This is a genomic window from Blautia sp. An81 (assembly GCF_002161285.1).
Classification (GTDB): Bacteria; Bacillota; Clostridia; order Lachnospirales; family Lachnospiraceae; genus Blautia; species Blautia ornithocaccae.
On the sequence record NZ_NFHH01000015.1, the window covers coordinates 1 to 57481 of the forward strand.

Below are 57481 nucleotides of genomic sequence, written 5' to 3' on the forward strand. Positions count from 1 at the left end.
TATAAACAGATAAGTAATTCGACAGCCAAAAAGCAGAAGTTCCGACAAGACAATTATACATATCTGTTTCTTATCAAAGAAGAATTTTTCCCATAGACACAGAAAATTTTACGCCCTCTCATATCAGCGTCCAGGACCGCCTTCTTTATTTTCTGATTCTCGTCATGCAAGATGCAGGGGCCCTCATATCCGCATGAAACGCATCCGGTACATGGACAGATATCCATATCTGCAAGATCAAATCTTCTGATGCTATGGCCGGCTGCTTCCGCCCCCTGGCTGAAATTCTCCACTAAAATATTTGTGGATCCCTTTTTATTCGGACTTCCCTGTAAAATTACAATTTTCATCTGCTGCTTCCTCCTTTTTTTCATCTGTAATTTGTTCTGTACTTTTGCAAATTTTATTTACAAACTTGTCAATACAGGGTTGTTTAAATAGTCGTATACCCGTTTGACTTCGCTTATTTTCCGTGTATCCAGCATGGACGGGCAATCTTTGTCCAGCTGGGCAATCCGCATCATGTCCGCTTCCTCCAGTTTAAAATCCCAGATATTCAGATTTTCTCTCATGCGCTCCTTATGCACAGATTTCGGGATAACGATCACTCCCTGCTGTACATTCCACCGCAGGATGATCTGTGCCGGAGTCTTTCCGTATTTTTCTGCGATTTCTTTCAGGATCGGTTCGTCGAACATCCCTTTCATACCTTCTGCAAAAGGTGCCCATGCCTGAGCCTGTATCCCCAGTTCACCCATGATCTCAAGATCTTCTTTTCTCTGATAATGAGGATGCCTCTCGATCTGATTGATCTGCGGCTTGATTTCCACATTATAGCATAGATCCAGCAAACGATCCGGATAGAAATTGCAAACACCAATAGCCCGGATCTTTCCCTCCTTATATAGTTCCTCCATAGCACGCCAGGAGCCGTAATAATCTCCAAAGGGCATGTGGATAAGATAAAGATCCAGATATTCCAGCCCCAGTTTTTTCAAAGATTCTTCAAAAGCAGTCCTTGTATTATCGTATCCCATCTGCTGGATATACGCTTTTGTAGTAATAAACAGTTCTTCCCTTGGTATACCGCTGTTTCTGATCCCTCTGCCCACTGCTTCTTCATTCTGATACGAGCTTGCCGTATCGATCAGCCGGTATCCTTCTGCAATAGCATTCCTGACCACCGGTTCACAGTCTTCTTCCGGTATCTGAAAAACTCCGAAACCTTCCATAGGCATTTCAATTCCGTTATTTAATTTTATTTTCTCTATCATAGCTCTGCCTCCTGTTCATCCTTTCCTGCTTGCTTTCGGCATCAGTCTGCCTTCTTCTCTTTTCTTCATTATCCTATAATTTTTTTACCCTGTCTAATACCTGTCTTTTATCATGAACTATTCCTGATATGTATGATAGAAGGCCTTTTCTGCCTGTCGTTACTTCTTACTCTCCACTCCGTTTTTCTGGCAGATATCTTTCAGGCAGCACTTCTCGCAAAATGGTGATGTTCTGGCTGTGCAGACATCTCTTCCATGGTAAACCAGACGGTGGCAGAAATCACTGCCCTCTTCCAGAGGAATGATCTTCCATAGAGCCATTTCCACTTTTTTCGGCTCTCTGATCCCGTCTACAAGCCCGATCCGGTTGACCAGACGGATACAATGGGTATCGGTAACAATTGCCGGCTTTCCAAACACATCTCCCATGATCAGATTGGCACTTTTTCTTCCAACCCCCGGAAATTTCAATAAAGCATTAAAATCATCCGGCACTTTTCCCTGATACTGATCCCGGAGAATCTTCATACAGGCGCTGATATCCCTGGCCTTGCTCTTACCCAGGCCGCAGGGCCGGACGATCTTCTCAATCTCTTCCACCGGAGCTTCTGCCAGAGCTGCCACATCCGGATATTTTGCATAAAGATCCTCAACCACCACATTTACTCTTGCGTCTGTACACTGAGCGGCCAGCCGTACACTTACCAGCAGCTTCCAGGCCTGATCATAGTCCAAAGTACACTGGGCCAGAGGATATTCTTTCTTTAAACGTTCAATTACTTCCAGAGCAAGTTCTTCCTTTGTCATTTTATATACATCCTTCCGTTGTGAGTTTTCTATATGTAAGTATACGAAAAAACTTTTTTCGCAACTGGCAGTGGAAATCTGCCAGGTTTTTCGCAGGCGGTATTATTCGGTATATATGCTATGTCTCCGGTCCGCAGCTGTTACAGGATATACCTCTCTCCCAGACGGAAAATATGATACTTCTTCTCCGGATAATGCCGCTCCATATAGTCAGCAAAGATCAGAGGATTTTCTTTATTTCCTCCAATCATGTCATAGTGAAGAGGAATGGTCAGATCAGCTCCGATCGCACTGGCAAACCAGCAGGCTTCCCGGCTGTTCATGTTTCCTACAATATCCCGTTCATTTCTTTCCAGATCTCTGCCGTTTATGGGGATCATGGCTGCGTCTATGCCATGGGATTTCTGAAGTTTGTCTATCAGCTCCCGGGTTACGATCGTATCCCCGCTGTGGAAAAACCCACGGTCTCCAAGACGGATCTCATATCCCAGAGTCAGACTGTGTCCTTCCTGGTCAAACTGATAGGATTCATGAGCAGTAGCCGCCGGATTCACCTGGATTCCCTCTTCCAGAGTAATCTTTTGATCCTGACATAAGCCTAAAAGCTGGTCTTTAGAAATCCCAAAAGAAAGAGCCTGCTCCACCAAGGGCAGCGGAAGGACAATCTTCATCTGTGGATTTCTCTTAGCCAGTTTTACCAGGGTTTCCTGGTGCATATGATCCCCATGGTCATGGGTGCAGAACACATAGTCTGCCCGAAGCTCTTCCGGCAGAAAAGGAATCGGATAATTTCTCCGGTCCTCTCCGTCTTCTCCCGGCATTGCTCCCAGCACCGGATCTATGCACAGGACAATTCCCTTCCACTTCAGGATCATTCCCATCTGTCCGATATACCATAGACTGCACAGCTCTTTAGGAAGACTGGTTTCTACGATCTCCCTGAGAAGTTCACTGCCTTTTTTATACCATTTATTACTCATAATTTCTGCCTCCTGTATTCTCTGAAAGCCATCGTTTTCAGAACGGTTCCTGTTCTATGTAAACTGCTTTTTTCCTGCTCTGTTAGATGCTTCACTGACAGAATTGTATCATAAATCCAATTATAAGGCGAGAATAAACAGCAACTGCGGCCTCAGATTTTGACAGGTTAAGTGGAAAAGTTTTATTTCCCCACTCTCCACTTCCCCTCTTCCGGATAAAAATACAGACAGAAGGATTTTTCTCTTCCTTTCTGACAGACCCGGCACTGGTATTTCCAAAGTGGAATGCCTCCATACCGGAGCTTTTGAAAGGTATCTGTAAAAATGGGGCCGATAGTCTGGATCTGTCCATCTTCATTTTGAATTTTCATAGATAGAGGCATTCCTTTCCCCTGAACTGTAAACCAGCATTTTACCGCTGCCGGAAGAAGTTCCGAATCCAAAAGAACTCCCTCGTCTTTTTCATAGACTTTTCCGCCTGTTCCAAAATTCATCTATCATACCTTTCTGCTGGCAGCTTATACAGAACTGTTCTTTTTTCTCTGGAAATACCGCCGGACATATGGTCTATGGGAGTATCCAGAAAGGCAGCCCTTTTGACTGCGTCTGCCCCATACCGCTGGCGGATACGGTCTACGGTCATCTCTGCTCTCCGTCTTTTTTCATAGGCTTCTCCCTGAAAAAGGCTTTCCTGTACCGGCATATCTTTTCTCGTAAGACAACTGCCCCGGATTCCCAGATGGCGAATAGGTTCTCCCTTCCATATCTGCCGGAACAGCAGAACTGCCCTTTTATAAATTTCTTCTGTAAGATCCGTAGGATCAGAAAATTTCTTCTGATGGGAATAACAGTGAAAATCCCAGGTTTTTATGGAGAGGGTAAACACCTGAGCCATGACCTGATCTTTCTTCATACGGGCTCCCAGAGTTTCTGAAAGTCCAAGAAGAGCCAGACGGGCCTGCCGAATATCTGTCACATCAAAAGGAAGGGTCAGGCTGTTTCCATAGCCTTTGTTGGCTTCCGGCTCTGGCTCTACCGGAGAAGTGTCTATTCCGTTGGCAAAAGCCCAGAGAATTTCTCCATACTTTTTTAAGTGAGACTTCAATATTTCAGGATCCGTGCGGGCCAGTTCACGGATGGTATAAATTCCCAGGCTTTCCAGTTTTCCTACAGTTTTTGATCCTGCAAAAAACAGATCCGATACAGGCAAAGGCCAGAGTTTGGTTCCTATTTCTCCTGGAAACAGTGTATGGACTTTATCAGGCTTTTCAAAATCTGAGGCCATTTTTGCAAGGACTTTATTGGAGGAGATTCCGATATTTACTGTAAATCCCAGCTCGTCCCGAATTCTTTTTCGGACTGTCTCTGCCGCTGCTTCGGGACTGTGCCATAAAGTCTGAGTTCCGGTCATATCCATAAAAGCTTCATCTATACTGTACTGCTCCACTGCCGGAGAAAATTCTTTCAGTATTTCTATAAATGCTTTTGAAGCTTTTTCATAAAGCTGATAATGGGGCTGCACAAGGATCAGAGAAGGGCATTTTCTTTTGGCTTCTAAAATACTTTCTCCTGTGCGGATCCCGTATTTTTTTGCGGGAATGGATTTTGCCAGAATAATCCCATGGCGCATAGCCGTATCTCCCGCCACCCCAGCTGCCTGGCTGCGAAGATCTTCTTTTGCGCCCAGGTGCCGGAGCCTGTATACTGCCTCCCAGCTGAGATAAGCGGCATTTACGTCTACATGAAAAATAATCCTGTTTTCAAACATATGTTCGTGTGAGCAACAGGGTTATTCTGGAAATTTATCCTTGGTTGCCGGTATTTCTGTAAAGGTGTTCTTATGTTTAGAGTCTGCTAATCATCTATCTGATTCTTTACCATAATCTTATCCAAAAAACCGGCTTCATTAAAACTTAGCGTCCAATAAGGCGAGGTAACATCCTCTTTTCTGTAAGTTAAATTTCTCGTTTCGTAGCTTTCATCTGGCATGCCGTACAGCTGCAGAACATCATCCCTTGTAGACCATCCCAGCATCAGCCCTCCTGGAATCCGCAGCTCTGTTCCGGCAAACTCATAATTTCCATAAATCACAGATACTCTGCCCACAATGCCTTGCGTAATGTCTATCGTCTGCTCTTGGGTATTGTAGACAATAACATCTATACTCTGTTCTTTTGTATTGGTCAATGTAATCCATGAACTATCATATCCTTTGTAGTCGTCCCTTCCGGGCAGCTGCAGTCCGGCATCCTCATCGGATATCATCCAACCATTCTTCAAAAAATCGGATAAAGGCACAGGTAAGGAATAGACGTTATCATTAATCTGAATAGAAAAACTCTCCCAATCATCTGGAAGGTTGGCGGAAGGAGGAAACAGATATTCAGCCTCTTCGTCCAGACCAGGAAGATACTGGAGGGCTATAACCGTTTCCGTATAAGGAAGATATGTAACCTTCGCCCGCAATTCATAATTTTCAGACCACAGTTCGGTTCCCTCATCATATGCTCCTTCACCCAGAGAAAAATTATGTGTGCCCCCGTCAATCCCTCTGCCTCTCAGATAATATCTGGCAGGACCATCTCCGGTATAATCATTATCAAATTTAAGGCCGTCTAAATATGTAATTTTCGGGTGGTCTAAATAAGGGATATCCAGAATCACTGGTCGGACAAAAAAGAAAGCCGCCAACGGACAGATAACGATGCCTGAAATCCGTCCGAGGATTCCTTTTATGCTTTTTTTCCCAGGTTTGAATAGTCCTCTGACACAGAAAATCACTGTGGCTATGGCCAAAATCCCTATTATGATCCGAAAGCCTGCAGTTCTTATAAAGCCTGCATTGCCCATGGCAATCACTTTAGTATTCAAGATAGTAAAAAATATAGCAGCACCGAAAATAAACAGGAAAATAGGACCAAAAAGAACAATAGGCCCGAATTTCATCCAGAATATATACCGTTTGTCGAAGTCGTTTTCACCTTTACCCATAATCCCTTTTCTCCTCCATATACTTTCTGTAATGGTATATCCGGGTTGTCATGCTATAATCACAAGCACGGCCTGTATATCAAATTTAATGTAGCATTGCGATATTTCTTTGTCAAATTAAATCCTTGTAAAGCCTTATCCATCCCAGATACTCCCGGCAGATCATAAAAAAAGGAGCAGCTTCCATATACGAAGCTTCTCCCTTTTAGAGGTTCTCTTATAAAAAAAACAGTCTCTCCTGACGGTATTCCTGTCTGCACTCCAGAAGTCCGGGAGTTTTTTTCAGGAATTTTTCCATTGAACAATTTTCCCATATCCATTCTTCCAGCTCCTCTTTCTCTAGGATCAGAGGCATGCGATGGTGGACCGGACGGACAGACGGATTTGCCTGAGTCGTAAGAATGATAAATCTTGGAACTTCTTGAAACAGTTCATAAAATCCTGCCATATACAGAAGGGATCCGTCCTTCCTGAAAAATTCGGCCTTTTCTTTCTCCGGATTCCACTCATAGAACCATCTGGCAGGGAGCACACATCTTCTGTGAGAAACAGCCCTTGAAAAAGAGGGTCGCTCCAAAGCAGTCTCTGACCTGGCATTGATAAGAAGCTGTTTTTTATCTCTTCCGGGGAATCCCCAGGCCATGGAAGCGGCTTTCAGCCCTCCGCCCTCATTTTTCAATATTACAGGGGCTTCCATAGAAGGATAAATGTCCCTGGAGCCGGTATTCAGCCGGGATTCCAGGATCTTTACCATCCGCCGGATTTCCTCTGTCATTTCTTCATCCATGTGATACCGTCCGCACATAGGCTTCTCCTTTTATACTTTTTTCTAGGCTTCTCCCAGAATGGCCCGGATACAGTTGGCGGCTTGAAAGTCTTTCTTTCCCATGCCGTATCCGATCTTTTCCATAACCATCTGAGGCATACGGCCGTATTCTGTGGCAAAGTATTTCAGCAAAGCTCCTCCTGTAGGGGTGCAAAGCTCCCCTTCGATCTTGCCTGCCTGGCAAGGAATTCCCTGAAGGATCAGGGCTGTAGCCGGAGCAGGAACAGGAAGGATCCCATGCGCGCACCATACCTGTCCGTAACCGGTGGTAACAGGGGATACGATGATCTGCTCAGCTCCCAGCTCATGAAAGAGCATGGCACAGCCGGTAATATCCGCCACCGCGTCCATGGCCCCTACCTCATGGAAATGAACCTCTGCGACCGGCCGCCCGTGGACCTGGCTCTCTGCCTGGGCAATGATCTGATAAATGTTTTTCACATCTTCTTTTACCTTATTGTCTACATGAAGTCCATCAATGATCCCGGTAATATCTTCCATGGAAAAATGGCTGTGATGTCCGTGAACGTGCTCATGATGCTCATGGACAGGCTTCTCTCCATCCATGGCTTCTTTCTGGTGCATATGATGATGTGTGTGTTCTTGATGTGTATGATGATCATGATGATCATGGCCGTGAAAATGTACGTGGCTGTGTCCGCTGTGAGCATTGCCCTCTTCACTGGACAGATCCAGGCTTTCCTCTTCTTCCCCATTTATCAGGACTTCCATATGGGTGCCGGTGATCCCGCATTTTACAGACTTCTGAGCCTCGATGCGGACTCCCGGGATTCCTGCCTGATTGAATTTTTTAAGAAATTTTTCTCTGTCAGGAACCAGCTCCAGAAGGGCGCCCATAAGCATATCTCCTGCTGCTCCCATCTGACAGTCTATATATAGAGTTTTCATTCTTTTCTCTTTCCCTCCAGGTGATTGATCATACTTGCCAGATATCCGGCACCGAAGCCATTATCAATATTTACTACGCTGATCCCGCTGGCACAGGAATTCAGCATAGAAAGAAGGGCTGAGAGCCCTCCAAAGTTGGCGCCGTATCCCACGCTGGTTGGAACAGCGATTACCGGGCAGTCCGCCATGCCGCCGATGACGCTGGCAAGAGCGCCTTCCATACCTGCGATGGCGATGATCACTCTGGCACTCATAATATCTTCCACATGATCCATCAGACGGTGCATTCCCGCAACTCCCACATCATAAAGACGGAGAACTTCGTTGCCGTAAATTTCAGCAGTAAGGGCAGCTTCCTCTGCTACAGGAATATCACTGGTACCTCCCGTAGCTACCACGATTCTCCCTACTCCATCTGGTTTTGGCATTTCTCCGATAACTCCGGTCCTGGAATGGCTGTCATAATGAAGATCCATTTCTTTTCCTACATAATCTGCCGCCTCCTGGCTCATTCTGGTAATCAGAACCGTTTTTTCATGATCCAGAACCATAGTCTGGGCGATTTTTAAAATCTGTTCCTTGGTCTTTCCAGCTCCATAAATGACCTCTGCCATCCCCTGACGGATGCCCCTGTGAGTGTCCACTTTTGCAAATCCCAGGTCTTTATATGGTTCTACTTTTATCTGTAACAGAGCTTCTTCCGGTTTAACGCTGCCCTGGGCAACCTGCTCCAGAAGCTGCTGCAAATCTTTTTTATCCATGTTTTCTGCTCCTTTGTAAATATTCTCTTTTTTTATATCACTTTGAGTATACTCCAGGGCAAGAGCTTTTTTACACCAGAGCGTAAACAATCATCATCCCCGCAATCCCCAAAAGGATACTGACGGAATTGATCTGAGCCGCTTTTGCTCCGTCCCCTCCTGCATTCTGGGTAAGAAGAGGTGCAATACTGGCCACAGGAGCCGCCAGAAGTACGCAGATGGCCTGACGTATATCCGGTGAAAATGGGATAAAGAGAATAACGCCAGCCATAATAACAAGTATGGTCCCATACCGCAGGGCAAAAAACTTCACCATCTCCCAGAGGTTTTTTCTGTCCAGTTTCAGTTCAAAAAGGATACCGATACTGAGCATAGCCAGAAAAGCGTTGGCATTTCCCATAACAGAAGCCAGCTTCAGCACAGGTTCCGGCAGCCTCAGATGGAGAGCCGCCAGCAGGATCATCAGCAGATACATATCCGTAATAGGAGAAGTAAAAATCTTTTTCAAAAGAAATTTCAGAGAAAATCTGCTCTTTCCCCCTTTCACAGCCTCTGCCAGGCTGTAGTCAATTCCGTAAAGATAGATTGCAACGCCGATATCAAAAAGGCAGAGGGCAGCAAACCCATCTGTAGAGAGCAGACCGGTAAGAAAAGGGATGGCAAAGTTTCCGATATTATAAGTGTTCAAGTTAAAAAGATACATCACTTTTTCTTCCGGAGCTTTCTTTCTTGTTGCCGCCATTCCTACCAGCATAAGTATGGTGCTGGTGCCGAAGCCTACCAGAAAACACCACAGAAAAGAGGGCTGAAGTTCCAGATCCTTCAGCCCGTTTACCGCCATAGCCGGCATGGTAAGATAGAGAATCACTTTTTTCAGAAAATCCGTATCCTCCACCTTAAAGATACCGGCTTTTTTAAAACCATATCCGGCAAATAAAAGCACCACATAAACAATGGTCTGGGTCAGTACATTACTCATAAGCCTAAATTATCCAATTCACAGTTTATATTTTCCTCACAGGAACGCATAGCCAGGATGGTCTTCTCCATCAGTTCTTCCAGGCTCCACCCTAACTGTTCTGCCCCTTTTGTAATGATCTCCCTGGAGCATCCTGCTGCAAAACGTTTATCCTTGAATTTTTTCTTCAGGCTTTTCACTTCCAGATCCATAACGCTTCTGGAAGGACGCATTTTCACTGCTGCTCCGATCAGTCCGGTAAGCTCGTCACAGGCAAAGAGCACTTTTTCCATCTCATGCTCCGGCTTTACATCAGAACATTCTCCATAGCCGTGGCTGCATACTGCATGGATCACTTCCGGCTCCGCCCCGGCCTTTTCCAGAAGCTCTACTGCTTTCTTGCAGTGTTCTTCCGGATACATTTCAAAATCAATGTCGTGAAGGATCCCGCAGATTTCCCAGAAATCCTGATCATCTCCATAGCCCAGCTCCCCGGCAAACCATTTCATACAGGCCCCTACTGTCAGCCCGTGAAGGATATGAAAAGGCTCCTTATTATATTCCCTCAGCAGCTCTAAAGCGCTGTCATGGTTAAATTTTGTATTCATTTTCATTCGCCTCCGTAATTTTCATCTCAGAATATACTATATCAGAATGAAAATTTTTTCAAGCTGTCACTTCAAATGTCAGCGCCATTTAAGGCTCCTCCCGGATTTCCAGCTCATAGCTGAACAGGGCCAGCTTCCTGGCATTTTCCTGATCCTTCATTACCGTATATCCGCCGAAAGCCGGAAGCTGATACAGATACAGCCTGGTAATCTTTTTCTGCTTTGTACTGAACACATCATATCCTTCCATACCAGAAGAAGCCGTCCATTCCAGGGGGACCCCATCCTGGTCAAAGGCCAGCAATGTACTGTCCAGAGGGAGCTTCAGACCAAGGTGCTTATCTTCCTCATAAGTGGCATATCCGTCAATACCGGTAACTTCCTTCAGGTTTTTCAGACATTCCAGATAAAAGGTATCTTTTTCCTGGCCGTCCATCTGAGGACGGATCTGCTTTACTTTGATGTCATAAGGACTTACCAGGATTTCTTCCAGGCCAAAGCCTTTCTCTCCTGTCTGCTCCACCGTATATCTCTGAGTTCTGGTTCCATCTATAGAAACAGGAATTTCCAGATTCCATACCTGCTGACCGATCAGACAGTACCGGGCGTCCTGCATATCTGCAAATGCTTCCGGCTGGGCTGTTCTGGAGGAATCGTTCCAGGCCAGGAGGCGGATCTCCATCTGGAAGCTACTGTCTTCTTTGGTTTCCACAGGCTGGTCAAATGGTATCTGGACCATGCCTTCTACCAGACGGCTGTCCTTTTGGGTTACAGTCATCCAGACAGAAAAGTTCTGCTCCATATCCTTATATTGAAGGTTTCCGTTTATCTGCATGTCTGCATATTCTCCGGTATCTTCCTGCTTCAGCAGTTCTCCAAAGCCTTTTTCTTCCAGATTTTCCAGTCTTAAGGTCAGATACAGGCTGGTTCCGTCACAATATACTTCTACAGGAAGGATACGAATATTTCCGGCTTCATCCCCATATTTCTCATACATTTCCTGAAGGATTTCTTCTTCACTTTTTTCCGGTGTTTCCAAATGCTCACTGAGATTTTCCCCATTTTGGGACCAGTCTCCGGTAATCCGGCTTTTATCCTGAAGCTCCTGAAAAATCCCGCCTATCAGAGGAAGCTCTTTTGCAAACGCCGGGTTGGCCCTGCAATATCCGGCAAAGACAAGAAGTACCGCAGCGGCGGCAGAAGTATTGAAAAGGATTTTTCTTCTTTTTTTTCTCTTCAACTCTTCTTTTCCCTTTTGGATTCCTTTTTCCACGGCCAGATCAAGGGCCTGGGGAATCGCTATAGAATCTAATTCGATTTTCTTCATTTCTTTTTTCCTTTCCTTTTCATTTCATCTTCCCGGGCAGCGGTCCGGACATAGGCGCTGATTCCTGCCGGACCGGACCTTCTAAATCTTTTTTCAGCAACTTCCGTATTCGGCATAAACGTGTCCGGACTGCTCCCTCGCTGCTGCCTGTAATCTGGGAAATTTCTTTAATAGAGAATTCATAAAAATATTTCATCAGGACCAGTTCCCTGAAATCCTCAGGGAGTCTTTGCAATGCACCTCTCAGATCCATGATTTCTTCCCTGGAATACTCTCTGATCGGAGCCATAGAATTCTCTTTTTGCAGTTCGGCCGCCTCCCAGGGCAGCCAGTTTCCGGATTTTTCCTTTGCTCTTAAAGCCTCATTGATCAGGATCCTGGTCAGCCAGGTCCGGAAATATTCCGGCTTTTTAAGTTTGCCGATACCTACATAGGCTTTTGCAACAGTTTCTGCTACTGTATCCAGGGCCATCTGCTCTTCCCTGCAATAAAGAAAAGCCATTTTATAAAGATACTCTTTTTCCTGTTCCATCAACGTTTCAAAAGCTCCCGGTTTTCTCCGGACAGCCCTTCGGACCAGGTTTAATCTTTCATCCATTTCTGCCTCCTTCTCATAGACATTTATATGTCTGTTTAACTGTTAGACAGGGAACAGCCCTAAAAGGTTACAAGGGAAATTTTAGATATGAAGAAAATCTTGATCAGCGATCCTGAAAAGGCAGAAGCCGTAGAAGCGGATCGAAAAGTATGGATAAGCATCCTGCGGTCATTGACACTGCTGTACAGGCATTTCCGCCGACCGCAGGTGTTTTAGCATTCTTATGTGGCGAATATCATTTACTCGCAATATACGTTTTTGATTTCCGTTAACAAAGCAACTGTGATGTCCTTTGCGATAACTGAGGCTTTGGCACAGTTCTCATCAAAGTTATCCAAGCCTCTGTGTTCTGGAGTATCTGTGATGCAGCGGATTGAGAGAAAGGGGATACGATTTACATAGCACACATGAGCAATACTTGCGGTTTCCATATCAACTGTCAAAGGTGAAAATTCTTGATTGATCCTTAGCCGCCCTTCGTCGGTTATAAAAGACTCTCCTGTTGCCATCCGCCCCCAAATCACTTTCCCGGCTGGTTTAATTTTTTCAACAGCAGTTCTGGACAAACTTATCAGTTTAGAATCTGCTGCAAAAAACACAGATTCCATCCATGGATGAAATTCTGTCAAAATGTCCTGTGCCACATCGTGATAACAAACTTCTGTAGAAATTACGGTATCGAATATTTCAAGGTCCGGTTCCATTCCCCCTGCTGTTCCTGAATTGATAATCATATCCACACCAAACACATCTATTAAAAGCTGTGATCCTATGGCAGCGTTTACCTTACACACTCCGGAAAACAAAGCAACGACTTCCATTCCGGCAATTCGCCCGATATGAAATTTCAACATGGCTTTATCCACTGTTTTACAATCTTTTATCAATGGCAGAAAGGAGGAAAGCTCCTCATCCCCTGCACATATAATACCGATTTTCATAGGATATATTCCTCCGAGGCTGTTAGTTTAACTTTTAATGCTTCTCGCAGATTAAACATCTGAAAAAACACTGCCTGCGGATACCAGAGTATCCACCAGCTCATCGATCTGACGTATGGTTTTCTTAACAGCAGACTCCTCTTTATTTTTGCGGATTTCATGGAGACGTTTTTTTAATTCTTTCATTTCATACTTAGAAAGGTATTCTTTTAAATGGCCGGCCCGATCCAGAAGATCAGCGAAAACAATGGCGTCTTTGGAAGGCAGGTCATTTCTCAGCAGTTCTGTGCGAAGGTTATCTGCCACATCAAAAAGGAGTTCTCTCTTGGGCCTGTACTTGCCTTTCCCCATTTTTTCCAATGAACGGGTGTCCTCATCCATAGACTGGACAAGGGAATCCGTAAGTTCCCGAAGTTTTTTGTCCGTAAAAGCTCCTGTATACTTTTCTACGATCTTTTCTGCTTTTACCGGTTTTCCCCGATTGGCCGTTTCCTGTTCGATCATATCGTAAAGAGATTTTAAATAACGCATAGATTCCGGCAATTTTTCTGCAATAGACAATCTCTTCCTTTCTATAGTAATGCATTTTCCCATATACATCTCCAGCACCCCTGCGGCTATAAGACATGCTACCGGCACCTGGTCATAACTGGAAAAGTTCCCTTTTTCATTTACTGTGCAGATAAAAAATTTCTGAGTCAAACTTAAATCTTTCATAAAATGGATTCCTCCTCTGATAAAATGCATTGGGTAAATTCTTTATTATATAGCATAACCTGAACCGCCTTGCTTTTCAATAGGATATCCGGATTTTACTTTTTTACCTTTTCCATTGACAAATCTGTAATTTCCTTCTAAGATATATTATTAGCTTACTAATATTTAGCATTCTAACTATTGTGAAAGGAGTTTGTGTATGAATCTTTCTTATCATTACATGCTGATGGTCAATCATGTGATCCTGCAGAAAAAATTGTTTCTTTCTCTGAAAGATACCGGCCTGACTTTAGGACAGCCTAAAGTTCTGGATTTTCTACGTGAAAAAGACGGGGCAGCCCAGAAAGAAATCGCTGCAGCCTGTCACATCGAACCGGCTTCGCTTACAACAATCCTCAACGGCATGGAAGAAAAGGGGATGATCCAGCGAAAAAGTCTGAACGGCAACCGGCGTTCCTGGCACATTTTTCTCACGGATCGTGGAAAAGAAATGGCGGCAGCTACAGAAAAAAGATTCGAAGAGCTGGAAGCTCAGGCATTCGCCGGAATTTCCGGAGAAGAACGGAGAAGCTTTTTGAAAACGTTTGAAAAGATCTATCAGAATATGGAAACATTGGAGGGAAACACACATGACAGAAAAAATTAAGCGCTATATTATTTTCCTTAACGGATTATTTATCAATTCTTTCGGGGTAAGTTTTATCACAAAGGCAGATCTGGGAACCTCCCCCATTTCTTCGATCCCGTATGTGCTTAGCCTGAATTTTCCTTTTACTCTTGGAGAATTTACCATATTTTTCAGTCTTCTGCTGATTTTTCTCCAGCTTATCATACTGCGGAAAAATTTTAAGCTGGAGCATTTTCTGCAGATACCGGTATCTATTATTTTCGGGTACTTTATCGACCTCACCACTTTCATGTTGGGAGACATGAATCCGGAACTGTATCCGGTAAAACTTGTTTCTCTGCTCATCGGATGTGTGATCCTGGGATTTGGAGTCTATATGGAGGTGCTGGCAGATGTGGTCATGCTTCCCGGAGAGTCCTTTGTCCGTGCCATCGTTCTTACCTGGAAAACAAATTTCGGCAACACAAAAGTAACCTTTGACGCTTCCATGACCATTATCGCAGGAATCCTGTCCCTGTTCTTTTTTCACAGGCTTCAGGGTGTCCGGGAAGGCACTATTATCGCAGCTCTTTTAGTAGGCTTTATTGCCAGACTTTTTGGACGGCTTCTTGCCTTTCTGCCTGCCATCCTCTATCCGGAATTATTTGAGAAAAAAGAAGCAGAAAGCCTCCAGGAACCGGAAAATCACTGGACCATCGCCATTGGCCGTCAGTATGGCTGCGGCGGACATGAAATTGGACAAAAACTGGCTGAAAAACTGGGATATAAGTTTTATGACGGGGAAATTATTGAAATGATCGCCGGTACTACCGGCTATTCCAGAAAATTTATTAAAGACCGGGAGGAAAAAATGACAAACAGTCTCCTCTATGATCTGGTTAATCAGATGTACGCCTATTCTCCGGATACCCCTGCCCCAAAGGACGAAATCTTCCAGGCGGAATCCCAGGCGATTCAAAAACTGGCAGAGGAAGAAAACTGCGTGATTATCGGCAGATGTTCTGACTATGTTCTGAAAGATCACCCTCACTGCCTTCGGGTATTTTTAGGCAGTTCTTTTGAAACAAGAGTAAAGGGACTGATGGAATCTGGAAATCTTTCTCAAAAAGAAGCAGAACAGGAAATCCGTCTGGAGGACAGGCGCCGCCGGGATAACTATCGTTATTACACCCGGCAGCCCTGGGGATTTTCTCCAAACTATCATCTTACATTGGATACCGGCCTGGGTACAGACTATTGTGTAGATCTTATTCTTCAGACTCTGTCTCATCTTCAGAAGTGATGGTATCCGGCTGTGTCAGTTCTGCAAGCTGTCCGTAAACAGATACGGCGTCCATAATATGATACGGATCCGTATCATGGCTTCCATCTGCGTGGGCGGTAACCAATACATAAGACTTTCCGTTTACCTCTCCCAGACTTGCCAGACACAGGCCGGCGTCAGAAGTAAATCCAGTCTTTCCTCCCTGTATGTAGGAATCCTGTATCCCGGCTTTTTCCATGGTCTCAAACATAGAATTGTGGAAAGTAAAGCCCTGGGTGTGAAGGTTTGTAGGCGCCACGCTATATGTCTTTGTGGTAAAGATCTCACGGAAAGTCTGATTTTTCAATGCTTCCTGAAGGATCAATGCCATATCTTCCACACTGGAATAGTGGTTAATATCCTGCAGTCCTGTAGTGTTTGTAAAATGTGTGTGTTTCAAACCAAGAGCTGCAGCCTTTTCATTCATCTTTTCAACAAAAGCTGCTTCAGAGCCTGCAATATTCTGGGCCAGAGCTACGCAGCACTCTCCTCCCGAGGGCAGGATCGCACCATACAGCAGGTCCTGATAGGTGGCAGTTTCTCCCGGTTCAAAACCTGCCATGGAAGCCCCTTCTTCATATAATGGAGGAAAGATGTCTTCACTTAAAGTTGCGGAAGCGCTGGTATCCGGAATATTTTCCAGAGCCACCATTACCGTCATCATCTTTGTAAGAGAAGCCGGATAAATGATCTGGCCGGGATTTCTTTGAGTTAGAACTTCTCCCGTATCCAGGTCTATCAGTATGGCACTGGTGCTGTATAAACCGGACAGATCCACCTTTTCCGGCTCTTTCTCTTCTTCTGTATTCTCTTCGGTCTGTGTTTCACTGGCAGCTAAATCCGCTTCCTTTTCTTTATTTATCTGTTGTGTCAGAAATAAAATCACGATCAGCAGGACCAGCACCAGAAAAATTCCTATTTCCAGTATAGGATATTTTTTTCTCCTTCTGTTTCTTTTTCGCTTCATATTTTTACTCATTCTTACCCTTCATTCCTTTCCATTGACTTCCCTATTATAAAATAAAAATGTCACTGAAAAAGGGCGATATGATTAAAATTCTATTAAATTCATGTGAATTCCTGTTTTTTTCTTTTTCCAAGACAGTTCACGCACCAGAGGATCTGGAGCAGCAGGCTTACCAGGGCAATGCTCATGGCAGCCAGAAACAGCAGGGAATGAAAGGAATCTCCCTGAAGTCTGTAGTAGAAGAAAGAGCCCCCGGATATCAGTATGAAAAAGGGAAGGGGAACGGTCCAGAAAATTATCACTGCAGCCAATATATACCGCATAGCTTCTATATGAAGACAATAGAAAACCAGAGGTATCAGATAAAAAGCGGCGATGAGGATCATATTCTGCCACATGCCGGGCTTTCCAAAGCTGGTGCCTTTTCCTGCCGCAGGAGTCACAGATATCGCCAAAAGAGTAAGCTCATATCCCAGCAGTGCAGCCAGGGTCCATTTTCCGATAGAATTTTTTGATTTCATATGTGATAAAACCTCCTTTTTCTTTCAGTATACAGAGAAAAAGCAGGAAATTTATCAAAATGTAAGAATCAGCGGAAATGTTGTCAGAAGTAATTCAAGAATCCTATTGAGAAAATTCTGGTCTATTTATATAATATAAGCCAGATGAGGAAAGATTATGAAAATTGCGATTTGCGAAGATGATATAAAAAACCAGTCCCTTCTGGAAAGCTATCTGGAAGAATATCCGGCAGACCTGGAGTGGAAAATTTTTTCTTCCGGGGAAGAACTGCTGGCCCATATAAAAGAAGACAAGGACTATTTTTCTCTGTATTTTATGGATATTTCCCTGCCGGGAATAGACGGAATCCAGACATGCGCCCAAATCCGGAAAAGAGATCAGAAAGCCCTGATCGTTTTTGTGACAGATTACAAAGAATATGTCTACGAAGTATTTCAGGTACTGCCCTTCCGCTTTCTGATCAAGCCAGTGAAAAAAGAAGCTTTTTCAAAAGTCCTGAGGGAAGCCGCAGACTTTCTCCGTCTCCATGACCGGCGGCTTACCTTCCGCATCCGGCAGACCATGTATGAGATCCCCTGGGGTGAAATTTTATATCTGGAAGGAGATCTCCGGAAAGTCCATCTTCATACGGTATTGGGAGAATATACTTTCTACGGAAAACTGGAAAAACTGAAAGAACAGCTTACTCCCGGAGGATTTTTCCAGTGTCACAAATCCTATGTGGTAAATCCGGAATATATCCGGGCCTCCAGGGAAACATCTATTATTCTCAGAAATGGAGAGGAGATTCCTGTAAGCAAAAGCTTCCGGAAAGAATCAAAAGAAAAACACCTGCAGTATCTGAAAGGAAGGTGGGGACAATGAATTTTCCATTTGCAGCTCTGGCATTAAACTTTATTTTCGATATTTTTCTATACGCAGTAACTCTTTGTGTTTTTACATCGCTTTTAAACCGTATCTTCGGAAAACCGGGACCCTATCTGAAATGGGTACAGGGAGCCCTGCTTCTGGCAGGAATTCTTCTGCTTATTCTTTTTGATCTTATTTCCATCCAGGGTTCCCGGTTCTATGAGCTGACCATGACAGAGGTGCCCCTCTGTCTGTTTCTGCTGTTCTCCTATTCCGGCAGCCGGCAGAAAAAACTTTTCTTCGCTTTTTCCCTTTTTACACTGACCGTCTTCTATCTGTTTTGTCTGAATGACCTTACCAATCTCCTTCATCATGGATTGAACTATTATCTGCCCTTTTACCAGTTTCAGCTATTCTATCATATCTTTCTCTGGCTGATCCTTTTTCTCTGCCAGAAGCTTTGCGGCAGCTTTGAAGAAAACATCTTTCTTCCTCCGACCCTTTGGGGATTCCTGTTTGGCATTTCCGGAGCCCTATTGCTGATTGCATTGGGTTCTCTGCCCCTGGTGATTTCTTCCTCCATAAAATATAACCGGAAAATGTTTCTTCACCTGGGGCTTATGCTCCTCCTTCTGGGACTAAATTACTGCCTTTTTGCCCTGTATAAAAGGTTCTATCTCTATGGGGCAAAGGCCAGAGAGGCCGCTCTTACCCGACAGCAGTTAGAATACCAGGAAAAATATTACCGGGAATATCTCCACACCACAGGAGAGATCCGCAGGCTCCGTCACGATATGAAAAACCATCTGCGGACCGCTGCTTCTCTCTATGCCCAGGGAAAAGGCCAGGAGTTGGAAAACTACCTGGAAACTTCCCAGAAAGAACTGAAAGACTATGAAAATTTTGTTATGACCGGAAATCCCTGCCTGGATGCAGTGCTGAACCTGAAGCTCCAGGAAGCCAGACAGAAAAATATCCGCTGCCTTACCCAGCTTACCATACCGGAAAACAGTGTGTTCCTGGACTTTTCCGATACGGTGACCATATTAGGGAATCTACTGGATAATGGGATAACCTCCGCTTTAGACTTTCTGGCGCCTGGCGCTCCGGTCCCAGAGATCCGGCTGTCTCTGATCTATCAGGAGGGCAATCTCCTCCTACACATGGACAATCCCTGCAAAGTTAAGCAGAAGCCGCCCTACGGTATTGGAATGAAAAATATAGAATCCCGGGTGGAGAAATATCAGGGGACCCTTGTGACAGAAGTTAGAGAAGGACGTTATTATACAGATATATTACTGTATGGGGCATAAAAACTTATCCAGGTACTTTATGCTGATAAACAACTTATACCCTATATTATTTATCCCGCTCAATATTCTGTTTATAAAAAAATCTTGGAAGAATCATGCAGATTCCCAGCAAAACCAGCAGTATCCCAGCCATTTCTTTTATAGGGTAATGGAATACAAAATAGGAAATCTTCGTTTTCATAAACCAGCTGGCACCTCCTATCAGTATGGAGTCAATTGTTACCAAAAAGGCGAATAACACCAGCCAGGTGAGCAGTCCTTCTGCAAGAAACATTTTCTGGAGCTGCTTCTTCGTCATTCCTATACTTCTCATAATAGTGCAGTCCTTCTTCCTGAGTATCATATCGGCTACTCTTACATTCAGAAAATTCAGGACTCCGATAAAAATCAGACAGCCGCTGATCACCAGCAATAACAGCCGGCTTGTCTGAATATAATTCTGTTCTTTTGCAAGGAGATCTGATTTGCATTCTATCTGCAGCAGATTTAATTTATCAGAATATCCTGTTTCCGCCTGAAATTCCATATTTTTCTTCTGGATAAAGTCTTTTAACTGGGACTTTATAGAATTTTCCTGCTTCCCTTCTACATCGAAGCTGACAGTAAAAATCTGTGGCGTTAATTTTTTTGTCAGTTTCCCGTAGGTATCCTCTGTAACAAGGAGAATATTGGTATTTCTTCCATCCCAGCACAAGTTCAGATCTGGGAATTGTTCTTCTGTAATGTCCAGATATCCGCAATTTATCAATGTTTCCGGAATCAGCCCGGACATTTCAGTTCCTACCGGAACAAGGTCGTAAACTTCTATTTCTTTTCCAACTTGCTGCATAGCTTTTTCTGCAACAGTTTCTGACAACCTATGGTCATGGAGAAGAAATGTACCGTTTTCATATTCAAAAGTTTCCCAGTCCGCCGTCTGCTCCTGTTTTTGAATATATGACTGGAGCTGCTCCTTTTCTACAGTGGTGAGTGTTTGGATTACTGTTGCCGCCTCTTCTCCCTGGTTTAATAATTTAATGCTTTCTCTCCCGTTTGTCCCAATAATAGGATAAAATCCAAAAAGCTGTGATTCATTTCCCATACTGTTTCCGGCAGTCTGTTCTATATCTTCCAGCAGGTCTTTTGAAAAAAAGACCATGTTTTCCGTATCTGGAGATGTTTCCATTAATGTTTGGCAAGCTTCCTGTGTAATGCCAATCCAGAAATCCGGCTCTTTTAAAAAACGGTTCTGGATATCAACGCCTCGTACTATCACGGAAGAGGCAAGGGCTATTCCGCACCCTATGGTCAATGTGATAATTGTAATGAAAAAAGCCTTTCTGCTTCGGAATAAATATTTTCTGGCCAAATAGATTTCCGGGTGTCTTCTGTGGCTTATAAGGCTCTTCATTTTATGAGCTTTTTCTTGACCTTTTGTTAAAGGTATTTCCTCATAATTCAGACATTCCAGAGGACTTAGATGGCTGATCTTTCTTTTGACTAAAAAAACTGCCAAACATATGGTGACAGCAGTTGGGACCATAGCTATGAGAAGAAAACCCGGGTGGAAAAGAGAGAGTCTTTCTAATTCCGAAGCCTGTTCCAGATACATCTTTCTGATCACTAATGGAAGGATAACCAACACTGCAAAAGCCCCTGCCATACCTCCGGTAAAACTTCCTTTCGCAGCGATTTCTAACATCTGCCAAAACATCACTTTGATAATCTGCTTTTGCTGTACTCCGATCACTTCCAAAAGACCGTATTGCCGCAGGTCTTCCGCCAATGAAAGATTTAAAATGTTATAGACACATAAAAACATGCACAGCAGGATCAAAAAAGAAAATACAACTGCAAATCCCAAACTTCCCATCATACCTTCTACTGCCCGGTAAAAAGCAGAGTCTGTACTTACAATTCTTTGGTCTTCTGTTAAGCGGACATCTTCTTTTAACTTGTTTTCTATCTGAATACCGCCAAGCGTATGACTCCGGGTATCCAGCAGTACCCTGCAGGAATCCCAGTTGAGCCCATTTTCTGTCAGTTTCTTTTCTGACAAAAATGCAATGGAGGAAGCCGCTGACGAATTCTGGTAATCAGTAAAATAGCCGGAAAGACAGAATGTCTGCTCTCCGGTCCCATCACTGTGGAAAATATCATTCCAATAAAAGTCCAGATCTAATTCCATTCCGATCTGCGGTTCTGAAATTCCCAAATACTCCAATGTTTTGGCAGAAAGCATAATATCGTTTTCCTGTTCAGGGTAGCTTCCCACAATCTGTGTATATGCCGGAGAGAGTATTTCCTGAAATCCGGTTTCATCTGCTGCCACGCAGTCGCAGTATTTTATATTTTGATCCAATAATTTTCCGGCAAATTTTTCTTTTCCGGTTTTGGCTATGTAGGGCAGGGATTTTAACTGCTCTGCCATTTCTTCTGTTCCATTTTCTATATAGACAGATACAGCCATTCCGTCTGCCCGGATGTTTTTTTGAATATCGGTCTGTATCTTTCCATAGGCAAAACTTAAAATACAATAGATCACACTTACAGTAAGCGTGACTGCCAGGAGCAAGAGACGGTTCTTACCTCTATTTTGTTTTCTATAAGAATCCAGAAGCACTTGCTGCGCAGTCCGATCATAATTATACTTTTTCATTTTCCACGATCCTTCCGTCTTTCATGCAGATAATCCGGTCTGCCATGGCGGCAACTGTTTTATCATGAGTAACGATCAGTAAGGTCTGCCTGTATTTCCTGCAGGTTTCTTTTAAAAGTTTCATCACAGAGACTCTGGTTTTGGAATCCAGATTACCAGTTAACTCATCTCCTAAAAGAATTGCAGGACGGGTAAAAATTGCCCTGGCAATAGCTGCCCTCTGCTGCTGCCCGCCAGACAGGGTATCAGGCGTTTGAAAAAGTTTATCCTGGATTTCCAGATCCTCTGCCAGCCGGAAAACTTCTTCTTTATCGATTTTCCGATCCATCAGCTTTGCAGGAAGGACAATATTCTCAAATATATTCATGGCAGGGATCAGATTATATTTCTGAAAAATAAAACCAATATGCTGCCGTCGAAAACAAGTCTGCTCCTCTGCAGATAATTGGGTAATATCCACTCCATCTACATAAACCACTCCATGGGTAGGATACTCCAGACCTCCGATCAAATTTAATAATGTGGTCTTTCCACTTCCCGAAGCTCCTACAACTGCTGCAAATTCTTCTTTCCCAATGGTAAGTGATATATTGTCCACTGCTTTAATATAACTTTCTCCATCTCCATACTCTTTTGTAAGAGAAATCACTTTCACCGCAGCCACTTTAGTTTCCCCCTCTCTAATCCGTTCCTGCAAGCAACGGGTATATTCCTCACAGCAGGTCTGTGTTCACTCCTCCAAATCGTATAATTTATATAGATCCAGCATAGTGCCGTAGGTCAGCTTCCGCCCCATAAGCTGACGGTAGGTGGCGGACTTGGCCCTGCCGGCTTCTTTCTGTTTTTCCATCTGTCGTACAATGGAATCATACTCCTGCTGAACTCCTCTGTGCATTTTCCGGTAAGCTTCCAGCTCTTTTTTCAGACTTTCCAAATCTTCGGGAAATGCACTTTCCTTTTCATTTATGTTTTCCATTTTCTTTTCCTCTTCTTTTTCATTGTCTTCTATCCCTGCATCACTCAGGATTGCGGCTGCTGTCTCCTCCGGTGTTTGTCTGGAAACATGTATTTTCTTTGTGTTCAATTTTTCATAGAGAGGAATCCTTTCTATGCTCCGTTCTAAGATATCTTTTTGCCGCAGTCCCTGGCATATATCTTTATTCAGTCTTTTTTCCAGACTTTTCTCATCAAGGATCAGGGAATACAGATGAACTTCTGCATTCCGGTAGTCCAATCTGGATAAAAGTGTGTCCAGGATTTCCTGCTCGTGAAGAACCCAGCAGAAAATCACATGGTCGTAGGCCGAACAGGCAAGGAAATTATTCAGTATATGGGTAATGTTATCCATTACCATTGCCTTAGTCTCCTCTGTCACCTGAAAAGGCTCCATATTCCAGCACCAGTCCCCGTCCAGGAAAACGCTGTTTTTCAATTTTTTCTTTAAAATATTGCAGACTGTAGTCTTGCCGGCTCCCATGGTGCCGCCGATCACATAGAGATGTTTTTTCATAGAATGATTGCCCCAAATTATATCAATACTCTCATTTTTCTATATAAGCATTGCTGCTGTGGTGTTTATAACTCTTTCTAATTTACATAAAATAATTATGGTAAACGTTTTCTTGCTTTGTCCAGTAAAAATCGTTTTTGATACTTGATTTTTACATATTTCATGATCCTCTGGAGATATACGGTATCGTAAATTCCTCCTGCCGCTCCCACCACTGGGATTCCCTGAAGGAATTTCATATACAAAAGCTCTCCGGAAAGCATGGAAGAGGTGTCTTTGACCTGCTTCTTCATATCGTATCCTTCTGGAAGTTTCTTCATTTCCATAAAAAGATCTGTCTTTTGATTTTCCTGAACCAGTTCTTCTCCATACAGCAAAGATACCTGGATCAGTTTCAGGATAAAGTACCGTTCTTCTTCTGTATCGTAGGCGTATCCATAGTGCAAGGCCACTTCATAAATGCTTTTCAGGATCATTCCTGTAAAAAGGGGAATATCCGGCAGACCGATCCCCAGTACCCCTAAGCCTACCCCCTCTGCTGTAGACAAAAGAAGATTTTTTCTGGAGGAGGCGGCAGCGCCTTTCTTAAAAGTCCGTAAGGTGTTTTTGTTCTCCCGGATTTCCGCCGAATAAGCGTTAACCTTGTACCCATGCTCCAGATCTTCTTTTTTGTAGGTTTTTTCTATGATCCCGGTTCCCTTGTCAAAGACCAGGAAAAAAGCCTTGCTAAATGCTGCGTCCAGCTTCTCCTGAAGTCCATCGGGAATCTTCTGGGCCAGCTTCTGGTTCAGAAAAGATTCCTTTTTCTCTTTATACTTGTCTATATATCTTTGTTCCTGCTTTAAAACCGTCTCCAGTTCTTTTTCAAGAGAGGATTTTCTGGAAATCAATAGCCTTCCTCCTAACTGTTTTTGCCGCTTTTTGATACGATCTTATTTACTTCCATCTTATCCATGATCCCATGGGCGGTCACTCCCGGGTGAGTTACAGAAATCCTGCATACCTGTTCAGCAAACTCTTTTGAAACCTGAAATTTCTTTGCCATGGAAGCTACGGTGGTTCCCTTTTCCAGTTCTTTTAAGATTCCTTTTATCAGCTTTTCCATATCTTTCTGGGAAAGTTCCGGTACTTTTTCCTGTTCCACTCTGGGAAGGATATCCATCTTTTCTATATGGAAGCTTTCTGCCTCTATAATCAGCACTGCCATGGTCACCGGCTGATGGAATCTTCTGGGACCGCAGCTTCCCGGGTTCAGATATTGGACGCCTTCCTGCACATAGGCCTCGTATTTATGGGAATGTCCGTAGATCACAAAATCTTTTTTCTCCAGATCTTTTGGGATATGTTTTTTATTGTGGACCATATAAAAGCTTTTGCCAAAAAGAGAAAAAGAAAGCTCTTTAGGCAGTTTTTCGGCCCATTCCTTATCATTATTCCCCCGGACCACATACAGGGAAGGATTGATCCTGCGGATTTCTTCCAGAATCCCGGGGGTATTGATGTCTCCGCCATGAATGACTGCGTCGCAGGTCTTTAAAATTTCAGCCACTTCTGGCCGCAGAAGTCCGTGGGTATCGGAAATTACTGCAATCCGTCCTGTTTTTCTTTCCATTTCTTCACATTCCTTTCTGCCTCTCCTAAGAAGGAAAGGGAGCCGAAAATGATCACCACATCTTCCGGTTTTGCTTCTTCCAGAGTTTTTTCCACTGCCTGTTCAATACTTTTTGCCGCTTCCACAGAAGGATTCACACAGGCCACTGCTTCCTTCAGCTCTTCTGCCGGAAGGGCTCTGGGATTATCTGGAGTCTGCACTGTTATGATATGGTCTGCCAGCGGGGCTGTGATCTGGATAACCTGTTTGTAATCCTTGTCCTGAAATATACCGAAAATATACCGGATATGCCGGTGCGGAAAATAAAGCTTCAGAGAATGTTCCAATTCTCTGGCTGCTCCCGGATTATGAGCCCCGTCCATGATCACTACCGGCTCTTTGGAGATCAGGGTGAAACGCCCTCTCCAATGGGTCTTTCTGAACCCTTCATAGATATTCTCTCTGGAAACCGAATAGCCAAGCTCCTGAAGCATAGTCACAGACTGAAGGGCAAGAGCGGCATTCAGGATCTGATAGCTTCCTGCCAGAGAAATCTCTACCTGATCAAAGTCTCTCCAGGTAAAGCTCTGTTTTTCATACCCGTAATGAATATCCTTTACTTCTTCCATATCCAGGAATTCCATGGAAGCCCCTTGCTCCTTTGCCCTTTCTTCCAGAACTTTCCTGGCTCCGGCTTTCTGGGGACCGGATACCACCTTTGTATAAGGCTTGATGATCCCGGCTTTCTGTGCGGCAATTTCCTCCAAAGTATCTCCCAGAAAGGCCATGTGATCCATACTGATGGGGGTGATCACTTCCATTACCGGCGTCTTAATGATATTGGTGGCATCCAGGGCTCCTCCAAGACCGGTTTCCAGGACCACCAGATCACATTTTTTCTCCTGGAAATACAGGAAAGAAAGGGCGGTTTCTATTTCAAAAGGCGTTGGATTTGTAAGATGATGTTCCTCCATATCTTTAATAGCTTCTGCAATAGCTGTCACATGTTTCGCCAGGGCTTCTTTTCCGATCCGCTCTCCGTTTACCTGTATCCGCTCTCTGTAGGAAAACAAAGTAGGGGAAATATACCGTCCTACCCGGTATCCCGCTTCTGTCAGTATAGTAGAAAGATAAGCCAGGACAGAACCCTTTCCGTTGGTTCCTGAAATATGGATAAATTTCAGACTGTCCTGGGGATTTCCCAGACGATCCATAAGATGGCGCATATTCTCTAAGCCAAGTACACTTCCGTATTTAGAGGCTTCCTCCAAATATACTCTTGCTTCTTCGTAATTCATGATTTCTCCTATCCGGGGCCTGTATGCCCCTCTGTAATTCGGAGATTATTATAGCGCTTTTTCCTTTTGACTACAATCGGAATCTTCTGTTCTTCTCTATTCTCAGCTATATTTTAATGGGAGAAACGGTTCAGAATCTATTTTCATTCATGTAACCGTCCTTGTAGGCATATGGGGACGGTTCTTAATCGGATTTTCTTCTATATAACCGTTCCATTTACCCTATTATTACGGTTTAAAATTAGATTTTCTTCTGTGTAACCGTCCCAACTAACTTAAATTTCCGGCTTAAAATCGTATTTTCCCTGTGTAACCGTTTCGACCATCGAAAATTACGGTTTAAAATCAGATTTCTTTCTGTATAACCGTACCAGCTAGTTAAATACTACAGCCAGGAATGAAAAAATCGGAAGCTCAGCCGTAACAAACGCCTCACCACCGGAAATAAGTCCGGCGATGAGGCGCTTTTCATTTTTTATCATTATTCTATAAACAACAATCTATCCCTTTGTTTTACAGCCGTGCGTCAAAAAGTCCGCAGAAGCTGTCGATAGGATCCTGCCCCTTAAAAGCTTCTTCTCCTGTCATCAGGTTTTCTACCAGTGCATCGAAGGTACTGTCTTTTGTGTCATAGGCATTGATGTAAGTCCGTACCTGGGGAATATCTGCCAGCATGGTGGGCTGTCCGCAGCTTACGGCTACTACCGGGATTTCAAAGACATACCAGAGGATTTCTCCGCCGCCTTTGGAAAGTCCGAAGCTGGGTCTTCCCTCGTTAATATCACAGAGGGTGATTACCAGGTCCATGTCTTTTACAAAGTCTGCAATGGCGTTCTTACCGGCAAAGTAAATATTGATATCCGGTTTCTCCCCGGCTTCGATCTGTTTCTTCATTTTGTCTACAGGGCTTTCATAGATAAATGCGTCAAAGCCTTTGCTGATCAGCTTATCTCTTAAAAGTTCTGCCGGGTTGGTCCCTCCTGCCATTCCCATGGCTTTGGCAAGAGCGGACATGCCGCTTTCTGCCCCTTTCACATAGCCTTCTCCTTTCCTGAACAGCACATTTCCGTGTTCGTTTTACTATAATCAGTATTGTAACACCCCGGACTGCCGCAGGTTAGGATAATTTCTCTGGATATGCGTCCGATTTTTAGTTTTTTCGGAATTATTCAAATAATCCTCTGATTTTTTCCCAGAAGCCGGTGTTTTCTGCAGGGGATTCCTCCCGGGACTCTTCCTCTTCTATCTGGATGGGATCGGTCTGGAAGGCAAACTGGACAGCCTCTACATTGGTATTTTTCTCAGATACAAAGGAAACCGGAACATAGTCTTCGCCGGAAAATTCCTGTACCATTTCCTCCACCTTATTTTCGATTTCTGTGTCTATATCTGCAGTTTCTGTTTTAAATTCTTCAGTGCCGTCTTTCATTTCTCCGGCTCCCTCGTCCAGATCCTGGGAACCTTCTGCCAGGCTGGAAATACCCGTTTCAAAAACAGAGGCTCCGGAAGATAAAGTGTCTACCCCTTCCTGAAGCTGGGTAAGGCCTTCCAAAAGAGCCTGGGTCCCTTCTGTAAGACTGCTGCTTCCTGTCTGGATATCTGTACCTTTCTCTTCCAGTTCTTCTAATCCTGCGTCAAGCTGGCGGGCGCCCTTTGCCAGGGCAGAGATCCCGGTGTTTAACCGGGTGATCCCGCCGCTTACTTCTTCTGCTCCCTGATTCAGCGCTGCGGAAGAAGATTTCAGGGCTTCTCCCCCTTCCTTCAGGGGCTGATTCTGAGCAGTCAATTCGTCAAATCCTTTTAAAAGGCTGTCGATTCCTTCTGCTCCTGCAGGAAGAGAAGCGGTCTGTGTCTCCATGGAAGTTAACCCCTGGTTCATCTGCTCCAGTCCTGTTTCCAGCTGCCGGGCCCCTTCTGTCAGAGCCTGTATACTTTCCGTAAGCTGTGACAGGTCTCCTGTCTGGAAATCTGGAAGGCTTTCCCCTGCTTCGGCTGCTTTGTTTAGTTCTTCCGCCATACTGTTCACAGATCCGGTTTCTCCTGCCTGGATCTCTTCTAATCTGGAGGCAATGGATGTCAGCGCCGAAGAGCTGTCATTGCTTATAGAAATCTCCGGTGCAGGAATATCCACAGCCACAGTATCTGCCCCCTGCACACTGACCCTGCTTCCATCCAGGCCGGCAATAAGGGCGCTTCCTGTATCCGGATCTATGGCGCCGCTGCCTATGGAATTCCAGACAGCGGCTATGGCTGCATCAATCTGGGCATTGGCACTGTCTGCCGCTGTCTCTATCTGGCTGTTTGCCTGGCTGATCTGAGCGTTTGCCGAATCTACCTGGGACTGGAGAGCTGCCCCAGCCTGGTTTAGACTGTCACTGGCACTATCTGCCTGGGACTGGAGTTCGCTTTCTGCCTGAGAAAGAATATTTTCTGCTTCCTGCAGCTCTCCCGCCGCCTCATTATACAGAGAAAACATTTCTCCGGCCTTTGCCTGGACACTATCCATAGCCTGGGCTGCTTCCTGAAGACTGCCCAGCATTTCCTGCAGCTGCCCGCCTTCCCTGGAGTCTTCCAGAAGCCGGAGCTGGGACCGAAGGGCCTCCAGTCCATCAGACAGAGCCGCTGCCCCATCTGTAAGCTGCTGAGAACTGTCTTTTAAAGCAGTTACCCCCTGGGAGACTTCTCCCAGGTTTTTCAGTCCGGCCAGCTGTCCGGCCCCTTCCTTCAGCTGGTCCACGCCGCTGATATAAGCCTGGACGCCGTCTATATAGCTCTCGGTTCCTTCTGTATAGGTCCTGGTCCCTTCTGCTAATTGACCTGCGCCGGCTTCAAGAACAGGGACGCCTTCTTTCAGGCTGTCTGCTCCCTGGATCAGAGATTTACTTCCGGAAGCTGCCGAAGAAACGCCATTCAGATAAACGCCGATACCGGTCTCCAGCTCCTGGCTTCCCCGGACAAGAGCAGAACTTCCCGAAGCGGCCCCGTCTGTGCCTGTTTTAAGGCTGACTGCACCTTGGGCCAGGCTGCCTGTGGCATCCAGAAGCCGGCTGCCTCCTTCCGCCAGTTCTCCAGTACCTTCTTTCAGTGAACCGGCCCCTTCATCAAGCCGGGATACCGCTTCTTTCAGCTCATCTGTCTGTTCATAGAGAGCCGTCATATCCAGGCTGTCTGTATCAATGGCAAAGGACATCGGTACTCCCTGAAAAGAAATCCCGTCCATTTCAAAGTCTGTAACTTCTGAAGTAATGGAAAATTCCTTTTCCTGTCCCGCCATAATGTTGTATAGGATCTGTTTATCTGCTCCCACATTTGCCAGAGTAGCCCCCTCTGCCTGGATATTTTTGCACTTTTCGGAGTCCAGTGTAACTGTGGCCTGGAGCAGATAATCTTCAAAATAGTCTCCCTTTACTTTTTCATTTTTCTTTACGGAAATCCGGATTTCCAGATTTCCGCTCTCTCCGGCCAGTTCTTTCGGATTTTTCTTCTCACCGTTCAGGTAATAGGAAATCTGGATCTTCCAGGGCAGTTCTTTTGTCTCCAGATTCCCCTGATAATAGAATTTCCCTTTTTTGCCTTCTACTGTATATCCGTCGGCTGTCTCCTCTATTTTATCCTCGGTAGTCAGGTTGGTTACTTCTGTATAATCGCCATAGTCTGTGATCCCGGTATCTTTTTCCAGATCATATTCATTGACCACATAGACGCCGGATACGGTTCCATCTTCTTCCAGGGAGGCATAGACATTTTCTTCTTTTTGAGGATTCTCCTCAGCCATGACCGGCAGGGGGGGTCCGAGGACCATGGAAAAACATACAGCCGCTGTAATGGTGTTTTTTGTATATCTGCTTTTTTTATTTCGATTCATGATGATGTCTCCTTTTCTGATAAAAGTTTGTGTGCAGGGTAGTTTTCTCTATAAGCCCGTCAAATAAGTACAGCAGTCCCGGCAGTACAAAAAGTACGATAGTCAGGGACAGCATACTTCCGTTTCCCAGGAAGGTTCCAAGCTGGGAAAGGATCCCGTGAGAAGAAATCGCCCCCATCAGGTATCCCACCACAGCCAGCACAATACCGGAAGTAAGCAAAGATGTAGTCACCGCTGCGATGGTTTCAGAAACTGCCTTTTTCTTATCCATGGTCTGTCTGAACTCCATATAGCGTTCCGTAGTCAGGATCGCATAATCCACGGTAGCTCCTAATTGGATAGAGCTGATGATCAGGTAGGAAATGTAGAATACCGTAGAATCCTTAAAGTATGGAATCGACACATTGATCCACACTGCCGTCTCGATAGCCAGCACCAGGAAAACCGGGAGAGAGACGGATTTCATGGTAAAAAGCAGTACCACAAAAACTGCTGCCAGGATAAACAGGGTAAGGATGCTTTTGGGATGCTCCACGATTTTCTGATAAAATTTTTTCATGACGGTATACCTTTCTCTGACTTTTCACTCATTTTTCTCACCTTCCCGGGACAGTTCTTCCAGAAGCTTCTCCAGTACTCTGACCGTTTCATGGATTCCACGGCTGCTGTTGATGCAAAAGTCATAATTATCTGGTTTTCCCCAGCCCCCGTCTGTGTAATAATTGTAGTAGGCTTTTCTCCGTTTATCTGTTTTCCTTATCAGTGTCTCTGTCTCCTTTGCGGATAAATGGAGCAGCTCTTTTTTTCGCATTACACGGCAGGCATATGGGGCAGTGATAAAAATACAAACACAGGGGATATCTGCCTCTTTTAGAATAAAGTCTCCGCATCTGCCTACAAAAACTGCATTTCCTTCCCTTGCCCGGTTCAGGATATAGTCCTTCTGTATCTGAAATAAAATATCATTGGCCGGAAGTCCACGGAGATTTTCATCCTCTGCCTCATACCATATTCTGTGTATCCAGGGATTGGCTTTCTGCTCATCTGCCCTTTCCAGATGATCTATGGGAATCCTGCTTTTCTCCGCCGCACCTTCCAGCAGCCTGCGGTCATAAAAGGAATATCCAAGCTGCTCGGCAAGTATCTTTCCGATCTCATGTCCTCCGCTGCCAAATTCTCTGCTTATGCATATATTCATTTTTTAAGGCCTCCTTTTTTTCATCTGTTCTGCATTTTATGAAAAAAATCCAGGAAAGAAAAGCAACACTTTTCAGCAGATGTCTAAAATTTAGGCAAATGACTGAATATGTTTAGCTGAATGATTGACTTTTTATTTTTCAGCCGCTAAAATAAAAAAACAATATTGCTGATAAAGGAGTATGGATGATCCCATGAAACATAACGCTACCACCTTTTATACCAGGAAAATCCTTGCAGAATCTCTGAAAAAGCTTATCCGCAGGAAATCCTTCTCGAATATCACTGTCCGGGAAATCACCGAGGACTGCGGATTGAACAGAAATACTTTTTATTATCATTTTGAGGATATCAACGATCTTTTGAAATGGACTTTAGAACAGGAAGCTATTGATGTGGTAAAACATTTTGATCTGATGTCTGATTACGAAGAGGCTGTCCGGTTTGTTATGAATTATATCGAGGAGAATGAAAAGCTGCTGAACAACATCTGTAACTCTTTAGGACAGGGAGAACTGAAACGTTTCTTCTTCAATGACCTTTATGGGATCACCTCTTCTGTTATAGATAAAACTATCCAGCAGATGGAACTGTCCATACCTTCCGATTACAGAGATTTTCTCAGCCGGTTTTATACGGAAGCCTTTGCAGGCCTTCTGATGGACGGGATCACAAATCCCACTCTGAGGAACAATGATAAAAATATCCTGTATATCTCTCTGGTCATACGCTCTTCCCTTCCGCCTCTTCTCAGTGATTATGCCGCCCAGCAAAAGGCAGAGAAGGAAGAATAGCGTCAAAAAGTCCCTGCGAGAGCATAAACTGCCCTGCAGAGACTTTTTTCCTGATCATCCTGCACTTCCTCTAATCTGCTGCCTGTGCTTCTTCCTGCTTAACGGTCTTTACCCGCAGAAAGAAATACAACAGATGGCATACCCACACAACAGCCAGACAGATCTGTCCCACCGGAACCTTGCTCATCATCAGAAAGCCAACCGCCATCACCACGGTCACGGTCCCTACGATCCGCAGTTTCGTCCCCATAGTCATGGCCCGCTGCTTCACAAAGCTGTCCAGATGTTTCTTATAAAGATTCGTTCCGATGAACCAGCCATGAAGCCGCTTTGAACTTTTCGCAAAGCAGAATACCGTGGCCATGAAAAAGGGCACGGTAGGGAGAATCGGCAGGATGATGCCAATTACTCCAAGTCCCAGGCATATAAAGCCCAGTATGATCCAGAGGATCCGGAACGGATTCATATTCTTCATTTTGTTTCACTCCTGTTTTTCTGATTCTGACCGCTGCAGTAATATTCATAGCCTCGCCACATGCACACTTGAAATCTGCCACTTACAAGACTAAGACGGCTATCGTTACACGGTCAGGACAAATTTCTTTCCTTCAATGATCGTCACTCCCAGGGAAATCCCATACAGTGTCCGGATGCATTCCGGTGTGACCACTTCAGCCGGTGAACCCTGTGCAGCCACCTGTCCGTCTTTCAAGCCGATGATACGGTCAGAAAAATGAATCGCCTGATTAATATCATGGAGTACCATGATAATGGTGATTCCATATTCTTCATTAAGTTTCTTCACCAGCTCCAGGATCTCGATCTGATAACGGATGTCCAGATAGGTGGTCGGTTCGTCCAGAAACAAGATCTTAGTATTCTGCGCCAGTGCCATGGCAATCCATACGCGCTGACGCTGTCCGCCTGAAAGGCGGCTTACTTCCCGGTCTCGGTACTTCTCTACATTGGTCACTTCCATGGCCCACTCGATCAGCTTTTCATCTTCATCACTGCGCCCCTGCATCATTTTCATATGAGGCGTACGCCCAAAGGATACCAGCCGTTCTACTGTAATGTCATCTGCCGAAGAATTATACTGATGGACAATGGACACTCTTTTTGCAAAATCTTTCAGACCAAAATTCTGGATATTTCTTCCGTGGAGAAAGATATTCCCTTTCCGGGGATACAGGTTTTTGGTCATCAGGTTAAACAGGGTAGACTTTCCGCATCCATTTGCTCCCATAATCGTAGTGATCTTTCCACCTTCTATGGTAAAGGAAATGCCTTTTAGAACCTTATTCTTTCCATAGGAAAAAGACAAATCCCTGACTTCCATGGCAGGCTTGTCTGCTCTCATCGCCGTTTTCCGAACATCTGTAATGTTTTTTTGCACTTGGTTCATATCAGGCTGCATACTTCTTCGACCTCCTTAATAAAATGATAAAGAACGGTCCGCCGATCACACTCATGATAATGGACGCCGACACTTCGTAGGGTGCTGCCACAGTCCGACCAATGGTATCCGCCAGCAGAAAGGTAAAGGCTCCCGCCAGCATGGAAAAGGGCACCAGCGCCCGGTGGTCACTTCCCACCAGCAGCCTTCCGATATGGGGTACAATAAGCCCCAGAAAGCTGATGGCGCCCACCACTGCTGTGGAAATGCTTGCCAGGAGAACCGCAACAAGGGAAATCAGGATACGCATCAGGTTTACGTTGACACCCAGGCTCCTGGCTGTCTTATCTTCCAGGGACATCAGGTTGCATATCTTTGTAAACAGCAGCGCAAGGATCAGCCCGGCAATCACATAGGGAAGGAGCGTCTGTACGTCCTCCCATGTCTTCTGTGTGATATTTCCCTCTACGATAGAAGCCACTCCGGAGGAATTTCCACCGCTCATGGAGTTCAGGGCATCCGATAGTCCGGTGAACATGGCGCTCACTGCCACGCCGGTCAGAATAATACGCAGCGGGCTTAATCCGCCTTTCCAAGACAGGCTGTATACCAGGAAAAAAGCCAGCACACCTCCTGCGAATGCCAACAGAGGAGTAAAAAAGTAAAGGGCTGGGAGGAAGGCCGTGATCAAAACAGCTGTAAATCCCGCACCGCTGGAGATGCCGATGATCCCCGGATCCGCCAGCGGGTTCTTTAACACTGCCTGAAAAAGGACTCCTGAGACCGCTACTGCCGCCCCTGCAAATAGAGAGATCACGATTCTCGGAAAACGCAGGTCATAGATGGCTGCCACGTCGTCGATCCGTTCGATGAACAGTCCACGGAATAATTCCGATGGTGAGACCTTCAGGCTTCCAATATTAACAGACAATAGGATCAGCACTGCCAGCAGGATTCCTGTAACAAAAAAAGATACCACTGCCCGGGCTGTCTTCCGTTTCTTCCTGCTCCGATCCTGCCTTCCAAAATCTTCCTGCTCCACCCTGCCATCGAAAACTGCCGGATACGTAAGGCCGCCGTCCTGTCTTAAGTCTTTGTCTTCACTCATGGCTTATCCCCCTTACTTCGTGATTTCCTGTAGTGTCTCTTCGTCTACCTTTTCGGAAGCTTCGCTCTCTTCCGCCGCCTTTGCGGCATTCTCACTGTTCTCTTTTGCTTTTTCTTCGTCTGCTTCGCTCTCCGGATAAAGCATAGGCTGCAGTTCCTCTAAAGCCTCCGGGTAATCAAAGTCGGCGCTCATCCCAAAGTATTCGTAGGTCAGGTCATACACACACCCGTTTTTTACAGCATCAAAATGCTGCCAGATATCGTTTGTCTCAAATTCCTCATTGAACATTTCAACAATCTGATCCGGCAGAGCGTGAGCCGCCCGCAGGATCACGTCCGGTTCTTTTGTCTTCATATCCTCCGTATTTACGGTCAGAAATTCTTGATCTGTTCCGGCATAAACATTCTGGCCGCCTGCCAGTTCCACCAGACTTCCCACATAAGAATTCTCAGTTGCAATGATATAACTTCCGGGAAGTCCCATGAGGATCAGCACTTTCGGTGCATCTTTCCCTTCATTTGTATTCTTGTAATCTTCATAAAACTTCGTGAATTCATCCACCATTTTCTGTGCCTGTTCTTCCCTTCCAAAGATCTCACCCAATTCTTGAATGGAACGGTACATCCCTTGTACGCTGCGCAGATTTAAGAACGCCCAGTCTGTATCAATAGCTTCATATTTGGGCTGCAGATCAGCCTGAAGGGTAGCCGGGCTCAGAATCCAGTCTGGATCCAGGGATGCTACGATCTCCATATCCGGGGCCATGGCGGTTCCGACCTTCTCCGCTTCCTCATACCTTTCCGGAATCTCCGAGATAGAACTGGAGCATACGCCAACCAGGTCCAGCTCCAGCTGGTCGCAGATTTCCGCTGTGGACGGAGATGTGGCAATGATCCTCGGTTCTTCTGCCATCCCCTTTACCTTTGCTTTCGCGGCTTCCACAGCAGCTTTTTCCTCCGGGTCTGTGATCTCCAGCATAGTCTCCACACTTTCCATCTGGGGGGAGGCTTTGCTACTTTCAGAGGCGTTATCTCCTGTTTCCCCGCCGCTTTGATCTACACATCCTGCCAGAAGGCTGCAGGAAAGAACCGTGCATACGGTAAGGGACGGGATTCTCTTTTTTACATCCATCCATCTATGCTTCATCATCATCGTAACCTCCGCCCCATCTTCTCCAGTTCTTCCGGAAGAAATAAACGATCACAGCAGCTGTCCCCATCAAAATCAGCCCGGATACTGTAACCGCAGTTCCCATAACAAAAACACTGCCCCCACTGGAACCTGCCATATCTTCCGCCTCTTCTACTGTGTCCGCTGCCGTGGATAGACTTAATCCCTGGGCATCGCTGAGTTCTGCATCGGTAGACGGCGTGGGCTGGGCCGCTTCATCAATGGAACTGGACAGTGCCGGCGCTTCCGTACTGTTGTCTACGGGCTCAGTATCCGAAGAGTCGGAGGATAATAATTCGGAGTCACTCTGGAGAGAGGAGCCGGACAGGCTGGCATTGCCATTTCCAGTGCTCTCACTTTGGGTATTCGTGCTGCCAGAGCCGCTTGTTCCGCTTTCTGTACTCGTGCTGCCAGAGCCGCTGTATGTAGATGTGCCGCCGCTTCCAGATGCTTCTGTTACAATCGTCGCATTCATATTTGTATTATTTCCTGCCGTGTAATCACTGGGATACAGGTAGAAGATCACATCCCTTCCCATAGGTTCCACATACATAGAGCCTCGGACCACACAATTCTCACTTGGCACCTGCATACAGATATCTGCTGTAGCACCGTTGTCATCTGTCCCATTGCCCGTCACGCCGATGGCAGGGCTGGACCAGTTGGAATCCCCCACATTCTGTACCCAGAAGCTGTGGTTTGACGTGTAGTCCATCAGGCTCATGCGGATCGTCAGGTAGTATTCCCCGCTGTCCGTCAACTCCAAAATACCGGTGGTATAGACAGCGCCGTCTACCATGCCCTGACCTGTGGCATAGGACGCCTCCCCGCCGGAATCTTCGATCACGCCGGTGACCGGATGGGCATAGCAGGGATGGATCACACAGGTGTAAATATTGCCGCTGGCTGCCCGGACCGGAACCGCTCCGATTCCTGCTCCCATCACCGTCAGCACAAGGGCTGCAAGCAGGCCGACAAAAATCTTTCTGATTTTCTTTACTGATTTCATACTTTTCTCCTATTTTTATTTCTTGTTCAGTCTGGGAAAGAGTCCTCCCCCGTAATCATTGCAACCGGATAGGAGTTCTACTCTCATCTGTCTGGTGGAAATCAATTCCGTTTATATGCAGTTAGTTCTGTCTTATATAAGTTAGCTATTACTAACACATGTAAGAATTATATACCATTCTATTCCAGCACTGTCAACTATTTTTTCAGGTTTTTTTATTTCTCCGTCCAGACTGATATACACCTTGAAGGTCTCCGGCGGAATCTTAAGAACAAATATCAGTATCTTTTTTATATTGACAAAATTTCATATCAGATATATTATAGCATTGTTATATATCACTGTTATATGGAGGTTTTTATGGACGAAAGGACATCATCCACACTGGAAAATATCCAGCAGGCTGCTTTAGAGGAATTTTCCGAAAAGGGGTTTCTTGGCGCTTCTCTGCGCCAGATTGTAAAGAATGCAGGCGTGACTACAGGCGCCTTTTATGGCTATTTTTCCAGTAAGGAAGCTCTGTTCGCATCCATTGTGGAACCCCATGCTGCCGCCCTCATGGGCAGGTTCATGGAAGCCCAGACAGGCTTTGCTGAATTGCCGGAAGAAGAGCAGTCCAACAGCATGGGGGAAGCTTCCAAATACTATGTAGACTGGATGGTGGATTATATTTGTGAGCACCGGGAGCCAGTCAGGCTACTGCTTTGCAGGGCGGAGGGAACTTCCTATGAACACTTCATTCACAACATGGTAGAAATCGAAGTGGAATACACACTGAAATATATGGAAGTGCTCCGAAGGACAGGACGGAAAGTCCCGGAGTTAAAGAAATCTCTCTGTCATATCATCGCCAGTGGAATGTTCAACGGTCTCTTTGAGATTGCAATCCACAATATGCCCCGGGAACAGGCACACCGGGATATCGAGCAATTCCGGGATTTTTATACTGCCGGATGGATAAAACTAATGGAAGAGCAGCGTTAGTATACATTGACGCTGCTTCTCCTGCTTCGTTTACCGACATTGACAGATGATATATTTCTATCCACAGCGGGAATTATTTCCTTTGTTTTTTGCTCAATAGTTAGCTTTATCTAACTATTAAATTTTATCTTTTAAGGAGGAAAACTAATGAAAGGAAAAAAGAAAAGTGATGTGGCGGTCCTGCTGGATTATGCGGGAAGCCGCAAGGGCCTGACCTTTCTTGGTCTGACCTTTTCAGCAGTATCCATGCTGCTCTCAATGGTTCCTTATATCTGTATCTGGCTTGCAGCCAGAGATCTAATCGCCGTTGCCCCGGACTGGACGCAGGCTCACGGCATCACCAGGTATGGATGGATGGCTTTTGTTTTTGCGTTTGCGGGAATTGCCCTGTATTTCGCAGGTCTGATGTGCACCCACCTGGCGGCTTTCCGCACTGCCTCCAATATCCGAAAAAAGGGGATTGCCCATGTAATGAAAGCACCGCTTGGCTATTTTGATGCCAATGCCTCCGGTCTGATCCGGGGACGTCTTGACGCAGCGGCAGCCGACACAGAGACCCTGCTTGCACACAACTTGGCGGACATCGTGGGCACCATCGTTCTGTTTATTTCCATGGTGATTCTGATGTTCCTGTTCGACTGGCGGATGGGTCTGGCCTGCCTGTTAGCGGCTGTAATCTCCATCATCTCTATGGCCTCTATGATGGGTGGGAAAAATGCAAGTTTCATGGCTCAATACCAAGCCGCACTGGATCGCATGAACAAGTCGGGGACAGAATATGTCCGGGGCATTCCAGTAGTTAAGATTTTCCAGCAGACTGTCTATTCCTTCAAGGCATTCCAGGCTTCCATTGAAGAATACAGTTACTTTGCTGAACATTATAATTCTCATGTGTGCAGTAAACCCCAATCCGTCAATCTGACCTTCACTGAAGGCGCTTTTGTATTTCTTGTCCCGGTGGCGCTGTTTTTGGCTCCGGAGGCTCTGGCGGATGGAAGTTTTGCTGGTTTTATCACAGATTTTGTATTCTACGCAGTGTTCTCCGCTATCATCTCCACTGCACTGGCAAGGATCATGTTCGCCTCCTCTGGAATTATGCTTGCCAGTGCGGCACTTGGCCGGATCAACAAAGTGATGGAATCCCCAACTCTGAAAAATCCTGCCAATCCCATGGAACCCCACGGCAGCAAAGTTGAGTTTATGAATGTCAGCTTTACCTATGACGGAGCCACAACGCCCGCTCTCTCCCACGTCTCATTCACAGCTGAATCTGGGCAGACCATCGCTCTGGTAGGGCCCTCCGGCGGCGGCAAAACTACAGCGGCCAGCCTGATCCCCCGCTTCTGGGACGTTTCCTCCGGCTCTGTTAATGTAGGCGGTGTGGATGTTAGACAGATCGATCCCCATGTGCTGATGGACCATGTGGCGTTTGTTTTCCAGAACAATCGCCTATTTAAAGCATCAATCCTGGAAAACGTCCGGGCGGCAAGACCGGGCGCCTCAAGAGAACAGGTGAAAAACGCTCTCATGGCAGCCCAATGCCAGGATATCCTCGATAAACTTCCAGAAGGAATGGATACATTGATCGGCACGGAGGGCACCTATCTCTCCGGCGGTGAACAACAGCGGATCGCCCTTGCCAGAGCCATCTTAAAAGATGCGCCTATCATCGTCCTCGATGAGGCCACAGCCTTTGCCGACCCGGAGAACGAAGTCCTGATCCAGAAAGCTTTCGCCACACTAACGAAGGGCCGCACCGTGATCATGATTGCCCACCGTCTGTCCACCGTGGTGGGTGCTGACCAGATTATCGTCCTGGATAGGGGCTGCATCGCAGAGCAGGGTTCCCATAAGGAACTTGTGGCTGCCAACGGCCTGTACGCCAGGATGTGGGCAGACTATAACAAGGCTGTCCGGTGGAAAATTTCCAGCGAAAAGGAGGACGAATAAATGTTCAGCAAAAAATTTCAGAGAAAATACGCACTCACCGACCAGGGACTGCGAAACACAAAAAGGGGAGCGTTCTGGACTGTCATCGTCAATCTTGTTGTCATGGGAGGGATGGGAATCCTTTATCTTCTCACAGGGTCCTTCATGGAAACCTTGACGGAAGAAAAAAACCTGCCGACTGTGGTATTCCCCATCGCCCTGACTGTCCTGTTCCTGGTTTTATCATTTCTCACCCATCTGCAGCAGTACCAGGCTACCTACGGTCTGGTATACAATGAGGTAAAGGCAACTCGTCTCAGCATGGCAGAGCGGCTCCGCAAGCTGCCCCTCGGATACTTCGGGAAGCGGGATCTGGCAGACCTGACCGAGACCCTGCTGGGGGACGTGAACCGGATGGAGCATGTGTGGTCCCACGTCCTCGGATATCTGTACGGCGCTTATATTTCTACATCGCTGATTGCCGTATGCCTGTTCGTCTATGACTGGCGGCTTGCCATTGCCTGCCTGTGGGGCGTACCGGCAGCTTTCGGGCTTCTGTTTGGAAGCCGGAAAATTGCGGCCCGTGCCTCTGAACGGACAAAAAAAGCCGCTCTCCGGGTATCGGACGGAATCCAGGAGGCGCTGGAAAATGTTCGGGAAATCCGCGCTACCAACCAGGAAGAGCTCTATCTGGATCGCCTGAATCAGAAAATCGATGAGCACGAAAGGATCATGACCCGGGGCGAGCTCGGCACAGGCATATTTGTCAATGCCGCCAGCGTGATTATGCGTCTGGGCGTGGCAACGACCATCCTGACCGGAGCCGGTCTGATCCTCTCAGGTGAGATTAATTTCATGCTGTTGTTTTTATTCCTGCTAGTCATCACCCGTATCTACGCACCCTTTGATCAGAGTCTTGCCCTGATCGCAGAAATGATCATATCACAGGTATCCGCTGATCGGATCACAGAGCTCTACGAAACCCCTGCTGCCAACGGGAACAGCAAATTTACTCCGAATGGGCACGATATCGTATTTGAACATGTACATTTTGCTTATGATGAGAAAGAAGTTCTCCATGATGTAAGTTTTACTGCAAAAGAGGGGGAAGTCACTGCGCTGGTGGGACCTTCTGGTTCAGGCAAGAGCACCTGTGCCAGACTTGCCGCAAGGCTCTGGGACATCACAGGCGGCAAAATCCTCGTAGGCGGTATAGACATCTCAAAAGTAGATCCGGAGGTGCTCCTTACCGATTACTCCATGGTATTCCAAGATGTGATCCTCTTTGATGATACTGTCATGGAAAATATACGTCTGGGAAAACGGGGCGCTACGGACGCGGAAGTACTTGCCGCGGCCCAGGCTGCCAACTGTGAAGAGTTTGTCCGGCATCTTCCACAAGGCTATGATACGCCTATCGGCGAGAACGGCGCCAGGCTCTCCGGCGGCGAGCGCCAGCGCATCTCCATCGCACGGGCTCTCCTGAAGGACGCGCCTATCCTTCTCCTTGACGAAGCTACGGCAAGTCTGGATGTGGAGAATGAGACAAAGGTACAGGAAGCTCTCTCCCGCCTGCTTGCAGGAAAGACGGTTCTGGTCATCGCCCATCGGATGCGCACCGTGGAGGCAGCGGACAAGATCATCGTTCTCTCCGACGGTCAGGTAGTGGAGGAAGGTGCCCCGACAGAACTGATGAGCCGGGACGGTCTCTTTCGTCACATGGTGGAACTGCAAAGGCAGAGCGCCGGATGGAGTCTGAAATAACATATTTGTTTTTAAATAGCCGGAGTCCGCAAACAGCGGCTCCGGCTATTTAAAAATAAAAATTACAGCAAATGTTGTTTATACGTCAAAGCAGCCTCCGCCTACAAATTCCCGCAAAATGGAATTGTGTGGAATAGCTTCACTGGGCACACTGACGAAATAATCCAGGAACTTCAGAAGTCGTTTTGCTTCGTTATATTCCGGTTCTCCAGGCTGAATGGAAAAGAGAAGGGGTTCTGCATACAGCTTTAATACGGCCAGCTCATAGATCAGGGCAGAATTAAACATGACATCTGCAGACTCTTGATAAGGAAAAATATTTTCTTCTTCTCCTCTCCTTACGGAATTCCACATAGCAATCGTAGCCTTTGCAGAGGCTCCCCTTGTCCTGGCATCCCGGACAATCCGACGGATCAGTCTGCCGTCCGTAGTTGGAATCCGGTTATGCTCATCAATGTTAATCTGGGTAAGGGCGCTGATATAAATACGGAATTTGCTCTCATCGGGAAGACTAAAACTCAGCTTATCATTAAGGCAATGAATCCCCTCAATTACCAGCACATCCTCAGGCCCCAGACGAAGAGAATCTCCCCGATATTCCCTCATTCCTGTTTTAAAATTAAAAGAGGGCATGGAAACCTGTTCACCTCTTAAAAGAGCGGTCATATCTTCGTTAAACTGTTTTACGTCAATGGCTTCCAGACACTCAAAGTTATAATTTCCTTCTTCATCCAGGGGTGTATCTTCTCTGTTTACAAAATAGTTATCCACTGCTATGGGATGAGGTTTCAGACCATGGGCGGATAGCTGTATAGATAATCTATGAGAAAAAGTGGTCTTTCCTGAGGAAGAAGGTCCCGCGATCATAATGAATTTTTTGCTTCTGTCATTGGCAATCCTGTCTGCTATCTGTGAGATTTTTGCCTCCTGAAGGGCTTCTGCAATGAGTATCAGCTCATTGGCGCCTTTCTGGCTGATCTGTTCGTTTAAATCCCCTACTGCATCTGCTCCGATCATTTCTCCCCAGTTTCCAGACTCCTTCTGCACCTGGAAAAGTTTTATCCATGGCTTAAAAGGAGGAACCTTCTCAGGTTCATCTTTATCAGGAAGCTGGAGCACCAAACCTTCGTCAAAGGGATATAATTCAAAATATTTCAGATAACCGGTATGGTTTACCATATAGCCATAAAAATAATCTTCGAACTCTTCCAGACTATAGATATTTACCCTGGAACCACGGCGGAAATGGAAGAGTTTTTCTTTGTCATACATATGATGACGATGGAATATTTCAATAGCCTCACTGGTTCCTACACTTCTTTTTCGTATGGGAATCTGCCTTTCTGCCAGCTCCATCATATAAGCTTTTACATCTGCAAGAAACTCTGGCGTAATTTTTACATCTCCATCTATAGTATAGTAATATCCGGAGCTGACGGAAAAGTGCAGCACAACTTTCCGGATCTTTCCATGTCCGGCCACATGATAAAGGGCTTTCAGCAAAAGCAGAGAAGTGCTCCTTTTATAAGTCTGATGGCCAATTTCATCCTTTGTAGTAATAAATTCCAGCTCTCCGTCTTTTTTCAGTTTTTTATGGAGCTCACAGAGCTTCTTATCCTTCATTACCAGCACGATGGAATGTCTGGTGATTCCCCGGTAGTCTTCAGCAATTTTACTGTAGGGAGTTCCATAAGGATACTCTCTCTGTTTTCCCAGAATCTTAACGGAAATCATTCTTTCTTTCACTGTGCCTCTCCTTTCCTGTCAAATATCCAGTAACTATATGGCTTTGCAAGGGTGCTGCACCCTCATTTTTTCTACCTCTAATTCCGGTAGCATTTGTCCCAGTTCTTCTTCCATATAATCCATAAAAATATACTCTGTTCCATAGTGGCCGGCGTCTATTACGCATATTCCCTGGGAAACTGCATCTATAGAGGAATGATAATCCATGTCCGCTGTAACATATACATCTGCCTGAGAATGGAGTACAGAAGGCATAAGACTTTTCCCCGAACCGGTACATACAGCAACCCTTTCCACCTTCTTATTTAAGTCGCCATATACTTTCACAAAGGGCAGCTGAAATTTTTCTTTTACAAATCTGCCAAAGGCTTCCAGGGTCTGGGCCTCTGCCAGGTTTCCCACTCTTCCCAGGCCTTCCTGTCTGCCTTCCCGGTCATAAGTAACCTCCAGAATTTCACGGTCCTTAAGCTCCAGGTAATCTGCACTTAAATCTGCCATTCCCAGTACATCAAAATTCGTATGCATGGCATAATAGGAAATTCCGTTCTCTATCAATCCTATGATCCGGCGGCTGATAAAATTATCGGCAGTGACCTTCTTAATTCCTGAAAAAATCAGCGGATGATGGGTAATCATCATGTCTGCTCCAGCTTTCACAGCTGCCTCAAGGCTTTCATCGGTCACATCCAGAGCCAGAAAGACCCTCTTTACTTCTTTCTCCGGATCTCCCACAAGAAGTCCGGGATTATCCCACTCTTCAGCAAAAGATACCGGATACTTCTCTTCAATCTTTCTGATAACATCTTTACATTTCATAGTATGCCAGTGCCTCCTTTCTGTCTCTTATTTCCTCCTGCAGCTCCTCTTTCCTTTTCTCTGCCGAGGAGGTCTCTACCTGGGTAAGCTTTTTTAAAAGTTCTCTGGAGGCCCGGTCCTCTTTTTCCAGGAACTCTCTTAAAACAGGGTGCCTCTTTTCCAGAAGTTTCTTCCCATAGAGATATTCTGCTTTTTTTGTATAATTCATACTCCCCTGGACAGCTTTCATCATAGGATAATATTTTTTCTCTTCCTCAACCATATCTTCTTCAATGATCCTATAACCATTTTCAGCCAGAAACTGGCGGAAATGGCCGATTTCTGACTGAGGCTGGAGGATCAGTTCTTTCATATCTTTCAGGACCGGGGCTCCTTGCGTAAGGATTCTCTCCATAAGAGGGCCTCCCATTCCTGCGATCACCAGACACTGGGCCTCTCCAGGTTCTAAAGCTTTCAGCCCGTCGGAAAGTCTGGTCTCTATGTAAGCTTCCAGTCCCCATTCCCGGATATGCTCCCTGGCCCGCAAAAGAGGACCTTGGTTGATATCCATGGCAATGGCTCTTGGTATCTGTCCTTTCTGTATTAAATATATAGGAATATATCCGTGGTCGCAGCCTACATCTGCCAGCACCAGTCCGGGGCTCACCAGAGCTGCGACAGCTTTCAGCCGCCGGGATATCTGCAATTCTCTCATATTTCTCCTTTAATCCAGATAATCTTTCAGTTTTCGGCTGCGGCTGGGATGACGGAGCTTTCTAAGGGCCTTAGCCTCAATCTGGCGGATACGCTCTCTGGTAACATTAAATTCTTTTCCTACTTCTTCCAAAGTTCTGGCTCTTCCGTCATCCAGACCGAAACGAAGGCGGAGAACTTTCTGTTCTCTTTCTGTAAGAGTTCCCAACACCTCTACAAGCTGTTCTTTCAGCAGAGTAAAGGCAGCAGCGTCTGCAGGTACCGGCACATTATCATCCTGGATAAAATCTCCCAGATGGCTGTCTTCTTCTTCACCAATAGGTGTTTCCAGTGAAACTGGCTCCTGAGAAATTTTCAGGATTTCTCTGACACGATCCACAGACATATTCATTTCCTCTGCAATTTCTTCCGGCTGAGGCTCTCTTCCCAACTCCTGAAGAAGCTGTCTGGATACCCGAATCAGTTTGTTGATGGTTTCCACCATATGCACAGGGATACGGATAGTTCTGGCCTGATCTGCTATGGCTCTGGTAATGGCCTGACGGATCCACCAGGTAGCATAGGTAGAGAATTTATATCCTTTCCGATAATCAAATTTTTCCACAGCTTTGATCAGTCCAAGATTTCCCTCCTGAATCAAGTCTAAGAACAGCATACCTCTTCCCACATATCTTTTGGCAATGCTGACTACCAGACGGAGATTAGCCTCTGCCAGACGTTTTTTGGCACTTTCATCGCCGTTCTCCATTCTTTTGGCCAGGCTGATTTCTTCCTCAGCTGTGAGAAGAGGAACTTTTCCAATTTCTTTCAGATACATACGCACCGGATCTTCAATGCTGACTCCTTCCGGCACAGACAGGTCGATATTTTCCATATCTACCTCGTCCTCTTCACTGAGGTTCATTTCTTCTTCATCACTCATGATCAAGTCATCCATATCATTGTCTTGAATCCTCAGCACATCCACGCCATTGGCCTCCAGGTAGTCAAAAACCTTGTCCATATGCTCTGCATCCAGAGGAAAATCCTTGAAAAAGTCATTGATTTCCTGGTATTCCAGTACGTTTTTCTTTTTCTTTGCCAGCTCGATAAGCTCTGCCAGTTTCTCGCTGAATTTTGCCATGTTCATTTCCATAAATGTTCCATCCTCTCAATTCTTAATTATATGGTATCCTCAATCAAAGGAAATATGCAGTGTCACTCTGCCTCTTTCCAGGTCCTCCAGTCTTTTTCTCGCCTCCACAATCTTCTGCAGTCCTGTAAGGTCTGTAGGGGCCAGATGCTGGTTCTGCCATGCAATGCTGTCTCTTTTCAGTCTGCATACAGTCTCCAGCACCGCCCGTTTGGCCTCCTCCTGACTTTCCAGGTGGAGAGAGGCATGAAACAGGGAGGTTACTTCTCTCTGTTCTTCCGGGTCAGAAAACTGGTTGAGCAGTTTTGCAGGATTTACCTCCCCCTCTTCATGTTGGGCGAAGACAATCTCTGCCACCTGGTGATATAGGGGGGTAGTAAAGTCCTCCGGCCCGATGTATCCCGCTATAGTATCAAACATTTTAGGATAGGAGGTCAGCCAGGTAAGCATGAGTTTCTGTGCAGTCTGTCCTCCATCTTCCTTATTTTCCTTCTTTTTCCTTGGTCCTTCTCTCCGAACAGTATCAGAGGACTTTTGGGGAGCCAGAGCCATATGGTTTACCATTTTCCGCAGATCCTCAAATTGGATCTGATAAATTCGGGAAATCGTTTCCATGTAGTTGTTCCGCTCCAGTTCTTCTGGAAATTCCAGGAGCATACCCGCGATTTCTCTGAAGAACTGCGTCTTTTCCTCAGGGTCTGACAGATTATATTTTTTCTCCAGTACCTTTACCTGGAAAAGGAAATAGTTCATCGCTTCTTCCAGGCGTTTCTCAAAAGCCTCACGGCCCTCTGCCTTTATAAATTCATCTGGGTCTTTGTAAGGAGCCAGGTTTACCACTCTGGGACGGATTCCTGCCGCTCTCAGAATAGGAATTCCCCTCAGAGCCGCCTTCTGTCCTGCCTCGTCACTGTCATAGGTAAGCAGAACTTCTTTGGTGTACCGGCTCATCAAACTGGCATGTCCCGATGTTAAAGCCGTGCCCAGAGAAGCCACCGCATTGGTAAAACCTGCCTGGTGCATAGAAATCACATCCATATACCCCTCACAGATGATCAAATAGGGCTTTCTGGAAGTTCTGGCTACATTCAGTCCGTACAGGTTCCGGCTTTTATCGAAAATCTTTGTTTCCGGCGAGTTCAGATATTTAGGTTCTCCCTGACCCATAACCCGTCCGCCAAAGCCAATAACCCGGCTGTTCACATCCATAATGGGAAACATGACCCGGTTCCAGAACCGGTCCTGCATCCCACGGCGTTCATCTATATTAAAAAGTCCGGATTCTTTCAGCAGTTCATCTGAATATCCCTGGCCTTTCAGATATTTATACAGGGCTCCGGAATACCGGGGAGAACATCCCAGTCCAAACTTTTTAATAGTCTCATCGGAAAGCTCTCTCCTTTTCAGGTATTCCATCCCCTGTATTCCCTTTTCACTTTTCAGTTGATAATAATAGAATGCGGCTGCCTTCTTATTGATTTCCAGAAGTCTGGATTTCAAGTCTGCCGCCCTTCTGGCCTCAGGCGAATACTCTGCCTGTGGCAGACGGACTCCCGCCCGGTCAGCCAGATATTTAACTGCTTCCACAAAAGTAAAATTTTCGTATTCCATCAAAAAAGTGAATACATTGCCTCCTGCACCGCAGCCAAAACAGTAATACATCTGTTTTCCCGGACTTACGGAAAAAGAAGGTGATTTCTCGTTATGAAAAGGACAAAGGCCAAAATAGGAGCTGCCCTTTCGCTGGAGCTTCACATATCCGGAGATCACATCTACAATATCGTTTTTCATGCGGACTTCTTCAATAACATCATCCGAATAATACATTTTGATCCCTCTTTTCCACTATCTCTTTACCCGTCCTCTCCATCCTTTCGGAATAAAAATATCTTTGAATTTTTCCAGGGAATACTGGTCAGTCATACCTGAAATATAGTCGCAGACCACCCGTTCTTCAGGCTCGCCCTCTTCCATGAGCCACTGGTATTCTTCTGACATTTTTTCCGGAAATTTCCTGTAATATGTATATAATTCCTCAATTACGTGTTCTGCCTTTTTTTCCTCGCTTTTCGCCACAGGATTCAGATAAACATCCTGAAACATCAGACTTCTAAGATCCCGAAGTCCCTCTTCAATCTCCGGGGACATGGAAATCCTTTCTTTCCCCCTGCTGTGTTCCACAATGTCATGGACAAAGGTATTCAGCCGTTCTTTGGTATTCTCTCCCAAAAGCATCCGAAGAGTAATGGGAATATTATCTTCCGAAATAATCCCTGCCCGCTGAGCATCATCCATATCATGATGTATGTAAGAAATCTTATCACTGTATCGAACAACCTGCCCTTCCAGAGTATGAGGCTTTCCGCTGGTCCTGTGGTTAATGATCCCGTCCCGTACCTCCCAGGTCAGGTTCAGTCCTCTCCCACTTTTTTCCAGTCTTTCCACTACCCTGAGGCTTTGGCTGACGTGGGAAAAACCCAGAGGGCAGACCCGATCCAATACCTTTTCACCGGCGTGCCCAAAAGGCGTATGCCCAAGGTCGTGGCCAAGAGCAATGGCCTCTACCAGATCCACATTCAGATACAGAGCCTTTGCAATCGTCCTGGCAATCTGCGAAACTTCCAGAGTATGTGTCAGCCGGTTCCGATAGTGATCTCCCTGGGCCGCCAGAAAGACCTGAGTCTTATCTTTCATTCTCCGGAAAGATTTGCTGTGGAGTATCCGGTCACGATCTCTTTGATAAGCGGTCCGAATATCACATTCTGTCTCCTCCTTGTCTCTTCCCCGGGAATTCACGCTGCAGGCAGCGTAAGGGCTGAGAAATTCCAACTCTTTAGCTTCCATTTCTTCACGAATATTCATCCACAGGTCACCGTCCTCTCTCGAGTCATATCCTCTGATAATTATATTACCGTTTTCCCGCAGATTTCCTTCTTTTCTTTTCAAAAAGTTCCAACAAATGTGGATTTCTGATTTTTCTCACGATTCTTTCCATGCACTGCGCAGGAAGTTGATTTCTGCTGCATAACCGCTAAGGTCATTTGGAGTCTCCAGATAAAAAGGAAGATTTCTAAGGGCTGGATGGTTGATAATCCTGACCATAGCTTCTTTTCCGATTTTTCCTTCACCTATTCTGGCATGACGGTCCTTATGGCTCCCCAGTCCGTACATACTGTCGTTTAAATGGATGGCCTTAAGCCGTGTAAGGCCGATTACTTTGTCGAATTCATCCAGAACTCCTTCCAGATTATTTACAATGTCGTAGCCTCCATCATAGACATGGCAGGTATCCAGGCATACCCCCATTTTTTCCTGTAGCTCTACCCGGTCCAGGATCTCCCGAATCTCTTGAAAGTTTCTCCCGATTTCACTGCCCTTTCCTGCCATGGTCTCCAGAAGCACCGTAGTGCTCTGCTCAGGACAGAGAATCTGATTCAGCATATCCGCAATCAGCTGGATTCCCTTTTCGGCCCCCTGTTTCACATGGCTTCCCGGATGAAAGTTATAGCAGTTTCCAGGGGTATATTCCATTCTCTTCAGATCATCTGTCATTGTAAGGTAAGCAAATTCCCGGACCTTCTCATCCGGTGAACAGGCATTCAGGGTATAAGGAGCGTGGGCCAGTATCTTCTGGATTCCCAGTTCAGAAGCTTTTGCATGAAAAGCCTTCACATCTTCCGGATCAATTGTCTTAGCCTTTCCTCCTCTGGGATTTCTGGTGAAAAACTGAAAAGTATTGGCCTGTATTTTTTCTGCATCCTCTGCCATAGCTCTGTATCCTTTGGCAGAGGATAAATGACAGCCTATAGTCAGCATCCTGATTCCTCCTTTGTTTCGGCAATATCTGTGAATAAATAAAGAGCTAATGCAAAAGCAAGACTACAAAATTGTTTCTGCTCTTGTATTAACTCTTTAGCTACATATACAAGATTTCCTCCTATATATTTTTAAGTTTAAATTTGTAACGGATTACTCTGTTGATTACTTTTTTGATCACCTTATATTTATACATAAGAAAAATCCCCTTAAAAATAAGGGGATTTCTTACTGCGGGAGATGGGACTTGAACCCACACGAGCATACACCCACAAGATCCTTAGTCTTGCCTGTCTGCCAATTCCAGCACTCCCGCTTGTCTGTCGTTTTCAGCACTCCTCAGCGACAAGTGAAAGTATAGCAGAGATTTTTGGATTCGTCAATACTTTTTTCAAAAAAATTTTTTTAATTTTTTAAACTTTCCGGAATTTTTCCCGAATAAGGCATTCTCCTCTTAAAAGACGTTCCTTTAAATCCTCTTTGTCTCCCAGGATTTCCTTGAAACAGGCCCACTCATCCAGGATTCCCTGCCCATGGGGAACCAGATAGGCGCCTGCATCACTGCCCAGGGCAAGTTCCACCCCTGCCTCATAACCTTTTCTTATATTCGTCTTTCCCTTTTCCCAGATCTGTAAAAGAACCTGGTCGGAAAAACGACCTTTTCCAATGAGATTTTTCACTACAGTGATCGTGGGGACCCAGATTGTTCCCTGCTCTGCCATGATCTTCACAGCCTCTTCGTCTGCATAATTGCCATGTTCAATGCTGTCTACGCCTGCCATGGCCGCTTCTTTTACGGCCTTTGCCCCATTAGTATGGGACATGACCGAGAATCCCTCTTCGTGGGCAATATGGACCATTTCTCTGACTTCCTCAAAAGAAAGAGCGGTGCCTGTTATAGAACCATCTGTATCAAAGTCCATGATACCAGTGGTCATGATCTTAATGAAATCACCACCCTCTCTCTTAACCTCTCTGACCAGAGCCGTATATTCTTTCATGGTTTCGAAAGCCCTGCCTACGATTCCCCCATAATGCCCTTTCTTATGGATTGCAAAAACAGGAGTTCTGTAATCAATCCCATACTCTGGGGCGATTTCTCTGGCTCTTTGAGAGACGCGGAGATAATCTCCGCCGTCTCTCACAAAAGACACATTTTTTTCCTGATAGGCTTTTAGATGCTCTCTGATCAGTTTTTCATCAGGAGCCTTTTCATGGTCTTTCACTGCCTGACGATAGTCCAGAGCATTCATAAATATATGTGCATGGTTTTCTCCAAACATCTTTGTGTCACCTTCTGTATTTCTGTTATCTCCTTCCGGCGGAAAGAAAAATTTCATAATATCCCGGTTCCAGAAGGAGCTTTCCTGTTCTTTCCAGACTGGGGTTCCGTCTGCCGTTGAGATATGCTTTTTTCCCGGAATAGGGAAGGATAAATCTGGCTTTGGCATCAAAAGGAACTCAGGAAAAGACCGGATATTCACACTCATATCCCAAGGGATTTTTCAGATGGTTTACTCTCATATTTCTGATCTTCATATCAATCATCCTCTACTTTTGCCCATCCGAAGGCGCATTTTACTGCTTTTTTCCATCCCTTTGCCTTTTTATCCCGTTCTTCCACAGAAATCTCCGGCATAAACGCACGGTCAATCTCCCAGTTGCTGATAATCTCCTTGGGACTGTTCCAGTAACCAACTGCCAGGCCTGCCAGGTAAGCGGCCCCCATAGCTGTAGTCTCTACACATACCGGACGCTTTACAGGAACCTGGATCATATCTGCCTGAGCCTGCATGATGAAGTTATTGGCGCTGGCCCCACCGTCTACTTTCAGAGAATTCAGTTCAATGCCGGAATCTGCTCTCATAGCCTCGATAACATCGTGGACCTGATAAGCCAGAGACTCCAGGGTAGCCCGGATAATGTGACATTTATTTACTCCTCTGGTCAGTCCTACAATAGTTCCTCTGGCATACTGATCCCAATAAGGCGCTCCCAGTCCGGTAAATGCCGGCACTACATAACAGCCGTGGGTATCTTTTACCTTCCTGGCCATATACTCAGAGTCTTCTGCAGAGTCAATGAGCCGCAGCTCATCTCTGAGCCACTGGATCACAGCTCCTGCCACGAAAACAGAGCCTTCCAGTGCATAGGTAATCTTCCCGTCCAATCCCCAGGCAATGGTAGTAACCAGCCCGTTTTCAGAAAATACCGGCTTCTCGCCTGTATTCATCAGAAGGAAGCAGCCTGTACCATAAGTATTCTTTGCGTCTCCTTTTTCGAAACAAGTCTGTCCAAAAAGAGCAGACTGCTGGTCTCCTGCTGCTCCGCCAATAGGAATGGGACCGCCAAAAAAGCTGCTGTCCGCTGTGCCGTATATGCAGCTGGAAGGCTTCACCTGAGGCAGCATCTCTCTGGGAATATCCAGCTCTTTCAGAATATCATCATCCCAATCCAGAGTATTAATATTAAAAAGCATGGTCCTGGAAGCATTGGAATAATCTGTAACATGCGCTTCTCCCTTAGTCATCTTCCAGATCAGCCAGGTCTCTACAGTTCCAAAAAGGAGTTCTCCTTTTCTGGCCCTTTCTCTGGCCCCGTCTACATGGTCCAAAATCCATTTTACTTTTGTTCCTGAGAAATAGGCGTCAATGATCAGACCGGTTTTTTTCCGATATTCTTCTGTAAGCCCCTTCTCCTTAAGAGAATCACAGTATTCAGAAGTCCTCCTGCACTGCCATACAATGGCGTGATAGATAGGCTCTCCTGTATTTTTATCCCATACAATTGCAGTTTCTCTTTGATTTGTAATTCCTATAGCTACAATATCCGCTGCCTCTGCGCCTGCTTTCTGCATAGCCTCTACAGCCACCCCAAGCTGATTAGACCATATCTCATTGGCGTCATGTTCTACCCAGCCTGGTTTTGGAAAATACTGGGTAAATTCTTTCTGAGCAAAGCTTATGATTTCCCCTTTTTTATTGAACAGAATACATCTGTTACTGGTAGTCCCTGCATCCAATGCCATTACATATTTTGCCATGTAATATCCTCCTGTGTATTTACGATTTTCTGAATTTACTGATATTTTATCGCTGTTTCTACTTTTTTTCAACACTTTCAGGGGAATCCTCTTAATAATTTGCCTCTCATAAAAGGCACAAATTCTTTTCTGCCTCATATAATAAATCAATGACATTTTCCGAGGTTTCTTATGAATGTTTTCTCACTGAAAGCAGCTCAGACAGTTGAGCGCACAGATCAGGGCAAGCTCCGGCTTTCCGTACTTACAGCAGACAGGAACCAGCCCATAGATGATGCCTCGGTCTCCATTTCTTACAGTGGAGATCCTGACTCTGTGATCGAGGAGGTCAATACAGATTCCAGCGGACAGATTCCAGAGCTGATTCTGCCCGCTCCCCCTCTGGAATACAGCATGGCCCCCTCTGAGTATCAGCCTTATGCAGAGTATACTTTCCGCATTTCCAAAGAAGGATATGAAGACCTGGAAATTTCCGGTGCAGAAATCCTCCCTGATTCCACTGCTACCCAGCAGGCCTTTCTCCGGCCTGCCGCTCCCGGGGAAAATTTCCAGGATATTGTAATTCCTGCCCATACACTTTTTGGCAATTATCCAGAAAAAATTCCAGAAGATGAGATAAAACCTATGGACACTTCCGGCGAGATCGTTCTCAGCCGGGTAGTAATTCCGGAAACTGTGGTGGTTCATGACGGTACTCCGGACAATACCTCCGCACAAAATTATTTCGTACGTTACAGAGATTACATCAAAAATGTGGCATGCAGCGAAATCTATGCCACCTGGCCAAAAGATACCATCCGGGCAAATGTACTGGCCATTATGTCTTTTACTTTGAATCGTGTCTATACTGAATGGTACAGAAATAAAGGTTATGATTTTACCATTACCTCTTCTACTGCCTTTGATCACAAATGGATGTATGGGCGAAATCTTTTTGAAAGTATTTCTGAAGTTGTTGACGAGCTTTTTGACAACTACCTCTCACGGCCTGGGGTTCGACAGCCTATTCTTACCCAGTACTGCGACGGTCAGAGAGTCCAGTGCCCTGGGTGGATGACCCAGTAGCAACGACATACAAACACAATACATAGTATATAATTACAGGAGGATGATACAATATATGCGCTCCCCGGCCAATAGCCGGGGAAATTTTTTATTGTTGGTTGAGCCACTCCTGAAATTTTCTGATACATACAGAGGGATTACTGAAGCTTCCGTCCTGAGTGCATCCTAACCATTTCTGCATAGCTTTGATTGTACCTGGTCCGATATACCCGTCTGCTGCTACTCCCACTTTATTTTGAATAGCTTTGATTAGAGCTGATCCACCTTTTTTAGTGCTTTCCCACTGGAAGCTTCCGACTACACCGGTGCAAATACCTTTATAGCAGGATAACTGGTTTGAAACAATTCCGTCCGATCCGGTTCCAAATACTGCCTGAGCCTTCTTAGTTGTTGCTGTTCCCCACAGGCCGTCTACCGTAATTTTCCCAGAAGAACTTGCTGGCTTATTCTGGCTTCCTGTAAGATCACCCTTACCTCTAATGTCTCCCTTATTACACCAAGCAAATCCATCTCCTAAAAGGAATGGATTATGTGTACCGGGAAGGATTTTAGTAATCTGTTTATAAACCCAATTCTTTGGTGCAATGGCTTTTGAGATGGGGTCTGTGCTGGAAGCGTAGTATGTAGATACAGTAACCCAATCTCCAACAGAATATCCATCAAGGGACTGAGTTATATCCTGTGAATTATCTGCATTTCCGGATCCTACACTGTCCGCTGTACCTCCGGACAGGATTTTATTTACCTGCTCAGCGATCCAGGGGAATTTACTTTCCAGATATGCTCCCGGACAGTCTGTTGCGGCGAACCATTTGTGCATTGTCAGATTACCATTTGTGTCCCCAGTGTAATTCAAACGTGCAATACCATTTCTTCGACAGATATCTGCACACAGTTCAACCAACTTATTCATGGCCTTTTCGGAGCAGCCCCAACCTGGTGCCCCAGCATTGTCGGCTACTTCTATGGTCACAGCCCGGTGATCATTGGCGCCGCTAGAGCTACACCAAGAACGGTCCTTTTCTTCTACATACATACCCACTCTTCCTTCGCTGTCGATTCCATAATTACTGCTGGCCTGTCTGGAAGATGGTGCAAACACATTACCGCAGGATTCTACGCTAAGGTTTCCGGCCATGTGATGGATAGTAATCCTGTCGATCTTCTGGTTTCTTGGGCTTGTCCTGTTTGGTGAAATTCTTGTATAGTTTACTAATGCACTGTTACTCATAATTTTCTCCTTTCTATCAGCCACATATGGCTGTGTCATACCAACAATAAAAGGGCGATATTACTCGCCCTCTGATTCATCAGGTACCTCTGGGATACCCGCAATAGATGTTAAAATACTTACTACTCCGGCCAGGATAGAGGCAGAGATCACATACTTCCAATCTACCTGCCCCATAGCCGCCGCAGTACCGATTCCAGCAATAGCTGCCTGAGCCACTGTTTTCCCGGCTCGGATTGCTGCCTTTTTAATCCATTTCTGCGTATTCACAGATACCTTAAATACACAATTTTTAAACACATTATCCTCTCCCTTACTTTAAAATAAATGTCACGAATGCTCCGGCTGCCGCACCAATTAGCCCAGTTATAAGAGAATCCCAGCGCCTTACTGGTGCCTTCTCCAGGTCACTAACCTTTAACGTAAGCTGAGTAAGATTTTTGTTCATAAATCCCACTTCTTTTGTAAGTCCCACCATTTCCTGGGCAAGCTGGTGTACCACTCTTACGATATCCTCCACCTCATCCATTCGATGTTTTAAAGAACCTATTTCTTTTTTCTGTTCAGCCAGGGCGATCCTGATATCTTCGTCCGACATACTTTTTCCCCTTCACTATAATAATTCTTCTACCTCTTCCTTTAAGGATTCCGGTACCTGATCCAGCTCCAGGCACCCCATCTTGATTCTCATTGCTAAAAACGCTGCCATTATCATTCACCTCCCATTGTGCTTAAAATCATCTCCTGGAGAGCGCCCTCTGTTACATCGGCTCTTCCTTCCAGGGAATCTACTCTCTTTTCCAGTTCTGTCTTCTCACGGATGCCAAAAGTAGCCTCTACCTTTCCACCCACAAGATCAACAGCGCTGAACAACGGAGATTCCAGCTTCATTCCTGTATATTCCCCAGTCACAGAATCATCTGTAGAGAATTTGACAGATTCCAGATTTCCTTCTTTGGTCAGTGCCGCAGCCACCGTACCAAGGGCAGTAAAGTCGTCCACAACTGTCGTTGCAGATCCGATAGCTGCACCTTCTTTGATTGCCAGTTCCGTTTTGTCCGCTAAAATCATTTTATCCATAGCGAAACCTCCTTTGAATTTAATTTTATGCAAAAGTGCATATCAAAAGGCGCCCTTATGGACGCCTTTAAATACACATTTTCACTCTGCTAAACCTCACTTTTACGCCGGAATCAGCCATAATTTACTCAAAATAGGGGTCCAATTCCCGGAAAAATTGCTTCCGGCGCTGCGGATCCGGGAGAGAAAAATATACTTTCGCTGCATTTTCGCAGCGCATAATACTCCAAATCCAGAAAAATCCGGCCGGATCAACTACGAAAGTGAGGTTTAGCAGTGTACGTCTCTATTCTTTTCCTGTATCCTTAAAAGAAAAAGGAGAAAGTAATTATGGATGTACGAGCCAAAATTGTTGATCAGGTTCTAGAATCTCTCCCGGAATTATCTGCAGATATCCGGGAGAGGATTGAAAGAACCTTACTTACCAGCCTGCAAGGATACGAAGTGCAGGAACGCTGCACCGAAGTCGCTGTCCATGACAATACCAACATGGGGCTTGTCCGCAAGTTTATCGCTACCAAAAAACTGGAAGGCAAGTCCGAAAGGACCCTGCGGCGGTACCAGCCGGAGTTAGAAAAACTCGTTTACTTTTTGGATAAGAAGCTATATGAAGTAAGCTCCTATGATCTCCGGCTCTACCTATCGCTCTATAAAGAGCAACGAAAAATCAGTAACCGAACCCTTGAAAATATGCGGAAGACAATCTCCACATTTTTCGGCTGGTTACACGACGAGGGGCTGATTGGTCAAAATCCAGCTCGGGCTGTGAAGCAAATCAAGTATGACAAAATAGTCCGCAAACCATTCTCCTCCGTGGATCGTGAGAAGTTGAAAAATGCCTGCTGCTGTTTGCGTGACCTTGCCCTTACGGAATTCCTTTATGCCTCCGGCCTGCGGGTTTCCGAGATTATCTCCCTGGATCGTACCAGTATAGATTTCATAACTCGGGAGGCAACCGTAATAGGCAAAGGCGGCAAAGAGCGCCGGTTTTACCTCTCAGAGGTCTGTGCTGAATACCTGCGACAGTACCTCAATAGCCGAATAGATGATAACCCTGCTTTGTTCGCAGGTGTCAAAGCTCCCTATCGCCGCCTTACAAAAGAGGGAGTAGAGTACATTGTTAAGGATCTCGGCAAAAAGGCCGGTGTGAGCAATGTCCACCCACATCGTTTCCGCCGGACCCTTGCCACTGATCTGGTCCGCAAGGGTGTCCCGATCCAGGACGTTGCTCAAATCCTGGGCCACTCCGACCTGCGTACCACCCAGGTATATGTAGCTCTCGACCAAAGCACTGTGAAATACCACTATAGTCAAGCCGTTGCGTAAA

56 protein-coding genes and 1 tRNA gene are annotated in these 57481 nt (G+C 45.6%); 10 read left to right on the forward strand and 47 right to left on the reverse strand.

Features of this window, described 5'->3' with window-relative positions; all coding sequences use genetic code 11:
* Positions 1 to 53: 53 nt before the first annotated feature.
* The 16 genes from B5G33_RS12925 to B5G33_RS13000 form a co-directional block, all read right to left on the reverse strand.
* The gene (locus tag B5G33_RS12925) at positions 54 to 350 is read right to left on the reverse strand and encodes a flavodoxin family protein (protein WP_087417924.1); all 297 of its coding nucleotides are present in this window, start codon (positions 348 to 350) and stop codon (positions 54 to 56) included.
* Between the two features lie 57 nt (positions 351 to 407).
* Positions 408 to 1274 (reverse strand): aldo/keto reductase, encoded by an 867-nt coding sequence (locus B5G33_RS12930; protein ID WP_204247390.1) that lies wholly within the window; start codon positions 1272 to 1274, stop codon positions 408 to 410.
* A 159-nt stretch (positions 1275 to 1433) separates the two neighbouring features.
* Positions 1434 to 2081 carry an endonuclease III domain-containing protein gene (locus tag B5G33_RS12935; RefSeq protein ID WP_087417925.1) on the reverse strand — a complete coding sequence of 216 codons (648 nt, stop codon included), beginning with the start codon at positions 2079 to 2081 and terminating at the stop codon, positions 1434 to 1436.
* Positions 2082 to 2221: 140 nt separating this feature from the next.
* Positions 2222 to 3061: an MBL fold metallo-hydrolase gene (locus B5G33_RS12940; RefSeq protein ID WP_087417926.1), complete on the reverse strand. Its 840-nt coding sequence runs from the start codon at positions 3059 to 3061 to the stop codon at positions 2222 to 2224.
* A 182-nt stretch (positions 3062 to 3243) separates the two neighbouring features.
* Positions 3244 to 3555 carry a hypothetical protein gene (locus B5G33_RS12945; protein ID WP_087267988.1) on the reverse strand — a complete coding sequence of 104 codons (312 nt, stop codon included), beginning with the start codon at positions 3553 to 3555 and terminating at the stop codon, positions 3244 to 3246.
* Positions 3552 to 4829, reverse strand: a complete 1278-nt coding sequence (locus B5G33_RS12950) for a DNA polymerase Y family protein (RefSeq protein WP_087417927.1) — start codon at positions 4827 to 4829, stop codon at positions 3552 to 3554. Before B5G33_RS12950 ends, B5G33_RS12945 begins: the two co-directional genes overlap by 4 nt.
* A gap of 86 nt (positions 4830 to 4915) precedes the next feature.
* Positions 4916 to 6052, reverse strand: a complete 1137-nt coding sequence (locus B5G33_RS12955) for a hypothetical protein (RefSeq protein WP_087417928.1) — start codon at positions 6050 to 6052, stop codon at positions 4916 to 4918.
* Between the two features lie 217 nt (positions 6053 to 6269).
* Positions 6270 to 6857 carry an SOS response-associated peptidase gene (locus tag B5G33_RS12960; protein ID WP_087267997.1) on the reverse strand — a complete coding sequence of 196 codons (588 nt, stop codon included), beginning with the start codon at positions 6855 to 6857 and terminating at the stop codon, positions 6270 to 6272.
* A 24-nt stretch (positions 6858 to 6881) separates the two neighbouring features.
* The gene (locus B5G33_RS12965; RefSeq protein WP_087417929.1) at positions 6882 to 7787 is read right to left on the reverse strand and encodes a LarC family nickel insertion protein; all 906 of its coding nucleotides are present in this window, start codon (positions 7785 to 7787) and stop codon (positions 6882 to 6884) included.
* Positions 7784 to 8548 carry a nickel pincer cofactor biosynthesis protein LarB gene (gene larB, locus B5G33_RS12970; protein ID WP_087418002.1) on the reverse strand — a complete coding sequence of 255 codons (765 nt, stop codon included), beginning with the start codon at positions 8546 to 8548 and terminating at the stop codon, positions 7784 to 7786. Before larB ends, B5G33_RS12965 begins: the two co-directional genes overlap by 4 nt.
* A 70-nt stretch (positions 8549 to 8618) precedes the next feature.
* Complete coding sequence (locus B5G33_RS12975; protein ID WP_087417930.1) at positions 8619 to 9527, reverse strand: AEC family transporter; 909 nt, start codon at positions 9525 to 9527, stop codon at positions 8619 to 8621.
* Complete coding sequence (locus B5G33_RS12980) at positions 9524 to 10114, reverse strand: HDIG domain-containing metalloprotein (protein WP_087417931.1); 591 nt, start codon at positions 10112 to 10114, stop codon at positions 9524 to 9526. Before B5G33_RS12980 ends, B5G33_RS12975 begins: the two co-directional genes overlap by 4 nt.
* A gap of 88 nt (positions 10115 to 10202) precedes the next feature.
* Positions 10203 to 11441 (reverse strand): DUF4179 domain-containing protein, encoded by a 1239-nt coding sequence (locus B5G33_RS12985; RefSeq protein ID WP_087268010.1) that lies wholly within the window; start codon positions 11439 to 11441, stop codon positions 10203 to 10205.
* Positions 11442 to 11460: 19 nt separating this feature from the next.
* The gene (locus tag B5G33_RS12990; protein ID WP_087268014.1) at positions 11461 to 12039 is read right to left on the reverse strand and encodes a sigma-70 family RNA polymerase sigma factor; all 579 of its coding nucleotides are present in this window, start codon (positions 12037 to 12039) and stop codon (positions 11461 to 11463) included.
* Between the two features lie 239 nt (positions 12040 to 12278).
* Positions 12279 to 12980, reverse strand: a complete 702-nt coding sequence (mtnN, locus tag B5G33_RS12995; protein ID WP_087417932.1) for a 5'-methylthioadenosine/S-adenosylhomocysteine nucleosidase — start codon at positions 12978 to 12980, stop codon at positions 12279 to 12281.
* A gap of 51 nt (positions 12981 to 13031) precedes the next feature.
* Positions 13032 to 13697, reverse strand: a complete 666-nt coding sequence (locus B5G33_RS13000; protein WP_158229620.1) for a GPP34 family phosphoprotein — start codon at positions 13695 to 13697, stop codon at positions 13032 to 13034.
* A gap of 199 nt (positions 13698 to 13896) precedes the next feature.
* Between B5G33_RS13000 and B5G33_RS13005 the strand changes: the two genes are divergently transcribed.
* Positions 13897 to 14343, forward strand: coding sequence for a MarR family winged helix-turn-helix transcriptional regulator (locus B5G33_RS13005; RefSeq protein ID WP_087417934.1), 447 nt, complete (start codon positions 13897 to 13899; stop codon positions 14341 to 14343).
* On the forward strand, positions 14327 to 15607 hold the full coding sequence (locus tag B5G33_RS13010) for a cytidylate kinase family protein (RefSeq protein WP_087417935.1): 1281 nt from the start codon (positions 14327 to 14329) through the stop codon (positions 15605 to 15607). The genes B5G33_RS13005 and B5G33_RS13010 overlap by 17 nt, the downstream gene beginning before the upstream one ends.
* Here the strand turns inward: B5G33_RS13010 and B5G33_RS13015 are convergent.
* Together B5G33_RS13015 and B5G33_RS13020 are read right to left on the reverse strand one after the other, a co-directional pair.
* Positions 15573 to 16607, reverse strand: coding sequence for a D-alanyl-D-alanine carboxypeptidase family protein (locus B5G33_RS13015; RefSeq protein WP_087268027.1), 1035 nt, complete (start codon positions 16605 to 16607; stop codon positions 15573 to 15575). The two genes, B5G33_RS13010 and B5G33_RS13015, sit on opposite strands and share 35 nt — an antisense overlap.
* An 89-nt stretch (positions 16608 to 16696) precedes the next feature.
* Positions 16697 to 17116: a DUF5391 family protein gene (locus B5G33_RS13020; RefSeq protein WP_087268030.1), complete on the reverse strand. Its 420-nt coding sequence runs from the start codon at positions 17114 to 17116 to the stop codon at positions 16697 to 16699.
* 157 nt (positions 17117 to 17273) lie between these two features.
* On the opposite strand from B5G33_RS13020, the gene B5G33_RS13025 reads away from it, so the two are divergent.
* Together B5G33_RS13025 and B5G33_RS13030 are read left to right on the forward strand one after the other, a co-directional pair.
* The gene (locus B5G33_RS13025; protein WP_087417936.1) at positions 17274 to 17981 is read left to right on the forward strand and encodes a LytR/AlgR family response regulator transcription factor; all 708 of its coding nucleotides are present in this window, start codon (positions 17274 to 17276) and stop codon (positions 17979 to 17981) included.
* Complete coding sequence (locus B5G33_RS13030) at positions 17978 to 19279, forward strand: sensor histidine kinase (RefSeq protein WP_087417937.1); 1302 nt, start codon at positions 17978 to 17980, stop codon at positions 19277 to 19279. The genes B5G33_RS13025 and B5G33_RS13030 overlap by 4 nt, the downstream gene beginning before the upstream one ends.
* A 46-nt stretch (positions 19280 to 19325) precedes the next feature.
* On the opposite strand, the gene B5G33_RS13035 is transcribed toward B5G33_RS13030, so the two are convergent.
* The 10 genes from B5G33_RS13035 to B5G33_RS13080 all read right to left on the reverse strand — a co-directional run bounded on the left by B5G33_RS13035 (position 19326) and on the right by B5G33_RS13080 (position 31379).
* Complete coding sequence (locus tag B5G33_RS13035) at positions 19326 to 21917, reverse strand: ABC transporter permease (RefSeq protein WP_087417938.1); 2592 nt, start codon at positions 21915 to 21917, stop codon at positions 19326 to 19328.
* Positions 21904 to 22581: an ABC transporter ATP-binding protein gene (locus B5G33_RS13040; protein WP_087417939.1), complete on the reverse strand. Its 678-nt coding sequence runs from the start codon at positions 22579 to 22581 to the stop codon at positions 21904 to 21906. The genes B5G33_RS13035 and B5G33_RS13040 overlap by 14 nt, the downstream gene beginning before the upstream one ends.
* 66 nt (positions 22582 to 22647) lie before the next feature.
* On the reverse strand, positions 22648 to 23427 hold the full coding sequence (locus tag B5G33_RS22380) for an AAA family ATPase (RefSeq protein ID WP_087417940.1): 780 nt from the start codon (positions 23425 to 23427) through the stop codon (positions 22648 to 22650).
* A 95-nt stretch (positions 23428 to 23522) separates the two neighbouring features.
* Positions 23523 to 24317, reverse strand: a complete 795-nt coding sequence (locus B5G33_RS13050; RefSeq protein WP_087268040.1) for an EcsC family protein — start codon at positions 24315 to 24317, stop codon at positions 23523 to 23525.
* Between the two features lie 11 nt (positions 24318 to 24328).
* A complete protein-coding gene (locus B5G33_RS22385) occupies positions 24329 to 25039 on the reverse strand; it encodes a metallophosphoesterase family protein (RefSeq protein WP_087417941.1) in 711 nt (236 codons plus the stop codon).
* Positions 25009 to 26316, reverse strand: a complete 1308-nt coding sequence (locus tag B5G33_RS13060; protein ID WP_087417942.1) for a bifunctional folylpolyglutamate synthase/dihydrofolate synthase — start codon at positions 26314 to 26316, stop codon at positions 25009 to 25011. The genes B5G33_RS22385 and B5G33_RS13060 overlap by 31 nt, the downstream gene beginning before the upstream one ends.
* Positions 26317 to 26829: 513 nt before the next feature.
* Positions 26830 to 27351 carry a hypothetical protein gene (locus tag B5G33_RS13065; RefSeq protein ID WP_330396695.1) on the reverse strand — a complete coding sequence of 174 codons (522 nt, stop codon included), beginning with the start codon at positions 27349 to 27351 and terminating at the stop codon, positions 26830 to 26832.
* Positions 27352 to 27481: 130 nt separating this feature from the next.
* Positions 27482 to 30181: a hypothetical protein gene (locus B5G33_RS13070; protein ID WP_087417943.1), complete on the reverse strand. Its 2700-nt coding sequence runs from the start codon at positions 30179 to 30181 to the stop codon at positions 27482 to 27484.
* Entirely contained in the window at positions 30168 to 30740 is a 573-nt protein-coding gene (locus tag B5G33_RS13075) for an MMPL family transporter (RefSeq protein WP_087417944.1), read from the reverse strand. The genes B5G33_RS13070 and B5G33_RS13075 overlap by 14 nt, the downstream gene beginning before the upstream one ends.
* 24 nt (positions 30741 to 30764) lie before the next feature.
* Complete coding sequence (locus tag B5G33_RS13080) at positions 30765 to 31379, reverse strand: cytidylate kinase-like family protein (protein WP_087268055.1); 615 nt, start codon at positions 31377 to 31379, stop codon at positions 30765 to 30767.
* A gap of 193 nt (positions 31380 to 31572) precedes the next feature.
* On the opposite strand from B5G33_RS13080, the gene B5G33_RS13085 reads away from it, so the two are divergent.
* Positions 31573 to 32172, forward strand: coding sequence for a TetR/AcrR family transcriptional regulator C-terminal domain-containing protein (locus tag B5G33_RS13085; RefSeq protein ID WP_087417945.1), 600 nt, complete (start codon positions 31573 to 31575; stop codon positions 32170 to 32172).
* Positions 32173 to 32242: 70 nt separating this feature from the next.
* Here the strand turns inward: B5G33_RS13085 and B5G33_RS13090 are convergent, their stop codons facing one another.
* The 5 genes from B5G33_RS13090 to B5G33_RS13110 all read right to left on the reverse strand — a co-directional run bounded on the left by B5G33_RS13090 (position 32243) and on the right by B5G33_RS13110 (position 36855).
* Positions 32243 to 32647 (reverse strand): YbaN family protein, encoded by a 405-nt coding sequence (locus B5G33_RS13090; RefSeq protein WP_087268058.1) that lies wholly within the window; start codon positions 32645 to 32647, stop codon positions 32243 to 32245.
* A gap of 105 nt (positions 32648 to 32752) precedes the next feature.
* Positions 32753 to 33532, reverse strand: a complete 780-nt coding sequence (locus B5G33_RS13095; RefSeq protein ID WP_242971263.1) for an ABC transporter ATP-binding protein — start codon at positions 33530 to 33532, stop codon at positions 32753 to 32755.
* Between the two features lie 46 nt (positions 33533 to 33578).
* Positions 33579 to 34676, reverse strand: coding sequence for a FecCD family ABC transporter permease (locus B5G33_RS13100; protein ID WP_087417946.1), 1098 nt, complete (start codon positions 34674 to 34676; stop codon positions 33579 to 33581).
* Positions 34677 to 34688: 12 nt separating this feature from the next.
* A complete protein-coding gene (gene isdE, locus B5G33_RS13105) occupies positions 34689 to 35828 on the reverse strand; it encodes a heme ABC transporter substrate-binding protein IsdE (RefSeq protein WP_087268064.1) in 1140 nt (379 codons plus the stop codon).
* On the reverse strand, positions 35812 to 36855 hold the full coding sequence (locus tag B5G33_RS13110) for a heme-binding Shp domain-containing protein (RefSeq protein WP_087268067.1): 1044 nt from the start codon (positions 36853 to 36855) through the stop codon (positions 35812 to 35814). Before B5G33_RS13110 ends, isdE begins: the two co-directional genes overlap by 17 nt.
* Positions 36856 to 37215: 360 nt before the next feature.
* Between B5G33_RS13110 and B5G33_RS13115 the strand changes: the two genes are divergently transcribed.
* The 3 genes from B5G33_RS13115 to B5G33_RS13125 all read left to right on the forward strand — a co-directional run bounded on the left by B5G33_RS13115 (position 37216) and on the right by B5G33_RS13125 (position 41532).
* Entirely contained in the window at positions 37216 to 37839 is a 624-nt protein-coding gene (locus tag B5G33_RS13115; protein WP_087268070.1) for a TetR/AcrR family transcriptional regulator, read from the forward strand.
* A 147-nt stretch (positions 37840 to 37986) separates the two neighbouring features.
* The gene (locus B5G33_RS13120) at positions 37987 to 39789 is read left to right on the forward strand and encodes an ABC transporter ATP-binding protein (protein WP_087417947.1); all 1803 of its coding nucleotides are present in this window, start codon (positions 37987 to 37989) and stop codon (positions 39787 to 39789) included.
* Positions 39790 to 41532: an ABC transporter ATP-binding protein gene (locus B5G33_RS13125; RefSeq protein ID WP_087268075.1), complete on the forward strand. Its 1743-nt coding sequence runs from the start codon at positions 39790 to 39792 to the stop codon at positions 41530 to 41532.
* Between the two features lie 78 nt (positions 41533 to 41610).
* On the opposite strand, the gene B5G33_RS13130 is transcribed toward B5G33_RS13125, so the two are convergent.
* The 10 genes from B5G33_RS13130 to glpK form a co-directional block, all read right to left on the reverse strand.
* Positions 41611 to 43278 carry a nucleoside kinase gene (locus B5G33_RS13130; protein ID WP_087417948.1) on the reverse strand — a complete coding sequence of 556 codons (1668 nt, stop codon included), beginning with the start codon at positions 43276 to 43278 and terminating at the stop codon, positions 41611 to 41613.
* Positions 43279 to 43311: 33 nt separating this feature from the next.
* The gene (locus B5G33_RS13135; protein WP_087268080.1) at positions 43312 to 44094 is read right to left on the reverse strand and encodes a Nif3-like dinuclear metal center hexameric protein; all 783 of its coding nucleotides are present in this window, start codon (positions 44092 to 44094) and stop codon (positions 43312 to 43314) included.
* Positions 44084 to 44788 carry a tRNA (adenine(22)-N(1))-methyltransferase gene (locus B5G33_RS13140; RefSeq protein WP_087268083.1) on the reverse strand — a complete coding sequence of 235 codons (705 nt, stop codon included), beginning with the start codon at positions 44786 to 44788 and terminating at the stop codon, positions 44084 to 44086. The genes B5G33_RS13135 and B5G33_RS13140 overlap by 11 nt, the downstream gene beginning before the upstream one ends.
* Positions 44789 to 44797: 9 nt before the next feature.
* Positions 44798 to 45922, reverse strand: a complete 1125-nt coding sequence (gene rpoD / locus B5G33_RS13145; RefSeq protein ID WP_087268085.1) for an RNA polymerase sigma factor RpoD — start codon at positions 45920 to 45922, stop codon at positions 44798 to 44800.
* Positions 45923 to 45961: 39 nt separating this feature from the next.
* Complete coding sequence (gene dnaG / locus B5G33_RS13150) at positions 45962 to 47746, reverse strand: DNA primase (RefSeq protein WP_087268088.1); 1785 nt, start codon at positions 47744 to 47746, stop codon at positions 45962 to 45964.
* Between the two features lie 18 nt (positions 47747 to 47764).
* Positions 47765 to 48781, reverse strand: a complete 1017-nt coding sequence (locus B5G33_RS13155) for a deoxyguanosinetriphosphate triphosphohydrolase (protein WP_087268511.1) — start codon at positions 48779 to 48781, stop codon at positions 47765 to 47767.
* A gap of 117 nt (positions 48782 to 48898) precedes the next feature.
* Positions 48899 to 49735, reverse strand: a complete 837-nt coding sequence (locus B5G33_RS13160; RefSeq protein ID WP_087268091.1) for a deoxyribonuclease IV — start codon at positions 49733 to 49735, stop codon at positions 48899 to 48901.
* Positions 49736 to 49967: 232 nt separating this feature from the next.
* A tRNA-Leu gene (locus B5G33_RS13165) sits at positions 49968 to 50051 on the reverse strand.
* Positions 50052 to 50148: 97 nt separating this feature from the next.
* Complete coding sequence (locus B5G33_RS13170; protein WP_330396697.1) at positions 50149 to 51186, reverse strand: amidohydrolase family protein; 1038 nt, start codon at positions 51184 to 51186, stop codon at positions 50149 to 50151.
* Positions 51187 to 51275: 89 nt separating this feature from the next.
* Entirely contained in the window at positions 51276 to 52778 is a 1503-nt protein-coding gene (glpK, locus tag B5G33_RS13175) for a glycerol kinase GlpK (protein WP_087417949.1), read from the reverse strand.
* A gap of 171 nt (positions 52779 to 52949) precedes the next feature.
* On the opposite strand from glpK, the gene B5G33_RS13180 reads away from it, so the two are divergent.
* Entirely contained in the window at positions 52950 to 53843 is an 894-nt protein-coding gene (locus B5G33_RS13180) for a carboxypeptidase-like regulatory domain-containing protein (RefSeq protein ID WP_087417950.1), read from the forward strand.
* An 88-nt stretch (positions 53844 to 53931) separates the two neighbouring features.
* On the opposite strand, the gene B5G33_RS13185 is transcribed toward B5G33_RS13180, so the two are convergent.
* The 4 genes from B5G33_RS13185 to B5G33_RS13200 form a co-directional block, all read right to left on the reverse strand.
* Positions 53932 to 55074: a peptidoglycan recognition protein family protein gene (locus tag B5G33_RS13185; RefSeq protein ID WP_087417951.1), complete on the reverse strand. Its 1143-nt coding sequence runs from the start codon at positions 55072 to 55074 to the stop codon at positions 53932 to 53934.
* Positions 55075 to 55134: 60 nt separating this feature from the next.
* Positions 55135 to 55374, reverse strand: coding sequence for a holin (locus B5G33_RS13190; protein ID WP_087417952.1), 240 nt, complete (start codon positions 55372 to 55374; stop codon positions 55135 to 55137).
* Between the two features lie 13 nt (positions 55375 to 55387).
* The gene (locus B5G33_RS13195; protein WP_087417953.1) at positions 55388 to 55672 is read right to left on the reverse strand and encodes a hypothetical protein; all 285 of its coding nucleotides are present in this window, start codon (positions 55670 to 55672) and stop codon (positions 55388 to 55390) included.
* Between the two features lie 113 nt (positions 55673 to 55785).
* Entirely contained in the window at positions 55786 to 56154 is a 369-nt protein-coding gene (locus B5G33_RS13200) for a hypothetical protein (protein ID WP_087417954.1), read from the reverse strand.
* Between the two features lie 330 nt (positions 56155 to 56484).
* Between B5G33_RS13200 and xerA the strand changes: the two genes are divergently transcribed.
* Complete coding sequence (gene xerA / locus B5G33_RS13205; RefSeq protein WP_087417955.1) at positions 56485 to 57480, forward strand: site-specific tyrosine recombinase/integron integrase; 996 nt, start codon at positions 56485 to 56487, stop codon at positions 57478 to 57480.
* The last annotated feature ends 1 nt before the right edge of the window (position 57481 follow it).

Coding starts and splice junctions, on each gene's coding strand:
- B5G33_RS12925 (WP_087417924.1), bottom strand. CDS start 350: ATGAAAATTGTAATTTTACAGGGAAGTCCGAATAAAAAGGGATCCACA.
- B5G33_RS12930 (WP_204247390.1), bottom strand. CDS start 1,274: ATGATAGAGAAAATAAAATTAAATAACGGAATTGAAATGCCTATGGAA.
- B5G33_RS12935 (WP_087417925.1), bottom strand. CDS start 2,081: ATGACAAAGGAAGAACTTGCTCTGGAAGTAATTGAACGTTTAAAGAAA.
- B5G33_RS12940 (WP_087417926.1), bottom strand. CDS start 3,061: ATGAGTAATAAATGGTATAAAAAAGGCAGTGAACTTCTCAGGGAGATC.
- B5G33_RS12945 (WP_087267988.1), bottom strand. CDS start 3,555: ATGAATTTTGGAACAGGCGGAAAAGTCTATGAAAAAGACGAGGGAGTT.
- B5G33_RS12950 (WP_087417927.1), bottom strand. CDS start 4,829: ATGTTTGAAAACAGGATTATTTTTCATGTAGACGTAAATGCCGCTTAT.
- B5G33_RS12955 (WP_087417928.1), bottom strand. CDS start 6,052: ATGGGTAAAGGTGAAAACGACTTCGACAAACGGTATATATTCTGGATG.
- B5G33_RS12960 (WP_087267997.1), bottom strand. CDS start 6,857: ATGTGCGGACGGTATCACATGGATGAAGAAATGACAGAGGAAATCCGG.
- B5G33_RS12965 (WP_087417929.1), bottom strand. CDS start 7,787: ATGAAAACTCTATATATAGACTGTCAGATGGGAGCAGCAGGAGATATG.
- larB (WP_087418002.1), bottom strand. CDS start 8,548: ATGGATAAAAAAGATTTGCAGCAGCTTCTGGAGCAGGTTGCCCAGGGC.
- B5G33_RS12975 (WP_087417930.1), bottom strand. CDS start 9,527: ATGAGTAATGTACTGACCCAGACCATTGTTTATGTGGTGCTTTTATTT.
- B5G33_RS12980 (WP_087417931.1), bottom strand. CDS start 10,114: ATGAATACAAAATTTAACCATGACAGCGCTTTAGAGCTGCTGAGGGAA.
- B5G33_RS12985 (WP_087268010.1), bottom strand. CDS start 11,441: ATGAAGAAAATCGAATTAGATTCTATAGCGATTCCCCAGGCCCTTGAT.
- B5G33_RS12990 (WP_087268014.1), bottom strand. CDS start 12,039: ATGGATGAAAGATTAAACCTGGTCCGAAGGGCTGTCCGGAGAAAACCG.
- mtnN (WP_087417932.1), bottom strand. CDS start 12,980: ATGAAAATCGGTATTATATGTGCAGGGGATGAGGAGCTTTCCTCCTTT.
- B5G33_RS13000 (WP_158229620.1), bottom strand. CDS start 13,697: ATGAAAGATTTAAGTTTGACTCAGAAATTTTTTATCTGCACAGTAAAT.
- B5G33_RS13005 (WP_087417934.1), top strand. CDS start 13,897: ATGAATCTTTCTTATCATTACATGCTGATGGTCAATCATGTGATCCTG.
- B5G33_RS13010 (WP_087417935.1), top strand. CDS start 14,327: ATGACAGAAAAAATTAAGCGCTATATTATTTTCCTTAACGGATTATTT.
- B5G33_RS13015 (WP_087268027.1), bottom strand. CDS start 16,607: ATGAGTAAAAATATGAAGCGAAAAAGAAACAGAAGGAGAAAAAAATAT.
- B5G33_RS13020 (WP_087268030.1), bottom strand. CDS start 17,116: ATGAAATCAAAAAATTCTATCGGAAAATGGACCCTGGCTGCACTGCTG.
- B5G33_RS13025 (WP_087417936.1), top strand. CDS start 17,274: ATGAAAATTGCGATTTGCGAAGATGATATAAAAAACCAGTCCCTTCTG.
- B5G33_RS13030 (WP_087417937.1), top strand. CDS start 17,978: ATGAATTTTCCATTTGCAGCTCTGGCATTAAACTTTATTTTCGATATT.
- B5G33_RS13035 (WP_087417938.1), bottom strand. CDS start 21,917: ATGAAAAAGTATAATTATGATCGGACTGCGCAGCAAGTGCTTCTGGAT.
- B5G33_RS22380 (WP_087417940.1), bottom strand. CDS start 23,427: ATGAAAAAACATCTCTATGTGATCGGCGGCACCATGGGAGCCGGCAAG.
- B5G33_RS22385 (WP_087417941.1), bottom strand. CDS start 25,039: ATGGAAAGAAAAACAGGACGGATTGCAGTAATTTCCGATACCCACGGA.
- B5G33_RS13060 (WP_087417942.1), bottom strand. CDS start 26,316: ATGAATTACGAAGAAGCAAGAGTATATTTGGAGGAAGCCTCTAAATAC.
- B5G33_RS13070 (WP_087417943.1), bottom strand. CDS start 30,181: ATGAATCGAAATAAAAAAAGCAGATATACAAAAAACACCATTACAGCG.
- B5G33_RS13075 (WP_087417944.1), bottom strand. CDS start 30,740: ATGAAAAAATTTTATCAGAAAATCGTGGAGCATCCCAAAAGCATCCTT.
- B5G33_RS13080 (WP_087268055.1), bottom strand. CDS start 31,379: ATGAATATATGCATAAGCAGAGAATTTGGCAGCGGAGGACATGAGATC.
- B5G33_RS13085 (WP_087417945.1), top strand. CDS start 31,573: ATGAAACATAACGCTACCACCTTTTATACCAGGAAAATCCTTGCAGAA.
- B5G33_RS13090 (WP_087268058.1), bottom strand. CDS start 32,647: ATGAAGAATATGAATCCGTTCCGGATCCTCTGGATCATACTGGGCTTT.
- B5G33_RS13095 (WP_242971263.1), bottom strand. CDS start 33,532: ATGAGAGCAGACAAGCCTGCCATGGAAGTCAGGGATTTGTCTTTTTCC.
- B5G33_RS13100 (WP_087417946.1), bottom strand. CDS start 34,676: ATGAGTGAAGACAAAGACTTAAGACAGGACGGCGGCCTTACGTATCCG.
- isdE (WP_087268064.1), bottom strand. CDS start 35,828: ATGATGATGAAGCATAGATGGATGGATGTAAAAAAGAGAATCCCGTCC.
- B5G33_RS13110 (WP_087268067.1), bottom strand. CDS start 36,855: ATGAAATCAGTAAAGAAAATCAGAAAGATTTTTGTCGGCCTGCTTGCA.
- B5G33_RS13115 (WP_087268070.1), top strand. CDS start 37,216: ATGGACGAAAGGACATCATCCACACTGGAAAATATCCAGCAGGCTGCT.
- B5G33_RS13120 (WP_087417947.1), top strand. CDS start 37,987: ATGAAAGGAAAAAAGAAAAGTGATGTGGCGGTCCTGCTGGATTATGCG.
- B5G33_RS13125 (WP_087268075.1), top strand. CDS start 39,790: ATGTTCAGCAAAAAATTTCAGAGAAAATACGCACTCACCGACCAGGGA.
- B5G33_RS13135 (WP_087268080.1), bottom strand. CDS start 44,094: ATGAAATGTAAAGATGTTATCAGAAAGATTGAAGAGAAGTATCCGGTA.
- B5G33_RS13140 (WP_087268083.1), bottom strand. CDS start 44,788: ATGAGAGAATTGCAGATATCCCGGCGGCTGAAAGCTGTCGCAGCTCTG.
- rpoD (WP_087268085.1), bottom strand. CDS start 45,922: ATGGAAATGAACATGGCAAAATTCAGCGAGAAACTGGCAGAGCTTATC.
- dnaG (WP_087268088.1), bottom strand. CDS start 47,746: ATGTATTATTCGGATGATGTTATTGAAGAAGTCCGCATGAAAAACGAT.
- B5G33_RS13155 (WP_087268511.1), bottom strand. CDS start 48,781: ATGAATATTCGTGAAGAAATGGAAGCTAAAGAGTTGGAATTTCTCAGC.
- B5G33_RS13160 (WP_087268091.1), bottom strand. CDS start 49,735: ATGCTGACTATAGGCTGTCATTTATCCTCTGCCAAAGGATACAGAGCT.
- B5G33_RS13170 (WP_330396697.1), bottom strand. CDS start 51,186: ATGCCAAAGCCAGATTTATCCTTCCCTATTCCGGGAAAAAAGCATATC.
- glpK (WP_087417949.1), bottom strand. CDS start 52,778: ATGGCAAAATATGTAATGGCATTGGATGCAGGGACTACCAGTAACAGA.
- B5G33_RS13180 (WP_087417950.1), top strand. CDS start 52,950: ATGAATGTTTTCTCACTGAAAGCAGCTCAGACAGTTGAGCGCACAGAT.
- B5G33_RS13185 (WP_087417951.1), bottom strand. CDS start 55,074: ATGAGTAACAGTGCATTAGTAAACTATACAAGAATTTCACCAAACAGG.
- B5G33_RS13195 (WP_087417953.1), bottom strand. CDS start 55,672: ATGTCGGACGAAGATATCAGGATCGCCCTGGCTGAACAGAAAAAAGAA.
- B5G33_RS13200 (WP_087417954.1), bottom strand. CDS start 56,154: ATGGATAAAATGATTTTAGCGGACAAAACGGAACTGGCAATCAAAGAA.
- xerA (WP_087417955.1), top strand. CDS start 56,485: ATGGATGTACGAGCCAAAATTGTTGATCAGGTTCTAGAATCTCTCCCG.